General features: G+C 63.1%; 54 protein-coding genes (2 of these 54 running past the window's edge). 31 read left to right on the top strand and 23 right to left on the bottom strand.

What is annotated here, in order from left to right; genetic code table 11:
• A protein-coding gene (locus WI560_RS23820) for a U32 family peptidase (RefSeq protein WP_375305114.1) crosses the window boundary here: on the top strand, positions 1 to 737 show its 3' portion. The gene continues 208 nt to the left of window position 1, outside the view; 737 of the gene's 945 nt are visible here — the last part of the coding sequence; the start codon falls outside the window, past its left edge; it ends in the stop codon at positions 735 to 737.
• Between the two features lie 78 nt (positions 738 to 815).
• Entirely contained in the window at positions 816 to 1,673 is an 858-nt protein-coding gene (locus WI560_RS23815; protein WP_375305113.1) for an SDR family oxidoreductase, read from the top strand.
• A 297-nt stretch (positions 1,674 to 1,970) separates the two neighbouring features.
• Here WI560_RS23815 and WI560_RS23810 read toward each other — a convergent pair whose 3' ends face one another.
• On the bottom strand, positions 1,971 to 2,486 hold the full coding sequence (locus tag WI560_RS23810; protein WP_375305112.1) for a ferritin-like domain-containing protein: 516 nt from the start codon (positions 2,484 to 2,486) through the stop codon (positions 1,971 to 1,973).
• A gap of 85 nt (positions 2,487 to 2,571) precedes the next feature.
• On the opposite strand from WI560_RS23810, the gene WI560_RS23805 reads away from it, so the two are divergent.
• Both WI560_RS23805 and WI560_RS23800 read left to right on the top strand, forming a co-directional pair.
• The gene (locus tag WI560_RS23805; protein ID WP_375305111.1) at positions 2,572 to 2,766 is read left to right on the top strand and encodes a hypothetical protein; all 195 of its coding nucleotides are present in this window, start codon (positions 2,572 to 2,574) and stop codon (positions 2,764 to 2,766) included.
• A gap of 62 nt (positions 2,767 to 2,828) precedes the next feature.
• The gene (locus WI560_RS23800) at positions 2,829 to 3,071 is read left to right on the top strand and encodes a hypothetical protein (RefSeq protein ID WP_375305110.1); all 243 of its coding nucleotides are present in this window, start codon (positions 2,829 to 2,831) and stop codon (positions 3,069 to 3,071) included.
• A gap of 36 nt (positions 3,072 to 3,107) precedes the next feature.
• On the opposite strand, the gene WI560_RS23795 is transcribed toward WI560_RS23800, so the two are convergent.
• Positions 3,108 to 3,458 carry a RidA family protein gene (locus WI560_RS23795; RefSeq protein ID WP_375305109.1) on the bottom strand — a complete coding sequence of 117 codons (351 nt, stop codon included), beginning with the start codon at positions 3,456 to 3,458 and terminating at the stop codon, positions 3,108 to 3,110.
• Positions 3,459 to 3,662: 204 nt separating this feature from the next.
• Here WI560_RS23795 and WI560_RS23790 point away from each other — a divergent pair, with 204 nt between their 5' ends.
• The 3 genes from WI560_RS23790 (at position 3,663) to msrA (ending at position 7,166) form a co-directional block, all read left to right on the top strand.
• Entirely contained in the window at positions 3,663 to 5,984 is a 2,322-nt protein-coding gene (locus tag WI560_RS23790) for a molybdopterin guanine dinucleotide-containing S/N-oxide reductase (RefSeq protein ID WP_375305108.1), read from the top strand.
• Positions 5,985 to 6,096: 112 nt separating this feature from the next.
• Entirely contained in the window at positions 6,097 to 6,519 is a 423-nt protein-coding gene (locus WI560_RS23785; protein ID WP_028137828.1) for an OsmC family protein, read from the top strand.
• A 131-nt stretch (positions 6,520 to 6,650) separates the two neighbouring features.
• Positions 6,651 to 7,166: a peptide-methionine (S)-S-oxide reductase MsrA gene (msrA, locus tag WI560_RS23780; protein ID WP_375305107.1), complete on the top strand. Its 516-nt coding sequence runs from the start codon at positions 6,651 to 6,653 to the stop codon at positions 7,164 to 7,166.
• Here msrA and WI560_RS23775 read toward each other — a convergent pair.
• From WI560_RS23775 to WI560_RS23750, 6 genes are all read right to left on the bottom strand, one after another.
• A complete protein-coding gene (locus WI560_RS23775) occupies positions 7,163 to 8,317 on the bottom strand; it encodes an MFS transporter (protein ID WP_375305106.1) in 1,155 nt (384 codons plus the stop codon). The two genes, msrA and WI560_RS23775, sit on opposite strands and share 4 nt — an antisense overlap.
• 58 nt (positions 8,318 to 8,375) lie before the next feature.
• Positions 8,376 to 9,707 carry an ATP-binding protein gene (locus tag WI560_RS23770; protein ID WP_375305105.1) on the bottom strand — a complete coding sequence of 444 codons (1,332 nt, stop codon included), beginning with the start codon at positions 9,705 to 9,707 and terminating at the stop codon, positions 8,376 to 8,378.
• Complete coding sequence (locus WI560_RS23765; RefSeq protein WP_375305104.1) at positions 9,704 to 10,417, bottom strand: response regulator; 714 nt, start codon at positions 10,415 to 10,417, stop codon at positions 9,704 to 9,706. The genes WI560_RS23770 and WI560_RS23765 overlap by 4 nt, the downstream gene beginning before the upstream one ends.
• 86 nt (positions 10,418 to 10,503) lie before the next feature.
• The gene (locus WI560_RS23760; RefSeq protein WP_375305103.1) at positions 10,504 to 12,465 is read right to left on the bottom strand and encodes a MacB family efflux pump subunit; all 1,962 of its coding nucleotides are present in this window, start codon (positions 12,463 to 12,465) and stop codon (positions 10,504 to 10,506) included.
• A gap of 1 nt (position 12,466) precedes the next feature.
• Complete coding sequence (locus WI560_RS23755) at positions 12,467 to 13,693, bottom strand: efflux RND transporter periplasmic adaptor subunit (protein WP_126255538.1); 1,227 nt, start codon at positions 13,691 to 13,693, stop codon at positions 12,467 to 12,469.
• Positions 13,690 to 15,132: an efflux transporter outer membrane subunit gene (locus WI560_RS23750; RefSeq protein WP_375305102.1), complete on the bottom strand. Its 1,443-nt coding sequence runs from the start codon at positions 15,130 to 15,132 to the stop codon at positions 13,690 to 13,692. Before WI560_RS23750 ends, WI560_RS23755 begins: the two co-directional genes overlap by 4 nt.
• 1,007 nt (positions 15,133 to 16,139) lie before the next feature.
• Between WI560_RS23750 and WI560_RS23745 the strand changes: the two genes are divergently transcribed.
• The 6 genes from WI560_RS23745 (at position 16,140) to WI560_RS23720 (ending at position 21,537) form a co-directional block, all read left to right on the top strand.
• Positions 16,140 to 16,406, top strand: coding sequence for a helix-turn-helix transcriptional regulator (locus WI560_RS23745; RefSeq protein WP_375305101.1), 267 nt, complete (start codon positions 16,140 to 16,142; stop codon positions 16,404 to 16,406).
• Between the two features lie 3 nt (positions 16,407 to 16,409).
• Positions 16,410 to 19,052, top strand: a complete 2,643-nt coding sequence (locus tag WI560_RS23740) for a DUF5906 domain-containing protein (protein WP_375305100.1) — start codon at positions 16,410 to 16,412, stop codon at positions 19,050 to 19,052.
• 456 nt (positions 19,053 to 19,508) lie between these two features.
• Positions 19,509 to 20,129, top strand: a complete 621-nt coding sequence (locus tag WI560_RS23735) for a hypothetical protein (RefSeq protein WP_375305099.1) — start codon at positions 19,509 to 19,511, stop codon at positions 20,127 to 20,129.
• A gap of 72 nt (positions 20,130 to 20,201) precedes the next feature.
• Positions 20,202 to 20,486, top strand: a complete 285-nt coding sequence (locus WI560_RS23730; protein WP_375305098.1) for a hypothetical protein — start codon at positions 20,202 to 20,204, stop codon at positions 20,484 to 20,486.
• A 431-nt stretch (positions 20,487 to 20,917) separates the two neighbouring features.
• Positions 20,918 to 21,355, top strand: coding sequence for a P27 family phage terminase small subunit (locus WI560_RS23725; protein ID WP_375305097.1), 438 nt, complete (start codon positions 20,918 to 20,920; stop codon positions 21,353 to 21,355).
• Positions 21,352 to 21,537 (top strand): hypothetical protein, encoded by a 186-nt coding sequence (locus WI560_RS23720; protein WP_375305096.1) that lies wholly within the window; start codon positions 21,352 to 21,354, stop codon positions 21,535 to 21,537. Before WI560_RS23725 ends, WI560_RS23720 begins: the two co-directional genes overlap by 4 nt.
• Before the next feature lie 749 nt (positions 21,538 to 22,286).
• On the opposite strand, the gene WI560_RS23715 is transcribed toward WI560_RS23720, so the two are convergent.
• Complete coding sequence (locus tag WI560_RS23715; RefSeq protein ID WP_375305095.1) at positions 22,287 to 22,451, bottom strand: hypothetical protein; 165 nt, start codon at positions 22,449 to 22,451, stop codon at positions 22,287 to 22,289.
• A 1,095-nt stretch (positions 22,452 to 23,546) separates the two neighbouring features.
• Here WI560_RS23715 and WI560_RS23710 point away from each other — a divergent pair.
• Complete coding sequence (locus WI560_RS23710) at positions 23,547 to 23,693, top strand: hypothetical protein (RefSeq protein ID WP_375305094.1); 147 nt, start codon at positions 23,547 to 23,549, stop codon at positions 23,691 to 23,693.
• 378 nt (positions 23,694 to 24,071) lie between these two features.
• The gene (locus WI560_RS23705) at positions 24,072 to 25,712 is read left to right on the top strand and encodes a calcium-binding protein (RefSeq protein ID WP_375305093.1); all 1,641 of its coding nucleotides are present in this window, start codon (positions 24,072 to 24,074) and stop codon (positions 25,710 to 25,712) included.
• 242 nt (positions 25,713 to 25,954) lie between these two features.
• Here WI560_RS23705 and WI560_RS23700 read toward each other — a convergent pair whose 3' ends face one another.
• Together WI560_RS23700 and WI560_RS23695 are read right to left on the bottom strand one after the other, a co-directional pair.
• Entirely contained in the window at positions 25,955 to 26,245 is a 291-nt protein-coding gene (locus WI560_RS23700) for a hypothetical protein (protein ID WP_375305092.1), read from the bottom strand.
• A gap of 64 nt (positions 26,246 to 26,309) precedes the next feature.
• Positions 26,310 to 26,561 (bottom strand): hypothetical protein, encoded by a 252-nt coding sequence (locus WI560_RS23695; protein WP_375305091.1) that lies wholly within the window; start codon positions 26,559 to 26,561, stop codon positions 26,310 to 26,312.
• Between the two features lie 246 nt (positions 26,562 to 26,807).
• On the opposite strand from WI560_RS23695, the gene WI560_RS23690 reads away from it, so the two are divergent.
• From WI560_RS23690 to WI560_RS23680, 3 genes are all read left to right on the top strand, one after another.
• Positions 26,808 to 27,044, top strand: coding sequence for a DUF2933 domain-containing protein (locus WI560_RS23690; protein WP_375305090.1), 237 nt, complete (start codon positions 26,808 to 26,810; stop codon positions 27,042 to 27,044).
• Between the two features lie 13 nt (positions 27,045 to 27,057).
• A complete protein-coding gene (locus WI560_RS23685; RefSeq protein ID WP_375305089.1) occupies positions 27,058 to 27,528 on the top strand; it encodes a hypothetical protein in 471 nt (156 codons plus the stop codon).
• 118 nt (positions 27,529 to 27,646) lie between these two features.
• A protein-coding gene (locus WI560_RS23680) for an IS5 family transposase (protein ID WP_375305088.1) occupies positions 27,647 to 28,457 on the top strand; the annotation gives its coding sequence in 2 pieces (ribosomal slippage) (positions 27,647 to 28,387 and positions 28,389 to 28,457; 810 coding nt in all).
• Here WI560_RS23680 and WI560_RS23675 read toward each other — a convergent pair.
• The 3 genes from WI560_RS23675 to WI560_RS23665 form a co-directional block, all read right to left on the bottom strand.
• Positions 28,405 to 28,587 carry a hypothetical protein gene (locus WI560_RS23675; RefSeq protein WP_375305087.1) on the bottom strand — a complete coding sequence of 61 codons (183 nt, stop codon included), beginning with the start codon at positions 28,585 to 28,587 and terminating at the stop codon, positions 28,405 to 28,407. The two genes, WI560_RS23680 and WI560_RS23675, sit on opposite strands and share 53 nt — an antisense overlap.
• Positions 28,588 to 29,469: 882 nt before the next feature.
• Positions 29,470 to 30,030 (bottom strand): hypothetical protein, encoded by a 561-nt coding sequence (locus tag WI560_RS23670; protein ID WP_375305086.1) that lies wholly within the window; start codon positions 30,028 to 30,030, stop codon positions 29,470 to 29,472.
• A gap of 6 nt (positions 30,031 to 30,036) precedes the next feature.
• Complete coding sequence (locus tag WI560_RS23665; RefSeq protein ID WP_375305085.1) at positions 30,037 to 30,327, bottom strand: hypothetical protein; 291 nt, start codon at positions 30,325 to 30,327, stop codon at positions 30,037 to 30,039.
• Between the two features lie 167 nt (positions 30,328 to 30,494).
• On the opposite strand from WI560_RS23665, the gene WI560_RS23660 reads away from it, so the two are divergent.
• Positions 30,495 to 31,151 carry a hypothetical protein gene (locus WI560_RS23660; protein WP_375305084.1) on the top strand — a complete coding sequence of 219 codons (657 nt, stop codon included), beginning with the start codon at positions 30,495 to 30,497 and terminating at the stop codon, positions 31,149 to 31,151.
• A gap of 69 nt (positions 31,152 to 31,220) precedes the next feature.
• Positions 31,221 to 31,424 (top strand): hypothetical protein, encoded by a 204-nt coding sequence (locus WI560_RS23655; RefSeq protein WP_375305083.1) that lies wholly within the window; start codon positions 31,221 to 31,223, stop codon positions 31,422 to 31,424.
• A gap of 417 nt (positions 31,425 to 31,841) precedes the next feature.
• Here WI560_RS23655 and WI560_RS23650 read toward each other — a convergent pair whose 3' ends face one another.
• Positions 31,842 to 33,239 carry a tyrosine-type recombinase/integrase gene (locus tag WI560_RS23650; protein ID WP_375305082.1) on the bottom strand — a complete coding sequence of 466 codons (1,398 nt, stop codon included), beginning with the start codon at positions 33,237 to 33,239 and terminating at the stop codon, positions 31,842 to 31,844.
• Between the two features lie 933 nt (positions 33,240 to 34,172).
• On the bottom strand, positions 34,173 to 34,541 hold the full coding sequence (locus WI560_RS23645) for a hypothetical protein (RefSeq protein ID WP_375305081.1): 369 nt from the start codon (positions 34,539 to 34,541) through the stop codon (positions 34,173 to 34,175).
• Positions 34,542 to 34,839: 298 nt separating this feature from the next.
• Between WI560_RS23645 and bamA the strand changes: the two genes are divergently transcribed.
• Positions 34,840 to 37,362, top strand: a complete 2,523-nt coding sequence (gene bamA / locus WI560_RS23640; RefSeq protein WP_375305080.1) for an outer membrane protein assembly factor BamA — start codon at positions 34,840 to 34,842, stop codon at positions 37,360 to 37,362.
• On the opposite strand, the gene WI560_RS23635 is transcribed toward bamA, so the two are convergent.
• The 6 genes from WI560_RS23635 to WI560_RS23610 all read right to left on the bottom strand — a co-directional run bounded on the left by WI560_RS23635 (position 37,359) and on the right by WI560_RS23610 (position 43,340).
• Entirely contained in the window at positions 37,359 to 38,585 is a 1,227-nt protein-coding gene (locus WI560_RS23635) for a Zn-dependent hydrolase (RefSeq protein ID WP_375305079.1), read from the bottom strand. The two genes, bamA and WI560_RS23635, sit on opposite strands and share 4 nt — an antisense overlap.
• Positions 38,578 to 39,363, bottom strand: coding sequence for an ABC transporter ATP-binding protein (locus WI560_RS23630; protein ID WP_375305078.1), 786 nt, complete (start codon positions 39,361 to 39,363; stop codon positions 38,578 to 38,580). The genes WI560_RS23635 and WI560_RS23630 overlap by 8 nt, the downstream gene beginning before the upstream one ends.
• Positions 39,360 to 40,133: an ABC transporter permease gene (locus WI560_RS23625; protein WP_375305077.1), complete on the bottom strand. Its 774-nt coding sequence runs from the start codon at positions 40,131 to 40,133 to the stop codon at positions 39,360 to 39,362. The genes WI560_RS23630 and WI560_RS23625 overlap by 4 nt, the downstream gene beginning before the upstream one ends.
• Before the next feature lie 72 nt (positions 40,134 to 40,205).
• On the bottom strand, positions 40,206 to 41,150 hold the full coding sequence (locus WI560_RS23620) for an ABC transporter substrate-binding protein (RefSeq protein ID WP_375305076.1): 945 nt from the start codon (positions 41,148 to 41,150) through the stop codon (positions 40,206 to 40,208).
• A gap of 106 nt (positions 41,151 to 41,256) precedes the next feature.
• On the bottom strand, positions 41,257 to 41,985 hold the full coding sequence (gene hutC, locus WI560_RS23615) for a histidine utilization repressor (protein WP_375305075.1): 729 nt from the start codon (positions 41,983 to 41,985) through the stop codon (positions 41,257 to 41,259).
• The gene (locus tag WI560_RS23610) at positions 41,982 to 43,340 is read right to left on the bottom strand and encodes a formimidoylglutamate deiminase (protein WP_375305074.1); all 1,359 of its coding nucleotides are present in this window, start codon (positions 43,338 to 43,340) and stop codon (positions 41,982 to 41,984) included. Before WI560_RS23610 ends, hutC begins: the two co-directional genes overlap by 4 nt.
• A gap of 104 nt (positions 43,341 to 43,444) precedes the next feature.
• Here WI560_RS23610 and hutI point away from each other — a divergent pair, with 104 nt between their 5' ends.
• The 3 genes from hutI to hutU are packed head-to-tail and all read left to right on the top strand — an operon-like array spanning position 43,445 to position 47,894.
• On the top strand, positions 43,445 to 44,659 hold the full coding sequence (gene hutI / locus WI560_RS23605; RefSeq protein ID WP_375305073.1) for an imidazolonepropionase: 1,215 nt from the start codon (positions 43,445 to 43,447) through the stop codon (positions 44,657 to 44,659).
• A complete protein-coding gene (gene hutH, locus WI560_RS23600; RefSeq protein WP_375305072.1) occupies positions 44,656 to 46,227 on the top strand; it encodes a histidine ammonia-lyase in 1,572 nt (523 codons plus the stop codon). The genes hutI and hutH overlap by 4 nt, the downstream gene beginning before the upstream one ends.
• Complete coding sequence (gene hutU, locus WI560_RS23595) at positions 46,224 to 47,894, top strand: urocanate hydratase (protein ID WP_375305071.1); 1,671 nt, start codon at positions 46,224 to 46,226, stop codon at positions 47,892 to 47,894. Before hutH ends, hutU begins: the two co-directional genes overlap by 4 nt.
• On the opposite strand, the gene WI560_RS23590 is transcribed toward hutU, so the two are convergent.
• Entirely contained in the window at positions 47,895 to 48,515 is a 621-nt protein-coding gene (locus tag WI560_RS23590) for a TetR/AcrR family transcriptional regulator (protein ID WP_257195249.1), read from the bottom strand.
• 255 nt (positions 48,516 to 48,770) lie between these two features.
• Here WI560_RS23590 and WI560_RS23585 point away from each other — a divergent pair, with 255 nt between their 5' ends.
• The 7 genes in view from WI560_RS23585 to WI560_RS23555 are tightly spaced (at most 32 nt apart) and all read left to right on the top strand, a layout consistent with a single transcriptional unit that may run on beyond the window.
• A complete protein-coding gene (locus tag WI560_RS23585; RefSeq protein ID WP_375305070.1) occupies positions 48,771 to 49,631 on the top strand; it encodes an FAD binding domain-containing protein in 861 nt (286 codons plus the stop codon).
• On the top strand, positions 49,628 to 50,152 hold the full coding sequence (locus WI560_RS23580) for a (2Fe-2S)-binding protein (RefSeq protein WP_375305069.1): 525 nt from the start codon (positions 49,628 to 49,630) through the stop codon (positions 50,150 to 50,152). The genes WI560_RS23585 and WI560_RS23580 overlap by 4 nt, the downstream gene beginning before the upstream one ends.
• Positions 50,149 to 52,524, top strand: a complete 2,376-nt coding sequence (locus WI560_RS23575) for a xanthine dehydrogenase family protein molybdopterin-binding subunit (protein WP_375305068.1) — start codon at positions 50,149 to 50,151, stop codon at positions 52,522 to 52,524. The genes WI560_RS23580 and WI560_RS23575 overlap by 4 nt, the downstream gene beginning before the upstream one ends.
• 32 nt (positions 52,525 to 52,556) lie before the next feature.
• Positions 52,557 to 53,798, top strand: a complete 1,242-nt coding sequence (locus WI560_RS23570) for an ABC transporter substrate-binding protein (RefSeq protein WP_375305067.1) — start codon at positions 52,557 to 52,559, stop codon at positions 53,796 to 53,798.
• Between the two features lie 10 nt (positions 53,799 to 53,808).
• Complete coding sequence (locus WI560_RS23565) at positions 53,809 to 54,684, top strand: branched-chain amino acid ABC transporter permease (protein WP_375305066.1); 876 nt, start codon at positions 53,809 to 53,811, stop codon at positions 54,682 to 54,684.
• Entirely contained in the window at positions 54,681 to 55,679 is a 999-nt protein-coding gene (locus WI560_RS23560; protein ID WP_375305065.1) for a branched-chain amino acid ABC transporter permease, read from the top strand. Before WI560_RS23565 ends, WI560_RS23560 begins: the two co-directional genes overlap by 4 nt.
• Positions 55,676 to 56,084: the 5' portion of an ABC transporter ATP-binding protein gene (locus tag WI560_RS23555; RefSeq protein WP_375305064.1), read on the top strand. 347 nt of this gene lie beyond the right edge of the window; 409 of the gene's 756 nt are visible here — the first part of the coding sequence; it begins with the start codon at positions 55,676 to 55,678; its stop codon lies off the right edge, out of view. The genes WI560_RS23560 and WI560_RS23555 overlap by 4 nt, the downstream gene beginning before the upstream one ends.

The raw sequence follows: 56,084 nt of genomic DNA, 5'->3' as shown, positions 1-56,084 counted from the left end.
TGATCCTGGTCTCGCTGCGGCGCGAGCGCCGCCAGACCGAAGAGCTCGCGTCGGTCGAAGGCGCGCTGGTCGAGGTGAACGATCTGACTTGTCTCAGGGCGCTCGCAGGTCGGCCGCATGCCATCGGGCCCTTCGTCAACATCTACAACGAGGCGAGCGCAGGCTTTCACGCCGCGCATGGGGCAGGGCGCATCTGCCTGCCGCCCGAGTTGCCGCTGGCCTCGGTGGCGGCGATCGCGAAGGCCGTTCCCGATGTCACGATCGAGGTGTTCGCGTTCGGCAGGGTGCCGCTGGCGATCGCCGCCCGCTGCTATCATGCGCGCCTTCACAAGCTCGCCAAGGACAATTGCCGCTTCGTCTGCGAGAAGGATCCGGATGGTCTGCTTCTGAGCACGCTGGAGCAACAGGAGTTTCTGACCATCAACGGCGTGCAGACGCTGTCTCACACTTGCGCCAATCTGCTGGGCGAGGCCGAACTGTTGCGCCAGAGCAATGTCGGCTCGCTGCGCCTGTCGCCGCAGGATTGCGACATGGTCGCCATCGCCGGGATTTTTCGCGACGTGCTCGACGGCCGCGACGATGTCGATGGCGGCAACCGCCGGCTCGCGGCGGCCTATCCTGGTGTGCCGTTCTCGAATGGGTTCCTGTGGGCAGAGCCAGGTCACCTCTATCGTCAGGCCCGATCAGGGGATGCGCAAGGCCCGGTGTCGCACATCGGGGCCGTCTCACCCGGATAGAGCTACGGTCGTCCGGACCATCCCAGGAACAGTTTCGGCGGCGCTCCGTTAGCGCAGCGAGCTTCCCGGGAGTTGTCCATGACCGATTATCCAAAGCCTCCCTTTCCACCGCAGCAGCAACCGATGCCCGGTTCGACGCGGGCGATGCAGCCTCGGCCGGATCATGGCGAGGAGAGTTACAAGGGCGCCGGACGCCTGGCCGGAAAGAAGGCGCTGATCACCGGCGGCGACAGCGGCATCGGCCGCGCGGTCGCGATCGCCTACGCGCGCGAAGGCGCCGACATCGTCATCTCTTATCTGAACGAGGACGAGGATGCGGCCGAGGTCAAGGCGCTGGTGGAGCGGGAGCGGCGCAAGGTCGTCCTGATCCCCGGCGATATCAGCAATCCCGATCATTGCCGCTCGATCGTGCGTCGCACTGTGGAAGAGCTCGGCGGCATCGATATCCTCGTCAACAATGCGGCGCATCAGGCCACGTTCAAGGACATCGCCGACATCAGCGACGAGGAATGGCAGCGCACGTTCGCGACCAACATCCACGCCATGTTCTATCTGACCAAGGCCGCCGTTCCGCACATGCGGCCGGGCGCTGCCATCATCAACACGGCGTCGGTGAACTCGGACATGCCAAACCCGACGCTGCTGGCTTACGCCACCACCAAGGGCGCCATCCAGAATTTCACCGGTGGGCTTGCCCAGATGCTGGCCGAGAAGGGTATTCGGGTCAACGCCGTTGCCCCGGGTCCGATCTGGACGCCGCTGATCCCGTCGACCATGCCTGAGGACAGGGTCAAGAACTTCGGCAAGCAGGTCCCGATGCAGCGCGCCGGCCAGCCGGCCGAGCTCGCAACCGCCTACGTCATGCTGGCCGATCCGCTCTCGAGCTACACCTCGGGAGCGACGCTTGCCGTCACCGGCGGGAAGCCGTTCATCTGATCGAATATGCCTGGAGCGTGTTGAGATCTGAGCGCGCGCCTCGTCCTTCGAGACGGCCGCTTCGCGGCCTCCTCAGGATGAGGCTAAGCAGCATTCGTGCTTGTCGAAACGATCGCCGCGCCACCCAGTCCTCATCCTGAGGGCCCGCCGACGGCGGGCGTCTCGAAGGATGGCCACAGGCGAAATCGCCCATACCCAATAGCCCTGCGGCGCGCGGGGCAATGGTTCGCATTGCGCTCTAGCAGAGGATCGTGGCGGCGCCGGAGGCCGGGCCGACACGTCTTGGTCGGCGCTCGCTCAGGCGGCGTCGGACGCCTTGGCGTTGACGCCCTTGCGCAGCGCCACCGTGTTCAGCTTGGTGTTGGCCGCCTTCTCCTCGTTCAGATTGGTCGTGAGGAAGCGCACGATGTCGTCGTGGCCGAGCTCTTCGGCCCAGGCGATCAGCGTGCCGTAGCGGCATATTTCGTAATGCTCCACGGCCTGCGCGTTGGCGACGATCGCGGCGTCGAGCACGGCCTTGTCCTCGATCTCTCCGGCGGTCGCATCGGCTTCATTGATGAGGCCGTCGATGGCCGGACACTGCGTGCCGCTGGGCTGCTTGCCGAGCTTGGCGAACACCTTGTCGAGCCGTTCGACCTGCTTGTTGGTCTCGTCCAGATGCGCTTTCAGGCCTGCGGCGAGGTCCCTGTTGGTCGCCTTGTCGATCATCTTGGGCAGCGCTTTCAGGATCTGCTGCTCCGCGTAATAGATGTCCTGCAGCCCGTGCAGCAGCAGGTCTTCCATCGATTTGATGTCCTTGGTGAAGAAACCCATAAAAGACGCTCCTTTTCACAATGATGGCAGTGGAACGCTCCACGGCGGCAGCTGTTCCAATCGGTGGTGAGACCAGGAGAGCCGAATGAACGACGGAATTGATCATCTTGCGAGCCTGCTCGGACGCGCGGCGATGGACGTGTGGGGCGATATGCCTCGCGACATCCAGGAAGCGCTGTTCGAGACCGCCATGAAGGGACGCGAGACCGAGCGCGAGGACCTGGCTCGGTTGCTGCACGAGCGGCATCCGCGCACGATTCACCCGGCCCGGCCGGGATGATGCAGGCAAGAGGAACGATCGTGCGGGCTCATGATTGGTAAAACTGAGTGACGTGTCGCCCAATGGCTTCGGATCAGGCCGCGGCAGGCGCATCGCCGACCGTTGATCAAATCTGTGAGTCGATCGCCGTGACTGAGGTGAACATCGGAAAATGGTACGACCCGATTTCGGAACGATGGATCGTGCCTCGCGAAACGCACGCCATCGTCCGATATGGTCGGTCCGGCGCCGAGCCGGAGGGGCAGGAGAGACGTGAGACGCAGCGGATCTGGCAGCTGCTGGTCGATTGCTGCGCCCGTGGATAATGCCGGCGGGCCCTGACGCCCGGCCTCGGCGCGCCGCTATGGCCGGGCAGCAATGGCCGTCATCTCGAGCTTGACGCCTTGACCGAGGTCGGCCACCCCGATTGCGGCGCGTGCCGGCAGATGAGCTTCTGCAAAGTGTGCTTTCCAGGCCGCGTTGAACGCTGCCTTCTCGTTGAGATCAGTCATGTAGATCGTCACCTGCAAGACGTGGGCTGGATCGGATCCGAGGGTCTTCAACAGCTGCGCCAGTTGGGTGAGCACGTCGTTGGCCTGGCCTGACATATCGAGGCTGGTGTCCTCGGGGACGATGCCGCCGATGTAAAGCACGCCGTTGTGCTCGACCACTTCGTGGAGAAGACCTTCATACGGCAAGACGCGTTTGATCATGAGACATCCGTTGTCGCTGTGAGGGCCGCGGCATATCGCACATTCCAGGCAAACGCGAGCGCCGGTGTCTGCGAATTGCCGCCGCATGGTCCGGACCAAGTTGCCAGGCGGTGCTCGCGCACGACAGCCCTGTCGGCGCTGATCTCGACGACATCCCGGGATGATCGGTATACTGCCACCTCGTGCCGGAACAAGGAACAGATGATGGACGATACGATTGGCTTTCCCGACCCCGGTCTTGACCTGTCGGACGGCTTCAGGCCGCACACCTCGCATTGGGGCGTGTTTTCGGCGCGTCAGGGCGCGGCCGGCCTCGAGGTCAGGGCCTATGCGGGCGATCCCGATCCGAACGGCATCATCGACAATTTTCCCGGTGCGCTCCGCCACCAGGCGCGCATCGCCCAGCCGGCGATCCGCCGCGGCTGGCTCGAGCGCGGGCCGGGCCCGGACAATCGCCGCGGCCGTGACGAGTTCGTCCCGGTCAGCTGGGAGAAGGCGCTCGATCTGCTCGGCGACGAGCTCGGCCGCATCCGCGATACGCGCGGGCCGGGCGCCGTGTTCGGCGGCTCCTACGGCTGGTCGAGCGCGGGGCGCTTTCATCACGCCCAGAGCCAGGTGCATCGCTTCCTCAACATCGCGATGGGTGGCTATGTGCGCTCGGTGAACTCCTATTCGTCCGGTGCGTCCTCGGTGCTGCTGCCGCAGGTTCTGGCGGGCTATGAGGACATCACCAAGCGCAACGTCACCTGGGAGCAGATCGCGGCCGAGACCGAGATCGTGCTGGCCTTCGGCGGCATGGCGCTGAAGAACTCCATGGTGGCCGGCGGCTCGATCAGCAAGCACGTCGAGCGCGGCGCGATGGCGGCGGCGCGCCGGCGCGGCTGCGAATTCATCCTGGTCAGCCCGCTGCGTGACGATCTGCCGGTGGAAGCTGGCGCGGAATGGATGAGTTGCGTGCCTGGCACCGATACCGCCTTGATGCTCGGCATAGTCCACACGCTGGTGAGTGAGGGTCTGCACGATCAGGCCTTCCTCGATCGCTACACCGAAGGCTGGCCCGTCTTCCTGCGCTATCTCACCGGCGAGAGCGACGGGCAAGCCAAGCACGCCGAATGGGCTGCGGCCATCTCGGGCGTCGCGGCCGACACGATCCGAAAGCTGGCGCGCCGGCTTGCCGGAAAACGCGCGCTGATCACGGTCTCGCATTCGCTGCAGCGCGCCGAGCATGGCGAGCAGCCGGTGTGGATGGGTATGGTGCTGGCGGCAGCCCTCGGTCAGATCGGCCTGCCCGGCGGCGGCTACGCCTATTCGCTGGGGGCGATCGGCTATTACGGCCGGCGTGTCAACGACGTGCCGGGACCGACGCTGAGGCAGGGCCGCAACGGCGTCGCCGATTTCATTCCGGTGGCCCGTATCGCCGACATGCTGCTGGGTCCCGGCACCACCTATCGTTACAACGGCGAGACGCGCACCTATCCGGACATCCGTCTCGTCTATTGGGCCGGCGGCAATCCGTTCCATCATCACCAGGATCTCAACCGCCTGCGCAAGGCCTTTGCGCAACTCGATACGTTCGTCGTGCACGAGCTGGCCTGGACTGCCACGGCGCGGCATGCCGACATCGTGCTGCCCGCGACGATGACGCTGGAGCGCGAGGACATCGGCTATTCCTCCAACGATCCCCTCATGGTCGCCATGCACCGGATCGCCGAGCCGTTCGGTCTTGCGCGCGACGATTACGACACCTTCGCCGATCTCGCCGAGCGCTTGGGTGCGCGCGAACCCTTCACCGAGGGGCGGACGTCGCGGCAATGGCTGGAGCATTTGTACGAGCCGACCCGTGCCTCGCTCGCCAGGCGCGGCCTGGAGGCGCCGAGTTTCGACGAATTCTGGGCGCGCGGCAGCCTGGTCGTGCCGCAGCAGCCCGATGACGGCGGCCGGCTGCGTCGCTTCCGTGAGGATCCCGTCAATCACGCGCTGCCGACGCCGAGCGGCCGCATCGAGATCTATTCGGCCAAGATCGCGGCCCATGGCGATGCCGATTGTCCGGGGCATCCGGTCTGGCTGGAGAAGACCGACACGCCAAAACCTGGCTCGCCGTGCTTCCTCGTCGCCAACCAGCCGGTGACGCGTCTGCACAGCCAGCTCGATTTCGGCGGTCATTCGCTTAGCTCGAAGCATCGCGGCCGCGAGGTCGCGCGCATGAACCCGGTCGACGCGGATGCGCGCGGCATCAGGGATGGCGACATCATCCGCCTGTTCAACGCGCGCGGCGCCTGCCTTGCCGCGGTCCACGTCACCGACGGCATTGCGCCCGGCGTCGTGCAGCTTCCGACCGGCGCCTGGTACGATCCGATGGATCCGGAAGACGAGGCGCCGCTCTGCGTTCACGGCAATCCCAACGTGCTCACCCGCGACGTCGGCACCTCCTCCCTGGCGCAGGGCTGCACCGGTCAGCTGACGACGGTCGAGGTGGAGAGGTTCACCGGCAATCTGCCGCCGATCCGCGCGTTCGATCCGGCATAGGGCTAACGGAACCGCTGCGGCGCGCGGCCGATTTGGAAGGGCAGGCGGTCATGCCGATGCCGCCTTCCACGGATACGAGCAACGGTACTGCAATCAAACGAGGAGAACCGAGATGATCCGCAAGGCAACGGCAGTCTGGAAGGGCACCGGTCGCGACGGCACGGGCCATTTGACGAGCGAATCCGGCGTGCTGGCGCAGACCCCCTATTCGTTCAAGACCCGGTTCGAGAACGAGAAGGGCACCAATCCCGAGGAATTGATCGCCGCCGCCCATGCCGGCTGTTTTACGATGGCGCTGGCCTTTGGCCTCCAGATGGCCGGTTTCACGCCGGACGAGCTCTCGACTGAAGCCGCCGTGACCCTCGAACCCGAAGGCAAGGGCTTCAAGATCAGCAAGTCCGCGCTGACGCTGCGTGCCAAGGTGCCGAACCTCGACGAGGCAGCCTTTGCCAAGTTCGCCGGCGAGGCCGAGAAGAACTGCCCGGTGTCGAAGGTGCTCAACGCCGCGATCACGCTCGACGCCAAGCTGGGCTAAGGCGGGGGCTCGTTGCGGGCCCACGGTTCGAGGAACCGGCCGGGCAGGCATGCAAGGCATGGCTTTCGGCCGGGCGGCCGAAAGCATATGTTGCGGCAGATGTCGAACGTAAAGCAATCGGGAGCGGACAGATGACGACAGAGCGCGCAGTTTTGGCCGGAGGCTGCTTCTGGGGCATGCAGGATCTGATCCGCAAGCAGCCCGGCGTGATCTCCACCCGGGTCGGTTACACCGGCGGCCACGTCAAGAACGCCACTTACCGCAATCACGAAGGCCACGCCGAGGCGATCGAGATCATGTTCGATCCGGCAAGGACCAGCTTCCGGACCATGCTGGAGTTCTTCTTCCAGATCCACGATCCCACCACGCTCAATCGCCAGGGCAATGATCTCGGCACGAGCTACCGCTCGGCGATCTTCTACACCAGCGAGGAGCAGAAAAGGATCGCCGAAGACACCATCGCCAACGTCGAGGCGTCGGGCCTCTGGCCGGGCAAGGTGGTGACCGAGGTCGCGCCCGCTGGCGAATTCTGGCAGGCCGAGCCGGAGCACCAGGATTATCTCGAGCGTTATCCGGACGGCTACACCTGCCACTTCATCCGGCCCGGCTGGAAGCTGCCCCGCCGCGCGGCTGCGGTGGGCGGCTAGCTCGCCGTGCCCTGGCGTGCGCTTGTCGTGACGATCGGCGCTGATAGCGTGACGAGGCCCATCAGCGCCGCCAGCAGCCCGAATGCCGCTGGCAGCCCGCCAATCTGTGCGATGAAGCCGACGCCGGCCGGACCGATGAGGACCCCGGCATAGCCTGCGGTCGTGACGGCCGCGACGGCCAGGCCGGCGGGCATCACAGTTTGCCGCGCCGCCCGGCGGAACAGCACCGGCACGAGGTTCGACGCGCCGAGCCCGATCAACAGGAAACCACCGATGGCAAGTGCTGCAACGGGCGCGGTGAGCAGCATCACGAAGCCCGCGATCGCGATCAGGCTGCCCCACAGCAACGTCGCGCGGTCTCCGATGCGGGCAACGACGGCATCGCCGCCGAGCCGGCCCACCGTCATCGCGATCGAGAACACGATGTAGCCGGCGCCGCCCTGCGCCTCGGTGACGAGCCCGGCGCCGATCACGAGCAGCGCGCCCCAATCCAGCATCGCGCCCTCGACCAGGAAGGTGATGGCGCCGAGCAGCGCGAGCAGCAACACCGATCCGTGCGGCAGCACGAACAGCGGGCCCTCCTGCACCTGCACGGAGCGGAGCAGGCGCGGCGAGGTCACGGTCATCGCCATCAGCATCAGGACGGAGCAGATCAGGGTGCAGGCGAGCGTGCCGAATTGCAGCGAGAGCAGCGCCGTCATCAGCGCGGCTCCGGCGAAGCCCCCGATGCTGAACAGCGCGTGGAAGCCGGACATCAGCGGGCGTTTCGCAGCGCGCTCCACCTCCACGGCATGGATGTTCATGGCGACGTCGATCGAGCCGAGCGCGGCGCCGAACGCGAACAGGGCCAGCGCCAGCGTCGCGGGCGAGCTTGCGACCGCGAGCAGGGGCAGGACCAGCGCCAGGCCGAACCCGCCCGCGATGATGATCGGCCTGCTGCCGTAGCGCGCGCTCACGATCCCGGTCAGCAGCATCGCGACCACCGAGCCGATGCCAAGGCTGAGCAGGAGCAGACCGAGCACGCCGTCGTCGACGCCGAGCCGCGTCTTCGCGAACGGGACCAGCGGCGCCCAGCATGCGATGCCGAAGCCGGCAACGAGGAAGGCAAGCCGGGTCGCCAGGCGTGTCGCCGGCCGGTCGGCAGAAGACAATGGAATCTCCGGGAAAGCGGGGGCAGGGCGGCCGACAAACCCGACAAATGCCGCAGCTTTATGGCCGAGGCGCACCCGAATTGTCGCCGGCCCCCCGCGCCAACCGCAAGCGGACGCGCAGTCCCCTTGGCGCGTTGTCGAGCAGCTCGAGTGTTCCGTCATGCGCGGTCACGATCGTCTGCGCGATCGAGAGGCCGAGGCCAAATCCCGCCGTCTCGTCCATGGTGCGGGCTTCCTCTCCGCGCACGAAGGGTTCCAGCATCATTGCCTTCCGTTCGTCGGGAATGCCGGGCCCGTCGTCGGAGACGTCGATGACGAGCCGCTCCTCGACCGTCACCAGCGCGACGTCGATCTTGGTTCCGAAGCGCGTCGCGTTCTCGACGAGGTTGGTGACCGCGCGGATGATTTCGTCGGGCCGCAGCACGAAGGCGGCCCTGTCCGGGCCGGAATAGGTCACGGCGAATCCGGAATCCGAAAACTGCTCGCAAACCATTTGAAGCAGCGCCGCGACGTCCACCAGCGTCGGCTTGGCCGGGCTTTCGCTGCGCAGGAGCGACAGCACCGATTCCAGCATCGACTGCATCTGGTCGAGGTCGCGCACGGTCTGGGCGCGTTGGGCCGGATCCTCGATATATTCCGAACGCAGCCGCAGACGCGTGATCGGCGTGCGCAGATCGTGGCTGATGGCCGCCAGCATGCGGGTTCTGTCGTTCATCAGCGTGGTGATGCGATCGCGCATCCGGTTGAGCGCTCGCGCTGCGGACTTGATCTCCTCCGGCCCGTTTTCGGGCAGCGGCGCGGAGGACCGGCTCAGGCTGAAGTCCTCCGCCGCGCGCGCGAAGGCCGACAGGGGCGAGGACAGCGCGCGGCCGGCCCAGACTCCGAGCAGCGTGAGGCTCGCCACGAGGAACAGCAGCGTCGAGGTCCAGAGGCCGCTGACGAAGGCCGGCATCCTGGGCGATCCGATCACGGCTTCGAGCACGTCGTCGCCCGGAAGGTGGAACCAGACGCGCTCGTCCTCCGCGCCGCTGCCGCGAATGAACTCAGCCCTGACCCCGAGCCCGGAAGGAATGTTCAGGGATGTTCGCGCCGAGAGCGGCGTGGTGGAGGCCGAGGCGCCGTCTCGCAATTGCAGCTTGAGCGATGGAAAGGTGCGGCTGACGCTGTCGAGGACGAGCGCGCGCTCGGCCTTCGGCGTGTTGGCGATGATCCGGACGATCAGCTCGATCTGCTCCAGCGACGCGTCCGCCAGCAGCTTCGGCCGGTTGAGGAGAAAATACCCGGCGATCAGGACGTGGATCAGGATCAGCGATCCCAGGATCAAGGCGGCGATCTGGCCGCTGATCCGCCTGAAGCTGAAGAGCGCGACGATATCGGCGGCGCGGCTCATGCTTCCTCCACCACCGGCGTGAAGACGTAACCGCCGATGCGGACGGTCTTGATCACGGACGTGCCTTCGGTCCGGTCGAGCTTGCGACGCAGCCGGCTGACCAGCACGTCGATGCTGCGGCCGAAGCCTCCGCCGGGACGCCCGCGCGTCATGCTCAGCAGGTTGTCGCGGGTGAGAACGCGTCCGGCCCGCTCGCAGAAGGCCTGCAGCAGATCGAACTCGGCACTGGTCAGCGGCACCTGCGCGCCTTGCGGGTCGCGCAACTCGCGCAAGCGGAGATCGATGGTCCAGCCCTGGAATGTGAGCCGCGCAGGGGCGGAGCCGGCGGCGAGGCCGCTCGATCGCCGGCGCAGCACCGCGTTGATCCTGGCCAGAAGCTCGCGCGGGTTGAACGGCTTTGCCAGATAATCGTCGGCGCCCATTTCGAGGCCGAGGATGCGGTCGAGATCCTCACCCTTCGCGGTGAGGATGATGATCGGCGTCGCGGAGTCCATCCGCAGGCGGCGGCAGAGGCTCAGGCCGTCCTCCCCTGGCAGCATCAGGTCGAGGATGATCAGGTCGACCCGGTCGTGGGAGAGCTGGCGGTCCATCTCCTTGCCGTTCGCGACCGCGTCGACCGAGAAGCTGTGATCGCGCAGATAACGCGTGATGAGGTCGCGGGTCGGCTTGTCGTCTTCGACGATCAGGATGTTCGGGCTGCCGTTGGTCATGGTCGGATTCGCATCGGGGCCGGTCGTTGGTCGATTTGCGGACGAATGTGGCGTCCGAAGCACTGCGGTCATGGGCAATCCTAGGGTCAGTCGCGGCTCAGCGCCACCACGGGGTCGAGGAAGGCGGCGCGGCGGGCCGGGAAGAAGCCGAAGGCGACCCCGATCCCGGTCGAGGTCAGGAACGCCGCGCCGATCGAGAACGTCGAATAGCTGACATCGAAGCCGGGCACGGCAAGGTTGATGGCAAGGCCGAGCAGCATCGCGACCAGAATGCCGGCGATGCCGCCGATCGACGAAATCAGGGTCGCCTCCACCAGGAATTGCTGGAGGATGTCGCTGCGCCTGGCGCCGACCGCCATGCGCACGCCGATCTCGCTGATCCGTTCCGACACGGACACCAGCATGATGTTCATGACGCCAATGCCGCCGACGACCAGCGAGATCACCGCGATCGCCGCCACCAGGAACGCCAGCGTCTGCGTCGTGCTGGTGATGGTGCGGCGGATATCGTCGGTGTTGAGGATGACGAAGTCCCTGGTGTTGTGCCGCTGCGTCAGCATCGTTGTCACTGCGTCCTGCGCCAGATTGGTCGAGATATCGTCGCTGATCCGCAACAGGATGCTGCGCAGTGAATGATCGCCCGTGAACTGGGCCTGCACGGTGGTGTAGGGCAGGTAGACCGACAGGTTCTGGTTCGAGCCGAACCCGCCCTGCTGCTGGGCGATCACGCCGACGATGCGGCACGGCACCTTGCCGAGCCAGATCACGCGGCCGATCCCCGAGGTCTGGTCGTCGGCGAAGAACGTCTTGCGGGTATTGTCGTCGATGACGACCTGCCGCTCGATGTTGCGGATCGCGTCGGTGTCGAACAAGCGGCCCTTCGCGAGCTTGGCGCCCTTGACCTGGAAATAGCTCTCGCCGACGCCGTTCACCAGCACGTTGGACTCGTTGCCGCGATATCGCACCGTGGTGCTGGTCGAGACCGTCGGGGTGACCCCTGCAATGAAGTCCTGCCGGTCGAGCGCGCGGGCGTCGTCGAGCACCAGCGTCTTGATCTTGCCGGCCCGCGCGTCGCCGAAATCCTTGCCTGGAAACACCTCGATCGTGTTGGTGCCGAGGCTCGAAATGTCGGACAGCACCTTGCGCTGGGACGCGTTGCCGAGCGCCACCACGGACGACACCGCGGCGATGCCGATGATGATGCCGAGCATGGTGAGGAAGGCGCGCAGCCGGTGCGCGGCCATCGCCACCAGCGCCATCCGCGAGGCCTCGCGCAGGCGCCGCAAGGCGCCGGACCAGCCGGGGACGTTGTCCCACGGCGTCCGGGAGACGGCGACAGGCCGCTCCGGAGTGTCGGTCGTCTCGGTGCGGCGATCGGAGACGATCTTGCCGTCCCGCAGCTCGATAATGCGCTCGGCCCGCGCGGCGACGTCGGCATCGTGGGTGACGATGATGATGGTCCGACCCTCGCGGTGCAGCTCCTTCAGGATCTTCAGGACCTCCTCGCCGCTGCGCCGGTCGAGCGCGCCGGTGGGCTCGTCCGCCAGGATGACCTCGGCGCCGTTGATCAGCGCACGCGCGATCGAGACCCGTTGCTGCTGGCCGCCCGAGAGCTGGTTCGGGCGATGGCCGCGCCGGTCGCTGACGCCGAGTCTTGCGAGAAGCTGCTCTGCGCGCGCGCGGCGCTCGCGGGCCTTCATCCCGGCATAGATCGCGGGGATCTCGACATTCTCGCCGGCCGAGAGGTCGCCGAGGAGATGATAGCGCTGGAAAATGAAGCCGAAATGTTCGCGGCGCAGCGCCGCCAGCGCGTCGGCGTCGAGCTCGGAGACGTTCTGGCCGGCGACGCGATAGGTGCCGGATGTCGGGCGGTCGAGGCAGCCGAGGATATTGAGCAGCGTCGATTTGCCCGATCCGGACGAGCCGATGATCGCCACCATCTCGCCGGGCTGGATGCTCAGCGAGACATCGTCGAGCGCGACCACGCTGACGTCGCCGGCCGCGAATTCCCGCCGAACGGTCTCGAGTGCGATGATCGGATCGGCCATGTCAGAGGCCTCCGGGCGGGCCGCCCTGCATGCCGCGCGATGCGGTCTGCTCGCTGGCCTCTCCGGTGACGACCCGCTCGCCCTCGTCAAGACCGGACCTGATCTCGACGATGGTGCGATCGTTGAGGCCGGTCTTGACCTCGCGCTCGCTGACCTCGCCGGATGCGCTGAGGGTGCGGACGGTGCTGCGGCCATCCGATTTGCGCATGACGGCGAGAGCGGGAACCACCTTCACCCGCTTCGCTTCGCCAGTGATGATGTGAACCTCGGCGGTCATGTAGGTCCGCAGCGAAAGCTGCTTGTTCGGAACGTTGAAGACGCCGATGTAATAGATCGCCGTGCTGGTCGAGCTCGACGAACTCGTGCTCGAACTCGACGTGGTGGTCGAGGAGAAGCTGGCGTCGCTCTTGATCGATTCGGGTGCCGGCTCGATCTGCTCCAGCCGCGCCTCATAGCGATGGTCCTGGTCGCCGAGGATGGTGAAGTACAGCGATTGCCCCGGCTTGACCTTGACGATGTCGGCCTCGGAGATCTCCGCCCGTACCGTCATGGTCTCGAGCTGGCCGAGCACGACGATGGTCGGCGCCGACTGGACCGCGTTGACCGTCTGTCCCTCCTGCACCACGGTGGCGAGCACCGTGCCGTCGATCGGCGCGGTGATGCGGGTATATTCGAGGTTCACGCGCGCGGTCTCGACGCTGGCTTCCGCCCCCACGATCAAGGCTTCGAGGGCGGCGATCTGGGCGCGGGTCTGCCGCACGGTCGAATCCGCGCTGTCGAAATCGCTGCGCGAGGTGGCGCGTTGCGCCAGTGTCGCCTGCTGGCGCGCGAGGTTCGCCTCGGCCAGAACCAGCGCGGCCTCCTTCTCGAGCTTCTGCGCGCGGTAGTTCTTCAGCGACGCCTCGGAGTTGCGCAGATCGTTCTGCTTGGTGACGGGGTCGATCTGGGCGATGACGTCGCCGGCTTTCACCGTATCGCCGACGCGGACGTTGAGGGCGGTGATCCGACCCGACACCTGTGCGCCGACCGCGGTCAGTCGCGCCGGTTTCAGCGTGCCGCTGGCGAGCACCTCCTCGCGCAGATCGCTGACGGTGACCGGCGCGGTGATGTAGGACTGCGCCTTGCTCGACGTTCCCGGAAAGCGCGTGGCCGCGACCACGCCGGTGGCCACGACGGCAACGATCGCCGCGGCGATCTTCAGGCGTTTGGCGGTGATGATCTCGGTCACTTCTGCGTCTCTCGCAAGTGAGGTCCCGTGTTGGTGTCCACGATGATCGGCCTCGAAACGTCGACCGGATCGGACCAGCCGCCGCCGAGCGCCTTGGCCAGCGCAATGTAGTCCTTGGCCGCCGACACCTTGCTCTGGATCAGCGAATCCTCGGCCGAATAAAGCGAACGCTCAGCGTCCAGCACGTCGATGAAGCTGGCGCTGCCGGTCTCGAACAGCGAGCGCGACAGTCGTGCGGCTTCGCGGTAGTTCCTGGCCGCTTCCGTCAGCTTGGTGGCACGCACGCGTTCGCGCGACAGCGAGACCAGGGCGTTCTCGACGTCCTCGAGTGCGGTGAGCAGGGTCGAATGGAATGTGGCGAACGCCTGGTCGCGTTGCGCCTCCGCGATCCTGACGGTGGCCAGGCGCTTGCCCGCGTCGAACACCGGCACGGTGATCGAGGGCCCGACCGACCAGCTCAGGCTCGAATATTTGGCGAGATCGCCGGCACGTATCGCCGAGGTGCCGACCGAACCGGTCAGCGACACCGCCGGATAACGGTCGGCCTCCGCCTGGCCGATCTTGGCGGTCGCCTGCGCCAGCTTGCGCTCGGCACTGGCGACATCGGGGCGGCTCATCAGGAGATCTGCGGGCAGTCCCGTGGGCAGCGGCATGCGCGGCGCCGGCACGGGCGCGGACCGTGCCAGCAACGAGGCGACGCCGTCCGGCGGGCGCCCGAGCAGGATTCCGAGCCGGTGAATGTCGGCCGCAAGCGCCGCCTGATAGGTCGGAACGTTGGCTTCCGTGCTCGCGGCTTGCGCGGTGGCTTTGGCGAGGTCGACCGCGTTGCCGCTGCCGGCCTCGTATTTGCTGCGGGTGAGCTTTTCGGTGTCGCGCTGCGAGACCGATGTTCGCTGCGCCAGCGCGATCCGCGCCTGGTAGCCGCGCGCCTCGACGTAATAGGCGGCAACGTCGCCGATCAGCGTGACGAGGCTGTCGCGCAGATCCTCCTCCGCCGATTGCTGCCCACGCACCGCTGCCTCGATGCTCCGTTGCGTGCCGCCGAACAGGTCGAGCTCCCAGCTCGAATCGAAGCTGGCCTGGTGAAGCGAGTAGGGCGCGCTGTCGACGAGGACGGACGAGGACCCGGCGCTGGTCTTGTTGTTCGTCACCGAGGTCGTGCCGCTCACGGACGGAAACAGGCCGGCCGCCGTCTGTTGCAGCGTGGCGCGCGCCTCGCGCACGACTGCTTTTGCCTTCGCAACGTCGGGATTGGCTTCGACGGCCTCTTCGATCAGTCGGTTGAGCAGGGGATCGCGCAAGCGCAGCCACCAGCGATCGAGCCTGCCGGCGTCCCGATGCGGGGCGGGGTTGCTGCTCCAGTGCGAGGGCAGGGCGAGCCTGGGCGGGCCGGCATAATCCGGCCCAACCGCGCAGCCGGCCAGGGCGCTGCCCAGCATCAGCGCAACGCAGGCTGACCCGGCGCGCGATATGGGGCCGCGCAACGGCGGACGGTGAGCCTTCTCGGCAGATGGCAGGGGAGTAGCGGCGAACGGGTACGGCGGCATCAAATCGGTTGAAATCCATGGGCCTCGGTCCGGAGGGATTTCCACGGTCCTCTGGGGGAGGGCGAGGCAACCGCCAACTAGCCGGCCGATCGTGGCCTTTCGGCAGCCGGAATGTTGCTGAATGTAAACAGGTATTGCCGGACGTCTCGGCAAGGCCGAAGAGCGGATGTCCCGGGCCTGCGCCACCGTGCCTGTGTCGCCCCCTGTCAATCCATCCGCGCAAAAATATTCCACTTTACCGAAATTCGGAAATGACGTATGTGTCGCCCATCCCGGCTCAACCAGGAGGGGCGATCTCGAGGTCGTCTTGATCGCGAGCCGGGCTTGCGGTGGACGCGGCAGCGTCGGCACGAGAGGTGCGGGCAGGGCGGGTAGTCCCTGTGAGCCCGTGGCCGCGTGCGGACGAGCGGCGCTGTTAGGTTTCGTCTCGCCTGTAAGTTTCCGGCTTCGTCGACAGGGCTGGAAAAACTGCGGCGACATGGCGGGCCGTGCGTACGGCAAAACCGTGTGGTCCTGGCGTCAAGCGCATTTTTCCCGGGGTTTTCGCATGTTCTAGGCGGCCGGGCCCCAATAGGCCCTGTTCAAAGGATGTTGCATCCGGAACTGGCTGAGGTCCGGATACTGGCCTTGCATGCACGTTGAATTTCGGGGAAGTTAACGCAATAAGACCGCTACCGGGGTTCGAACCGGCAGGGGATAATAAGAAACCATCCCCGGAGAGGCAGCGCCTCCCCGTGAGAGGGCACCCAAAAAAAACGCTGGTTGACCCTGATCTGTCGGCATCGGCCGGGCACCACTTGCCGCTCGGCACTGCGCTTAGCACAACAAAAAACGGCGAGATTTGAGCTTCGCCCGCTCCCTCCAATCATTCGTTGAACCCAAACGAGGGAGGCCTCGCGATGACCGCGAGCGGACCACGCAGGATGCTGCTTGAGGAGCAGGTGCTCGACGCGATTCCATTTTCAAAAACAACCTTATGGCGAATGGAGAAAGCCGGAAAATTTCCGCGCTCGACCTACATCAGCCCAAACCGCAGAGTTTGGCACGAAGATGAAATCATCGCGTGGCAAAACGCCGTCGACGAGCGCCAGCCGCACCGAGGCCGAGGCTTCAAGAAGCGATCTCCAAAAGCTGATGCTGCTCCTGCTACACCGGGAGCGCGATGAGCCATGGCCACCCCGAAGGGCCGCCCTGCTGTGTCACCAGCAGGTGCGGCCGGTTTTGCAAACGCGAGATGCGAGAGCGAAATCCATAGCACGGCGGACACAGCTACACAATCAAAGCCGCCCATCCATCAAGGCGACTTGAGGCACCTGCATCCCGCCATCGTCAAGCGGCTGGTGCCGCTGCCGAACTGGGTGGCTTGGAAATGGGAGTTGAACGAGAAGCAAACCGGCTGGACCAAGGTGCCCTATCAACCGCAGCGTCCGGCAAGCAAGGCCGCCACTAATGATAAGAAGACGTGGGGCACCTACGCCGACGCGGTCGCCGCCGTTGAAGCCGGGAAGGCTGACGGCATCGGCTTCGTGCTCACCGAGACCAACATCTGCGCATTCGACATTGATTGCTGCCGCGATGCCAGCGGCAAGGTCGATCCGATAGCGGCTAACCTGATGAAGCGTTGCGGTGCGACTTACTTCGAGGAAACGGTTGGCGGGCGTGGCCTGCGCTGCATCGGCCTTGGCGGCACCACGAGGACGCACCGCAAGCAAGCGATCAACGGCAGCAACGTCTCCATCGAGAGCTATCGATGGTGCGAGCGCTTCATCACGATCTCGAACATGGTGCTCGACAGCGTCAAGCCGACCATGGCTGATCTCGGCAACATCGATGCGGTGATCACGGTAGTGGTGGAGGAGTTGGATGGACAGGGTGACGTTAACAGCAAATCAAATGATGTAAACGCCACGCCTATTACCAATGATGATAATGTCATTATCAACGTCAATGCCTTCACCGAAGCGTCGCTGCCGAACGATCTACTCAACATAATCCGTAATGGCGTGCCGATCACGGAAGATCGCAGCGCCGCGTTCTATCACGCAATCAAGTGGCTGAAGGATAATGGCTGGCAGCTCGGTGACGTTGTCGCCACTCTCGCCCGCCATCCGGACGGCATTGCGTCCAAGTATGGCAAGCGCGTAGCTGCCGAAGCCGAGCGCGCATTCAACAAAGCAGACAAAGCCAAGACGCCTGGCACCGGCAGCAACAGCGACAATCGTTTGCCTGTCCATGGCGAGATCGCCGAAGAACTCTTTCGCAGATTGGATCTGCGCGGCGAAGACATCCGCATCGTCGCCGATGAGAAGGGCAGCGAACATATCTGGATTTATCGTGATGGTTTGTGGTCGCTGGTGTTGAACGCCACACCATGGATGGATCATCAAATCGAGATGACGTTGCGCGAAGTGAAGCAATGTGCTGTTTCAGGCGCCAGATTCGTTATGGAGGTGCGCAAATATATCGAGCGCAGCCCGAACATCCGGAGCGCCGACCGAATCAAATGGGACGATCATGGCATGATCCCGACGTCCTCCGGCTTGATCGATCCGGTGACGCTGGCGATCAGGCCGCTGCGAAAGGAGGATTACGCTACATGGCGGCTGGAGATCGAATACGATCCGAACGCGACATGTCCGCTGTTCGAAGAAACGCTGGATAGTTATTTTGCGAGCGAGTCAAAAGACGAAGGCGACAAGCGCAAAGACCTGCTGCAAGAATTCATGGGCACAACGCTGATTGATCGCAAGCCGAAATCATTACGCCGCGCGTTGACATTGCATGGACCGAGCGACAGCGGCAAGAGCAACTTGCTGCGGACCATGGGAGGGCTGCTCACCGATAAGCCGATCTCGACGCAATTGTCAGAGCTGTCCGGTGCGCACGGCCTACAGGAATTTAGCCGCCGTGCGCCGTGGGTTCTCGATGAAGCATTCGACATCGGCCAATGGCACCTGAGTAGCCGCGTGAAGTCGATCATCGCGGGCGATATGTTGTCAGTCAATCCGAAGGGCATTAGCGCGATCACGATGCGGATGCGGTGCCCCTGCATCTGGGCGACCAATCATCCGCCGACGTTCAAGGAGAACACCGACGCGATGGTCAACCGGCTTTTGATCCTGAAGCTGAAACGCGTGTTTGAGAAGGGCGAGTTTGTCGGAGTTGCGGCCAAGGCGCGCGAGATCAACCCAGCATGGGAGGCCAGCGACTTGATCCTTGATCGCGAGAAGCCGGGCCTGTTGAATTGGGCACTGATCGGCCTTCAACGGCTCTTGAAGCGCGGCAACTTCATCAACACCGACGAGGGCAACGCCGCGCTCGACGAGATGAAAGTGGAGGCCAACCCGGTTGCTGGCTTTGTCCGCGACTGCATCTATTTCAATCTTGATTTGATGATCTCGACCCGCGACTTCCATGCGGCCTTCACTGGTTGGCGGCAGGATAATCACGGCGACGACAAGGCTAACTTTAGCCGCTCATTCGTCGGCAGGCATCTCGCCGCGCTCTCTCACCCGCTCATTGGGCAGGACAAGGAAACCTTCAGGGAGGCTGACGGCACGCGATACTATGTCGGTATCGGTTTGAACGTTGAGGGCAGCGCGCATTTTGACTCGGTCGCAAGGGTGCAGAACGTGAAGGGCGATTTGGCCTTTGACGGCATCTCGACATGTTCCGCCGACACTAAGGAAGTTGTCCCCGGCAAATGGCGGGACAGTGCCGAGGTCAAGAGGATCAAGAAACTCCTAAAAGAACGCCTTACCAAGGAGTTCAAGGAGGGCAAGGTGCTATTCGGCCCGGCCGACACTGACTAGCCAGCACCCTGCAGTTGAAATCGTAAAAATGGAGAAAAACGCCCAGCTCAAATCGCAAGGTGTCAGCGCTTCGGCATGGTGTCAGGATTTCCTGACACCTATGCACCTTGTCTGACACCTTCAGCCGGGCAAGGTGTCAGCCCCGAAAATCCTACTGCTGCAGTGCTATTTCTTGATTCCTGACACCTTTGACACCTTGAATCTAAGAATTGCGGTACACGAAGGAAAAAGGTGCTTTCTGCTGCTTGGCTAGGTGTTGTGGTGGGTAAGCCTGCGACTTGGGGACCAAGGTGCATAGGTGTCAGAATCGGCAAAAATTGGCGCAACTGCAGAGAGAGTAGGGCCAAAATGCTGGAATCGAACATGGCTCGGCCTCCGATGGGCGATCAGCCTCCACAGCCAGCGCCCGGCGGATCGCATCGTCGCAGACAGAATTAGTTTTGGAGGAGGCAAAAAATGCACCAGCGCACGCCCCGGCCGCCGCCCTTTAAAGCCCCGGTGCCCGCCGATAGCGGCAACGTCGCCATCGAAATCTCAACCGCTCGGCTCAATCGCCGCACGATCCGCAATTGGATGATCTCTCCGCCGGCAGCCGCTTTGCCGCGAAACCAGCCGCATTCGGCCCTGAGAGCCTCACCCGGCGGCCTTCAACGCGCCGGCGCCACGATCGCCGGCATCACGATCGCACCTCCCAGTGCCGGCCTGAGGCTGTCCGCGACGCCGCCCAGCGTGAGGCTGTCCGACGTCGCCGGAACCGCTCGTGGCCGCCGCAGCCGGGGCCAACGCGAGCGCGGCTCAGACACGGATCACGTTCACGAGATAGAAGAACCCGCCGAGCGGCGGAGAAAGCAGACACGCACCCGAATGCAGCACCTGCGCGCTCGCGCAAAACTGCATCGTCGTGATCCAGTTAGCTTTTTTTCCGTGCCCTTGCATCAGTCGGTCATTGATGAGCTTGTGACTGACCTGAAGGTCAAGCAGGCCGACGATACACCAGTCGACGATCGGACCTGGCGCAGATTGGTCTCGGCCCTGATTGCAAAAGCCGTCAAACTGGCGGTCAAAAAACGCCCGTGACGCCTCACTCCTTCAAGCCTTTTCATCGGCTATGATTTTTCACGAGAGACAGCGTTTTGTTGGAGATACGCAATGCGCGCGAATATGGTGAATGTTGCCGGTGCTACGGTCCAAAACACCCGCAGCGAAACGGATACAGCGGTAAACTCGACGTCCGATATCAATCACGTGGTCAATGTTCTTGGGTCGATCGTGATTTTGGCGCGGGATTTGCCGGAGGTCGATCACGCTAGAATTCGTCGGTTCATTTTAGCTTGTGGCGATCTCATGAGTTCACGTGATCGACTGCAATCGGCTGATCGCCAGCTTTTTGAGGCGGCCCTGAGCAACGCGGCCTCCGTGAAGCGCGGCTATTAGTGTCTCTCGGTCAGAAACGAAGATGCGATATGAAACAAAACGATTCCACGCTCGCCGAACGGATCGCGCGATCCCGGCTCGCCGCTCAAAAAGCAAGGGCAATCCTTAGTCAGACAGATGCGCAGCGGTTATCCCGCGCACGATCGCGAGCTGCAACGAAAGCGGCCCGCGCGATCTTGAATAAGTCGTCTGTCAGATCGCCAACGAATACCGGCTCTGAAGATTGCCTGAGCGTGAGATGGCGCGGAGAGACAGTCGTTATATCCAGGCGGAAGTCGGACGATCACTACTGATCCTCTCCTTAAGCGAAGATGCCGGGGGGGCTGATAATTTTGGCTAGGATCCGCGAACCGATGAACGGTCCATGGCCTCACTGAGAGTTATCTGGTTATGAACACTTCCGCGCGCGTAGCAAGTAGGAGGCCGAGTTCATGGGTGATCGGGGCCCAAAATCCTTCAACGAATTGGACATGATCGCGCGAAACCGAGTTTCCAGAACACGCAACCGCCTTGCCGATTCCGATAGCCCCGCCGATCCTCCGCCTCACCTGAGTTCGGAAACGCAGGCTTGGTGGCTAGGGATCACAGCTAACTTCAATTTCGAGCCGCATAAACGCCGCCTTTTGCAGGCGTGTGCCGAAGCTTGGGATCGCAAGGAACAGGCGCGGCTTGCCCTTTCCCAATTTGGCTTAACCTATGAGGATGCGAACGGCGTGCTTCGCGCGCGGCCCGAGATCATGATAGAGCGTGATAGTCGCACCGCCTTCACGAGGCTGATGCGTGAACTCGACCTGGAAAGGGTGCCGCCGCCGGCCCTGCGCAAACCGTGGGACGCCAAGCAGTCACAGCCCTGGGGAAGGGATGTATGAGCGGAATGTCAGCCGACTTTCGCGAGCTGATGGAGCGCTACAATCGGCTTGGTCGCATGCTGCCCGCACCAGAGGATTTTGACACTGACGACGCTGCGGCTGTCGCGGAGGCCAAGCTAGTGTTGCGGGAAATGGATCAGACGCTTTCGACTCTCAAGGCAATCCTCAGAACCCAGCAATAATGAGAGCACAATCGCGTAAGTATCGCTTACGCTGTAGGTGTGCCTTTGGCTTCCTCCGACGGTCACAAGCGTCGCCGTTCGGTAGGCACTGAATGGTCACCGGTAATCAGAGACGGGCCACTACGAGTTTGTTCGCTATGCCGCGAAGTGCAGCTACGTAGCATTACGGAGTGCCGTTCTTTCCTGATGCAGTCGTCACAATAGTTAACTACTGATGGTTCCATCATCGGCATTTCGGGGCAACTATCCGATGACTGTGAGCAGAAGACTCGCGCCAGTGTTCAGCGTGAGTAGCTATGCCCAAAAACTCTCCCCGCCCGCTCTGCCCGAAATGCGGTAAGCCGATGCACTTCGTGATCGTCAAGACAGGCGGTCGCAAGTTTCGGTGTATCAAGTGCGACGACATCGATCCAATGCAGGTCCCAGATTTTCAAGCTTGGACCAAGAGCGAATTGCGCCCGCCGAAAACGACCTGAAGGCCAACTCATGCAGTATCAGGGCATAGAATACACACTAGTCCGAGCGGCCAACCCTTCCGGCTGGAGATGGTCGTTTGAGCGAGAAGCACGTCCACCGAAAACGGGGACTTCCTGTGATCACGCCGGGGCAGTTCTCGCTGCCAAATGGGCCATCAATCAAGCGCTCAAACAGAAGCGCTATTCGAAAACAACCAGTTGAAAGGTTGGTTCAAATATCGCGTGTGGCTGACTGCGGCGGCCGCGCGAGCGCAACGTTCTGATCCAAGAGCTTCATTCGTTCGGCCAATCATCTGGCTTCACATGCTTGGCTTCTTCTTCGGCTAGAAGCTGAACCAACGTTCGGTGACGAGCCTCGTCACGATGCGGGTCATCGGTGCTCATGGCGATAAGCTTCCGATAGCAACGGATGTTTTCGTTGATGATATAGTTCTGCATGTTGCGCCCTCCCCAAAAAATGGGGCTTCTCGGCGAAGCGAGCATTGGGATTAGGCCGATCTCCGCCATCGGCAACTAAATCGCGGCTTTGAACCTACCGGTCGTTTTGCATTCGGAACACTCGAAGATGCGGACTTCGTGACCAGGCTGGTCGGGCTCAATGCAAACGAGCCGCATAGGTTTGCCGCACTTCAAACACGGATGAATTCCGAAATCGGCGCTATTGTAGAGTGGGTTTGGCTGGATAGATGACATCTGCGTTCCCCGAGTTAGGCGGGAGCATTACCGATCTCTCCATCGCCGATAACTGCCTGTCGGAGCGGCGATGGACCCAGTCTGACTCAACTTATGCCGGCGCGCTTGGTCAATATTGACCAAAACCCCGAATTTGGTTCGAGAGGTGTCTTTCTGGCCGCCCCCTTTACGTTTGCGGGAAGACCCCAGGAGGATCTCCCATCCCTAAACTCTGTTAAGTTGTGAACACAGGGGCGGGCAGATGGACAATGCAGAGCCTACGCTGCGGAATACAGATGGCCGAAAAGAGCAGCAGCCGCGATCGCAACAGGGCCTGACGCGATGCAAACCTAGAACGGTGAGGCTGCCTTTGTGAGCAATTTTGCTCAGACTCCAGGGTTTTGCAACTCCACCCGGGGCTGGGAAGCCGCTGATTAAGCGAGCGGCGTTTTTTCCATGAGGTAAGGCCGCCTCAGTTGGCGGCCTCTTCAAATTTTTCCGAATGTCGCCTGCTGGCCTCTGGCTGCCCCATCGCTCACAGGCCCGGGACATCCGCTTTGAGGACGTGAGCCGAACAGTGCATCTACGCTGCCGTGGGCAGTCTTTGACCCTTAACGGGCTCTGGCCGTCCACACCTTCGGAGGGAGTGGATGACGAGTTTGAAGGGAGCGGATGAACAGGACCCCTGTTTCCTTACCGTTGAATGGGCACGTCGAGGAACGTCGATATCAGGCGACATGCAAAGCGCCCCGCGCGGCATCCGGTTGAATGTGAGCAAAATTGACCATCCTGCAAAAACGGCATGTGCCAACTTTTCCCGATTGTCTGGGGGCGACGCCTCCTACGGAATGGAGGACGGTGATGGAAAAGGACAACGGACCTTCTTCAAAGAGTGACCTGACGACCGTTGATCGCCTTAAGCGCGCCGCGCTTGGGGACATGGATGGTCCCGAAATCCTCAAGCTTCTTAAAGAAATCGAGGATGAGATCAGAAAAAGGGGCTTTTGAGAATCGCGTTCCTAAGGTTGGCCACGTGGAGCAACGCAAATGCCGTCAATCGAACAATGCAGAGCCTACGCTGCGGAATACAAAATGTCAGGAGCTGATCCAAAAAATTCAGCCCGCCGGTCTGCCCTGCTTATGAACATTTCACGTAGCTGGATAGCACTAGGGCACCAGCTTGAGAGCCTTGCGGATATGGTGAAATCCGAAGGAGAGTAAGACCGCCTCGGTTGGCGGCTTCCCTCATCTAGAATGTCGCCTGTTGGCCCCCTTACACGTCGGTAGAGAAGGGTAGACCAGACGTTCGCAGTGGAGCACTAGACCGACGCTATGACCCCAAGCGAACCTAACTAATATGCTTCCGTCATTTGAAGGAGGAAAACCATGGTCAAACGTATTCCAATTACGAACGGGAATCTTTCTGGTCATCAATTCGGTGCTGATGATGTCTTAACCGGCTTTTCAAGTTCGACCAATGTTGTGTTCGGTGATGCCGGGAAGAACATATTGGATCATGCTCGCGGTGGAAATGACGCCATCAATGCGGATGGTAGCTTCGCGACGCTCGCTCTTTACGGCGATGCAGTCGGAAATATCTACGACCATGGGGCTGGCGGGAATGACACGCTAAACGCCAACGTTTCTCCTGTAGAACCCTTCTCGTTGGTGCCTGTCAATCTGAGCATGTACGGTGATGTTGGTGGCAACATGTCCGGTCACGCTAACGGCGGCGACGACACTCTGACGGCCAGCGCCAGCAATCTGCCATTCAACATCAGAATGTTTGGCGATGCTGGAGGAGATATGTCCGGCCATGCAGCCGGTGGCAACGATTTGCTATTGTTCGTGGGGAAGGTCCCCCTGGAGGCCCACCAGCCGGTTGCCATGTATGGCGATGCGGGCGGCAACATCTCGGGGCACGGCGTCGCAGGCAACGATATTCTTGATCTCAGCCAGGGCTTTCATCACGATGGAAATTACACGCTCTATGGCGACGCTGGCAGAGACATTTCCGGTTACACGCTGGGCGGCGATGACATCTTTAAGCTGAAGGGTTTACAGAACACTGCCGTCATCTACGGTGACGCCGGGAGCAATATGAGCGGCCATGCTATTGCTGGCAACGACACGGTCATCAACAGAAGCGGGCAAGGTGATTGCACATTCTATGGCGATGCAGGCGGCAGCCTGTCGGACCACGCGCATGGTGGCAATGACACCTTCATCGCAGGCAATGATGGCCGTCTATTCTTCTATGGGGACGCGGGCGGCACCCTCGGCGACCAGGCCGTTGGTGGCGACGACACATTCAGCGGGGCTGCCGATTTCACCGCTCTAATCTATGGCGATGCATCGACAATGTCCGGCAATGCTCACGGCGGCAACGACACATTGGTTATCGGTCAGTCCGGCGGAAGCAGTCTAGGCGTAGGCGACGCACAAAGCATCTCTGGCGATGCTCAGGGCGGGAATGACCTGCTAACTGCGGCACCTCCGGCTTTTGCTCAAGCACATGGCACGATCATGTTCGTCGGCGACGGCCAGACGATGTCAGGCAATGCTCACGGCGGCTGTGACGTCCTCAGCGGGCTCAATGTGCCAGCTTCACAGCCCGCCGGTACGTTCAACAGCACCCTCTTTGGGGATGCTCAGACCATGACTGACAATGCATGTGGCGGCAACGACAAGCTGATCAGCGGCACCGGCAACGACGACATGTGGGGTGACGCGCAGGCGATGCTTGGCCTCGCGAGAGGAGGAAACGACAACTTCGTCTTCAATTCCAACAACGGTCACGACAAGATCGAGGATTTCGGTCAAGGCCTCTCGAATTTGGGGACCGACCACGTCGATGTTTCTGCGCTTGGCATCGAGAACGTCGGCGCACTTAACATCTCGGCATTTGATCCTACGACACACGAAACCACGATCACGTTCAGTCCCGGCAACGACGTCGTCGTGCATAGCGAGCAAGCACTCAGGCCTCAGGATTTCATTTTCGCGCCGCATGACCTCTTGATCTAGGCGTCGCACGGGCGGATACGTTTCGGTGCAACGTTGTAAGCAATGGTAGTGCGGAGCCGATTAGTCCGTGTACTCATTAAGCAACTGACCGCCTTATGTCCGCCCTACTCCTAACAGCGGCGGGAAAGCGGACGTCTGCTGAGGTCGCTGAAGGGCCAAATGCTGACATCCGTCCGGTTCGCAAACCAGTCAGTCGTTCGCAGGCGGCAGGAGTTGTTCGTAAGTAGTCTCCGGTATCCGTTTTAGGTGCGTTGCACCGCTCGCGGTCCAATAACAGCAGCCACGAGTTGCGGCCAAAGATTGAAGAAAAAGACGTAGATGATCGCAACGGCCCACCCGTAGATCATGCTGGCGACAAGGCCGTAGATGAGGCTCCCGACGGAAACCATTTTGAAACCAGGAAAGACAATCGGCAGGAGTTCATGGCCCTTCAAGACCGGGAAGGCCAACCAGAGAAGCACGCACAGAACGTAGATCACCTGAAACAGCATGCAAGTTGCGAACATAGTTCGCACATAAGGGAGCTTTGCCATCCCAGTTACTCCTATAAGGCGGGCGCACCATCGGTGCGTCACGCCATCCGAGTTCTCGCGCTGCCTACTTTTTATCGCCCATGTGATGCGGTGTCGATGTTGCTGGTCCACCGGTGTAGTGATGTCCGCCGGACTGGCCGGTGGTGGCCTTTCCGGTAGTTTCCTTCTTGCCCATGTGATGAGGCACTTCGGTCTTCGGCCCGCCCTGATAGTGGTGACCGCTCTTTTCAGTGTCTTTCGTTGCGGTCTGAGCCATTGCGGGAGCAGGTAGGAGAGAAGCGAGCGCCAGCACAGCGAAAACAATCTTGGTGATCATGGACGTTCCTCCGGTTGAGAAAGATCGGTTGAAATAGCCTCCACTAATTGAGAAAGATCGGTTGAATTAGCTTCCACTAAACAACAGTCCTGAAATCGCTTTTTGATGCACATCAAAGCTGCCCGCTATGGAACCGCAGTTTGTTGCGGGAACCGCAGCTTGACGTCCCTCAAGGTTATTCATGCGAAATCTGCGAGACTTGCTTTTGGTCCTGTTCAGGCAATGGTGCCGTCTTGAGGTGCTCCGATGACCTTGCTAGACAATGCTCACGAGCAAGCCGGCGTACGCCGGGGCCTGCCGCGCAATTTTCTAATCGTTATAGGACTTGCCATCATCGCGGCTATCGCGGGCGCGCTGCTGTTCACCCAGCATCAGGCCCATGTGCTTGGCGCTCTGCTCTGGTTGCCTCTCCTAGCTTGTCCGCTCATGCACTTTTTCATGCACGGCAGGCATCGTGGAGGTGGGGACCACCAGCACCGTTGACATGGGGTGCCGGATGCGCGGCGAGAAATTCGGCTGGCCTCTCTCGTCGATTCTTCTGGGCCTTTCCGGAACTATCCTGATCGCTGTCGGCTGCTACTTCCTTTTCCTTCGGCCCGCGTTGCTCCCCGAGGACATCCGCTACATGAACCTCAGTTCGGCCGAGTTGCAATCTCTCGGCCCGAGATTGTCAACCTGGCTTACCCATGTGTTTCGCGTCATGGGTGGCTACATGATCGCAACCGGCGTGCTCGCGCTCACTGTGGCTGTGACGGCATTTCGCCAACGAAGCGCTTGGGCGTTGGCTGGCGCCACCGTTGCGGGCCTAGTCTCGATCGGTTGGATGACCGCCGTCAACTTCACGATCAACTCGGAATTCAAATGGGTACTGCTCGGATTTGCGCTCATTTGGGCTGCAAGCATCGCGGTCTTCGCGGTGGAGGCTCGCCGGGCCGACACCAGCAGCCCGGCCGGTGATGTCCGCTAGGGGTCATGAACGACAAAACTCAAGGTGAGCATAATTGGTCCGCTTTCGGGTGCATAGCGACCACTTGAGCCCGACCACCGAGCCATGATTCAAGCCACCCAAGGGAAGGGGCCGAATCATGCGCTACGAACTCACGGACCATGAGTGGTTTGCCATCAAACCGATGCTGCCGAATAAGTCGCGCGGCGTGCCACGAGTGAATGACCGTCGTGTCCTCAACGGCATCCTCTGGGTCTTGCGATCCGGGGCGCCATGGCGCGACCTGCCAGAAAACTTCGGTCCTTATACGACTTGCTACAATCAGTTCGTTCGCTGGCGACGGGCGGGCGTTTGGGCCAAGCTCATGAGCGCATTGGCCGGTGCCCATGATGCTGCCGTGCAGATGATCGACACTTCCATTGTTCGCGTACATCAACACGGGGCCTGCATCACAAGAAATCGGCGTCAATCGATGGGAAGGTCACGCGGCGGTCTGACGAGCAAAATCCACGCGGTGGTCGATAGCAATGGTCTACCGGTACGGCTTGCCTTGAGCCCCGGCGAGGCGCACGACGTTCGACTTGCAGGAAAACTGCTATCTCGTCTCAAATCCGGATCAATGCTCCTTGCCGACCGTGGCTACGACGCCGATTGGATCAGAGAGCTTGCCATGAAGAAAGGCGCGTGGGCCAACATCCCGCCGAAAAGCAACCGAAGCGATCCGATCTGCTTTAGCCCATACCTCTATCGCGCTCGTAACCAGGTCGAACGGTTCTTCAACAGGATCAAACAATGCCGTCGGGTGGCGACGCGCTACGACAGGCTTGCGGGAAACTACCTTGCCTTCATCCAACTCGCATCTATCCGCCTATGGTTGGCCCGCGCGTTATGAGTCCGCTAGTCCCTCAGGTTGCGGAGGTAATAGCCTTGTTCCTGAACAGCTGACCTGATTTCATCGCTGACCTTGAGAACTCTTTTTCTGCTCTTGCGCCACTTATGCGCAGAGGAGAGCACGGGTACGGCAGAGCCTGTAGTTAGAACGAGCAAGCCGCGCTTGTCGTTGCGATAGATATCAAACACTTTTCGCCCCCGCTGATTGTATGAGAATATTTTGGAATATGCGCCGTCGTCTTAATTGACGAGATTACTGTCTCGATTAGCTCTGCAGGTTGTAAATGTGCAACGTCCGGGATTTCTTCGGCGTGTTCCGGCTTAGGAACGAACTGGTGCAAGCCTCGGTCAGGGGGATCGACCCCAAAACCTCTTGAGGGCGAGAAGAACCCGACGCCCTCACGCGTGTCTTTGGTGACCACCGCGAGGCTGTGCGAAGCCTGCGCAGAGCCCAACGCCGAGGCCTGGCTGTCTGCAAAATCGCGCCGGACGGCAGTGAACTATGGTTTGCCGTCGAGACTTTGCACCAATAAAACGGGGCGGCGTGATCGCGGAAAGCCTTGGCGCGGATGTGCCGCCGGGGCCTTCCGTGTTACGTTAAGGTTGGCACGTCGCCGGATTTCGGCTGACGTGCCTGGATCAGCGTAACATGGCCAGACCTTACCGCGCGCCTCTCGGAACCGAAGACTTCTACACCTATGGCAGCGAGAAGGTCTGCCCTGTGTGCAAGAGCCGCTTCCTCTCGCGCGGTGGTCCATTCTCGACGGAGACCTACTGCTCAGACAGTTGTCGGATGGAAGCTCGACGGCATCGACGTGCCGATCCTAAGGTATCCATTCCCCGTCAGCCCTGTGCACACTGCGGCTACTCATTCCAACCACAGCGTCAGACCGCCCGCTTTTGCTCGACCAATTGCCGAGTTGCAGCCCATCGAGCGCGATCTCACTGATCCGCGCAACACCCGACGGCACAGAAATAAACTTCTTGGGCTCGCGGGGCAGGCGGTCGTCCAAAACGTTAGGCGGTAGCAACGGGCGGCCGGTAAAGATGCTACACGCTCGCCCAAGGAATTTAGCGGTAGTCTCGCTGAATGATGCACAGCCTCTCAGATACTGGGCTGAGAAAAGAACACGCGATATGAAGCAAGGCGCGCAGCGCTACAGTTGTCGCTTGATCTTGCTCAGTTTGCACCATCAAGAGAGTTTCGGACTGGACAACTGGTTGCGCCGGAATCGAAAACAATTGCTCGTCGGTCTCGGCAGCGAGGAGGCGAAAATCATAAGACGAGCGGAGAATAGATAGCGTGTGGGAATGGATGATCCGACTGAGAACCTGATACAGTGAAAGTGTCTCGCCGGAGTCTAGGAAGTAAGGCGGTTGTGGAGGCGCTATCAGTTTGCAGGTGGAAACCCTCAACTGTCTGATGTCCTGCACTGACTTGGTTGCCTCGGCAAAGTTTCGAAGAGATGCGGAGAACGTCAGCAGGTCGCGCTTCGCCAGCAAATCGGCAACGCTATCCACGTCATCCTGAACATCTCCACTGCCTAAGTCGCGCCTCCTGCTGGAGCAAAATCCATGCAATCGAACAATATGTTCGATTGCCTGATCGTATAGGAAGACAACGTCATCCATCTTTTTTCAATCGTTCGGCTTCTCGTACAAATCGATATCGTTGATCGCATCTTGAATGAGGTCGCGCAGCGCAGTCAGCGTGTCGCGGGCGCGGAGAGCCGAGCGGCCAGCCATGTAAGGTCCGGCTGGTGGCAGGTCTTCAGCTGATGCTGCGGCGACGCTGCTGCCGGTTTGCCCCGTGCTGATTTCAGCGATGCGTCCACCGTTAATGCCGAAATAGGCCGCGATATCGTGCTGTCTATCTCCGCGAACCAACATGCCTTTGACGATTGCGATTTCTCCATCGTTCAGTGCCATGCGGTATGTCCTTCTTGACAAATCGGGAAGGTATACGATGCCACAATGCAGGGTAGTACGAAGCCGGGAGACTACGGTACTGCCTGTGGATAAGTCGGATTGGCGACCGGGCTGGCACGCGCGGTCCGGTTAGGTGGAGGAGATTGCTTATTGGGTAAAGGACGTAGATGGCGACCACAACAGACATCTTGAGGAATGCCGAGCGGCTGATTGCCGACGCCGAACTTCTTTTTAGCCAAGGGAGTGCTCGATCCGCTGCGACTTTGATTGTCCATGCACTTGAGCAAATGGGGGAGTTTGTTGAGGCTCTCACGTTGGAAAAATATCCCAACGCCGAGGTCCGCATGGGACTGTTTAACCAACCGAATAGGCACGCCAAGCGACAAGATGCTTTAGTTGCCCACGTCTTGAATTTCGCGATTGCGCAGACTGCTGCGAGTTTCTATGCGGAGAAGTATGCCCATGAGCATGGGGCAATCACTGACGATGGGCACTATCTGGATTGGTTTAGCAGGAATAGCTCGCTCGCTTTGAGTGAGGAGCAGCAGCAGAGATGGCTGCAGTCACCTCACTTAACGACTGCCCATCTGCTGCTCCATCTCGCCCGAACAGGCGTTCTCAAAGGCCTTCGGGAATATGGCTTTTATGAAAACACCGATCGAGCGTTCTCTGAGAACGAAGTGCACCACGTCCTAGAGCTTGCATCGCAAGTCCGAGCGATCCTTGAAAATCCATTCGTTGCGAGTGAGCCGCCAGGGATGGCGGGAGTAAATATGCCTGAGGGATTGACTATTGACGAATGGAAACAGCGGAAGGGCGATTGAGTCCCGAGTTTGGGACGGCGCTATCCGCGCCGCCCGCATCTTGTCCAACCCGGCTTGGTTATCATACTCTTGATCTGCCTCACCCGCTGCCTGCGCGTCCGCCTCGACCATCCCGCCCGTGAACCGCCGCCGCAACAAATCGCCACCCAGGCCGAAACCGCCACCCAGGCCGAAGCGCAAGACGCGGCGGATGGACAGGCATCGGCGATCATCGCGGCATATGCCGACGATCTGCGAGAGCTGATCAGAATGCTGAAGCGGAAGCTGCATTGATGTTGGCGATCGGCGGCCCGAGACATTTGCAGCGCAGCACGCCGTTCACAAACATTAATTTTCGGGCTCAATAGCTATGATTCACATATGCTATCTTGCGACAATTCGTCGCGTATTATAGTCTTTCCGTTACATCATTTTCCCGACGGAGCCCGTTGCAGAGCTTCGCCCTCTTAAGGTCCGGCGCGGGGGCTATAAAATGCGTGAACACGGTCGCGCAAGCGACGCAGCTGTGCTGCTGCGTGAGAGCCACGAACGGCTCACTTCTCAACTTTTTGAATTGGACAATCTCCGCGCCCGTGTGCTGGAGGCGGAGCGTCGCGCGAGGTTGGCCGCTGGTAGGCGTGCGCGAATGCCTCGTAAGCCGCCAGCAGCCGCTCGTGTATCTGCGGCCGCTTGAGCGCGGCCCGCGACCATTCACGCCGCCCGGCTCAACCCGACCGGCTCTCCGATGATCCGCCGCAGCTCAGCCGCGACGCCGTCGAGCACGGCGCGCTTTTCCTTCATCCGCTTGGAGTGATTGTAGACCCTGCCGGTGACGGTCGGCACGACCACGTCGGTCTTGCTCGTCGCCGCATGGTCCAGACATTTGGCAATCCAAGCATCGTGGAAGCCGAGATCACCGGCCAAGGTCGCCGCCGTCCGGCGCAGATCGTGCGGCGTGAACGGCTTCAAGCCAAGCAGCTCGCACAGGCCGGGCGTCTTAGTCTTGCCCTTGCATTTCTCGTTCATGGTGCCGCGTAGCGCGTCGGCCATCGCCTTGCGGTGGAGCGGCTGGCCCGGATAGACCGGGCTCTCGAACACGAAGTGCTGATCCTCGCTGGTCAGCGCTTGCCTAATGATCTCGACCGCGAGCGATGATAGCGGCTGCTGAATGGTCCTACGCTTTTTGACCCGCTTTAGTGGCACGTCAAAGCGGGGATTGGCGCCGTCGAGGTCGAATAGCTCATCGCGATGGGCGCCGAGCATTTCACGTGGCCGCAGCATGGTGACCAGCTCGAACTTCAGCGCCAGCCGGGTGCGCCGGTCCCAGGGCAGATTATCGCGGTCGAGACCATGCCAGAAAATCCTGATCTCATCCTCGGACAGCACGCGGGTGCGCGGGTGTTCGGCATCAAGCTTGGGCAGGTTGACGCATGGGCTGGCGGTGACGTAGTCGCGGCCTGCTTCCGCCGCCCAGTTGAATAGGCCCGATGCGGCTTTGCGCATGTGGCGCGCGTTGCTGACCGAGGGCTTGCCGAACTTGCCCGCGACAATGTCATTGGAGAGGGTGGCGATGTCCTGTTTGGTAACGTCGCTGGCCAGAGTCTTGCCCAGCCGGGGACTGAGGAAGCGGCGCAGATGGCTGGCGGTGTTTTCCCAAGCTTCCAGCCGGGGCCGCATCTCGCCGTCCGCCTTGAGAACCGGGGTCTTCATCCACGCGATGCGCTCGGCGATGACCTCGTCGACAGTCTTACCGCGCTTGGTCAGCAGTGCCTTGGTCTGGCGCAGCTGTTCGGCCAGCGCAGCCGGGGCAAGGGCCTTCAGCGCGTAGACCTTGCTGCGGGCGTCCTCGACCGTGAAGGTCTCCGGATTGTAGACGCCGAGCACGGTCGAGCGCTGCTTGCCGGTGGTCGGGTCGGTGAATTTGTAATTGAAAGTCGCGATGCCGGCTGGAATGATGCTGACATAGAGGCCCCGGCATTTGCGATCGTAAATCTTGGTGCGCTCGGTGACGCGCTTCTGGCAGGTGCGGTCGGTGAGGATGGTGCTGGCGCGGCGGGGGCGCTTGGCAACTGATGCATTTGCAACAGTTTGCTCGATATCGGTCGTCATGTGCTTTGGCTCCTGCTTGGACTAGGGCCCGGCCTTAGAATTGGCAAAACCCGCAGTGCCGCCCGATCAACAGCCTAGACAGAAGAGGCTGTTTTCATAGGGTTTTCTTAGTTTCTGCTAGTTTCACCTAACCCAAAAATAGAGACGTGTGGTCCTGGCCGTCGTTGCTACGGTCAAGCCGGATCGAAGATGTGCGCGAGCCCAACCGGGCGGACGGCATCGCCAATTCGAACCGCGAGGGAGGCCAGAAGGAAAGCTCGGCTCCCGGGAGAGCACGGCATAAGCCGTCCGACCACCGCGCAGGGAAGGCCGAGTGATCGGCACCACCTGTATGCTGCTGTGCGGTTCTTCTGCGTGTGCATTTTGCGCAGCGGACCGCGGGTGCGTTGTCAGCACCCGGCCTTCCCTGCGCCCTCTTGGCTGAGAGGGTGAAGACGTAAGCAAAGCTCGGGCAAATGTGAGCCGCGAGGCTGATGAGTCATGTCTGTCACCACACCCTCACTGTCATCGCCCGGCCAGTGCGCAATTGCGCACGAGGACCGGGCGATCCAGTATCCAGAGGCCCTCATGATTGAACCGAGAAGCCGCGGTGTACTGGATTCCCCGCCTTCGCGGGGAATGACAGTAGTGATTGGGAACCAGCTATCGCCTCACACTCCGTCATTGCGAGCGCAGCGAAGCAATCCAGAGTCTTTCCGCGGAGGCAGTCTGGATTGCTTCGCTGCGCTCGCAATGACGGGGAGAGAGCAGGTGCGCAACACTCCGCTCTCGTGCCCCGGACGCAGCGCAGCGGCCGGCGATGCGAAGCATCGTCCGGTACGGTGCGCTGCTGAGCCGGGGCCTATGTCGCCGCATCGCGCCGTGTCGCCCTGGGTCCCGGCTCTGCGCCGCAACGCTCGCGCGTTGCAGCCTGTCCGGACACGAGAGATCGACTTACCACGAAATCGGAATCCGCTGCGCAAATCCACCCAAGTCCGAGTCGGGGCTCAGCGGCTGCCGGTCGAGGGGCCGGTTGTTGTTGCCGCGTGCGGACGAGGCGCCGGGCGGGAAGGCATAGTCGGTGAACTTGCGCTCGCCGGGGAGCACCTCGGTCCCGCCGTCAAGCCACGATCGCTTGCTGACATAGATGCGCGTGCGCGGACCGGACTGGTAGGATCGATTGGGGCCGCGCGGGCCGTACTCGTAAACCGCATCCTGGGTCGCCCGCGGCGGCTCGCGCTTGCCGGCGGTGGCGGGATGAGCGGCCAGGGTCGAGGCGAGGAGGACGGCCAGCATTGCTCTGGTCGTGACAAGCGCGTTCATCGGACAACATCCTGTGCGAGTTCCTGATACGGCCGCCTCTCGCACCGGCTTAAATGACTGTAAAGAATCCCGGCGTTGCGCGATGTTGCTGTGCCTCTGCATGGGCAGGGCGCCGGCGCGGCAGCTTCGAGGCGGATCGGTCGCCGCGCACAGTGTGCGCGGTCATCGCGGCCGCGGCGCCGACGCTGCTGATCGTCCAATCAAATTCAACGACCGGCAACAAATCAGAAATCTTCAGGCCACACCGCGGCCACAGCTGTCTCGTCTCAGAGCAGGCGAGGTTTTGTTGAGGTGTGGAATGTCGTTTTTGCGGGCCTGGCTGATCGTCGTGGCGACGAGTGCTGTATCGATTGCAAGCTCACTTCCGCTTGCGCTGTTGCCACAGCCCGCGGCCGCGCAGGCGATGCAGGCGATCGTCGTCGAAGGCAATCGCCGCGTGGAGACCGAGACGGTTCGCTCCTATTTCAAGCCCGGCCCGGGCGGGCGTCTCGATCAATCCGCCCTCGACGACGGGCTCAAGGCGCTGATCGCGACCGGCCTGTTCCAGGACGTGAAGATCAATCAGGCCAGCGGCCGCATCGTGGTGTCGGTGGTCGAGAATGCCGTGATCGGCCGCATCGCCTTCGAGGGCAACAAGAAGATCAAGGACGAGCAGCTCTCGGTGGAGATCCAGTCCAAGCCGCGCGGGACCTTTTCGCGGGCCCTGGTGCAGTCCGACACGCTGCGCATCGCCGAGATCTATCGGCGCTCCGGCCGTTACGACGTCCGCGTCACGCCCGAGGTCATCGAGCAGCCGAACAACCGCGTCGACCTCATCTTCACGGTCGAGGAGGGTGCAAAGACTTCGGTCAAGTCGGTCGAGTTCGTCGGCAACAGCGCGTTCTCGGCCTCGCGCCTGCGCGACGTCATAAAGACGCATGAGAGCAACCTGCTCAGCTTCCTCGGCACCAACGACGTCTACGATCCCGATCGCGTCGAGGCCGACCGCGACCTGATCCGCCGCTTCTACCTCAAGAACGGCTATGCCGACGTCCAGGTCGTGGCCGCGCTCACCGAATACGATCCGGAGAAGAAGGGCTTTCTGGTGACCTTCAAGATCGAGGAAGGTGCTCAATATCGCATCGGCTCCGTCGACTTCCGCTCCAGCATTGCCAACTTCGACGCGGCCTCGCTCCGCACCTATTCGCGCGTCAGCGCCGGCTCGCTCTACAACGTCGAGCTGGTCGAGAAGTCGACCGAAGAGATGCAGATCGAGGCCTCACGCCGCGGCTATGCTTTTGCAATGGTCCGTCCCGGCGGTGATCGCAATTTCGAGGGGCACACCGTCTCAGTCGTGTTCAATGTCGACGAAGGCCCGCGGACCTATATCGAGCGCATCAACCTGCGCGGCAACACGCGCACGCGCGACTACGTGATCCGCCGCGAGTTCGACCTCTCGGAAGGGGACGCCTACAACCGCGCGCTGGTCGACCGCGCCGAGCGACGGCTGAAGAACCTCGACTACTTCAAGAGCGTCAAGATCGTCACCGAGCCCGGCTCCTCGAGCGATCGCGTGATCCTGATCGTCGACATGGAGGAGAAATCGACCGGCGATTTCTCGGTCTCGGGCGGCTATTCCACCACCGACGGAGCGCTGGCGGAGGTCTCGATCTCCGAGCGCAACCTGCTCGGCCGCGGACTCTATGCCAAGGCATCGGTCAGCTACGGCCAATACTCGCGGGGCATATCATTGTCGTTCGTCGAGCCCTATCTGCTCGACTACCGGCTGGCGCTTGGATTCGACACCTATTGGAAGGAGCAGAAGGCGAACAGCTATACGAGCTACGGGGTGACGACCCTCGGTTTCTCCCCCCGCATCGGGCTGGCCTTGCGCGAGGATCTCTCCCTGCAGCTGCGCTATTCGCTCTACCAGCAGAGCATCTCGCTTGCCAGCGCCTACAACAATTGCAACAACAACGCCTCGAACGCCTCGAACGCCTCGCTGGCTTATAATCCGACGCCGGCCTACATCCAGAACGTCCTGGGCGGCGTGGATCCGACCAATTCCACGGATTCCGGCGTCTACGGCTACGGCTGCTACGGCGACGGCGAGTCGAGCCTGCCGGTTCGAAAGGAGCTGGCGAACGGCGCGGTCTGGACCTCGTCGCTCGGCTACACGCTGACCTACAACACGCTCGACAACACCAAGAACCCGAGGGACGGATTGCTGGTCGACCTCCGGCAGGATTTCGCCGGGGTCGGCGGCGACGTCACCTATCTGAAGACCGCGCTGGACACCAAATACTACACGCCGCTCGTCTCCGAGATCGTCAGCGTGATTCACCTCCAGGGCGGCCTGCTCAGCAAGCTCGGTGACCGGGATCTGCGCATGCTGGATCACTTCCAGATGGGACCGAACCTGGTGCGCGGCTTCGCCTCGAACGGCATCGGGCCGCGCGACATCACCTATTACAGTTTCGGCTCCAGCGGCGACGCGCTCGGCGGCACGAAATATTGGGGCGCGTCCGCGGAACTGCAGATGCCGTTCTGGTTCCTGCCCAAGGAAGTCGGCCTGAAGGGCGCGGTCTACGCCGATGCCGGATCGCTATGGGGTTATCAGGGACCGACCTGGTGGTCGGCCACGGGCGAAGTCAACACCAAGGCGTGCCCGACCTGCGGATTGCAATATGACGACAGCAGCACGGTGCGATCCTCCGTCGGCATCGGCCTGATCTGGGCCTCCCCGTTCGGACCGTTGCGCTTCGACTATGCCGTGCCGATCACGAAGGGCAAATACGACGTCGTGCAGGAGTTCAGGTTCGGCGGCGGGACGTCGTTCTAACCCGCCAGGATCCGCCGGCAGGCATCGACGAAGACCTCTGCGCCGGTGACGATATCGGCGTCGGCGGTGTTCTCGGTCCAGTGATGGCTGATGCCGCCGATCGATGGCACGAACAGCATGCCGGCGGGCATGACACTTGCCAGCATCTGCGCGTCATGGCCGGCGCCGCTGGGCATGCGAACGCATCGTCCACCGGCCATGGTCTTGCTGGCGGCTTCGATCGCATCCTGAAAGCCTGCGTTCATCATGGCGGGCGCGCCGGTGCGCAGCTTCTCGACGGTGACGGTGCACGGGCCGCGCGAGCTGGCATCATTCGCCATGGTCCGCAGCAGCTGCTCCAGCCTGGCGATCACGGCCGGATCGTCGTCGCGGATCTGGAACAGCATCTCGGCGCCGCCAGGAATGATGCTCGGCGCGCCCGGATCGAGCGCAATCCGCCCGGTGGTCCAGACCGTGCGCGGACCGCAGGCGGCCGGAAAACGTTCGTCGATTGCGACGCAGAATTTGGCGAGCGCCAGCCCCGCATCCTTGCGCACCGCCATGCGCGTGGTGCCGGCGTGGTTCTGCTCGCCGGTGAAGTTGATGCGGTACTGCCAGATGCCGACGATGGACGTCACGATTCCGATCGCGAGCTTGCCGCTTTCGAGCGTGTCGCCCTGCTCGATGTGAGCTTCCAGATACCCAACATGCCGTCCCGGTTCGGCGGTGATGCGCGGGCGTCCCGCGAGGCCCATGTCGGCAAGCGCTTCGCGCATGGTGCGGCCGCTGGTGCGGTCGCTCGCGGCGTCGATGTCGGCCTCGGTGACCTGTCCGACATAGGAGCGGGAGCCGAGAAAATGGCCGAAATGCCCTTCCTCGTCGCACCAGGCGGCGACTTCCACCGCGCCATTGAAGGAAGGATCGGTGTTCAGCACGCGCGCAGCTTCCAGCGCGTAGACGACGCCGAGCGGCCCGTCGAGCCAGCCGGCGTAATTCTGGCTTTCCAGATGCGAGCCTGCCAGCAGCTTCGGCCCGGGCTTGGCGCTGGTGCCGAAGACATTGCCGATGCCGTCCACGGCCGCGGAGAGATTGGCCTCTGGCAGCTTCTGCACGAGCCATTCCAGCGAAAGCCTGTGCGGCTCGGAGAAGGTCGGCTTGTGCACGCCAGTCTTGTAGGCGCCAAAGGCGCGCAGCGCATGGAGGTCGGCAAGCACGCGATGTCCGTCGGCGCGAGTGTCAGGCATGTTCGGCAACCCTAAGCGCTTCGGTGCGGATCTCCTCGACCAGCCGTTCCTTGAGCTGGACGAATTCCGGCGTCGTCTTGATCTTGTAGGAGCGCGGATGCGGCAGGTCCACATCGATTTCGGCCTTGATGCGGCCGGGGCGCGCGCTCATGACGATGACGCGGCTGCCGAGGAAGATCGCTTCCTCGATGTCGTGGGTCACGAACAGCACCGTTTTCTGGTCGCGTTCCCAGATCCCCAGCAGCATCTCCTGCATCAAGGCGCGGGTCTGGTTGTCGAGTGCGCCGAACGGCTCGTCGAGCAGCAGGATCTTGGGATCGTTGGCGAGCGCCCGCGCGATCGCCGTGCGCTGCTGCATGCCGCCGGAGAGCTGCTTCGGCCAATGATTCTCGAAGCCGGACAGCCCGACCTGGCGGATGAAGGCATCGGCGATCCTGTGGCGCTCCGCTTCGGACACGCCGCGCTCGCGCAGGCCGAAGGCGATGTTCTCGCGCACGGTGAGCCAGGGAAACAGCGTGTAGGACTGGAACACCATGCCGCGATCGGCGCCCGGGCCTGTCACCTCGCGCCCGTCGAGCGTGACGCGCCCGCTGGTCGGGCGATCGAGACCGGCGACGATGCGCAGCAGGGTGGACTTGCCGCAGCCGGAGGGGCCGAGGATGGTGACGAAGTCGTTGGTGCCGATGACGAGGTCGGTCGGCTCCAGCGCCCTGGTCGGCGCGTTGCCGTGGCGCGCCGGGAAGGTGCGCGAGACCTGCTCGATCTTGAGGATCGTCATGCGAGCCTCCACGGAAACAGCCAGGCGTTGAAGGCCTTGAACAAGAAGTCCGAGAGCAGGCCGATCAGCCCGATCACGATGATGCCGAAGATGATCTGGCCGGTGTTGAGCAGGGCCTGGCTGTCGGTGATCATGTGGCCGATGCCGGAGGATGAGCCGATCAGCTCGGCAACGATGACATAGGTCCAGGCCCAGCCCAGCACCAGCCGCAGGATCTCGGCGATCTCGGGCGCGGAGGAGGGCAGCAGCACGCGGCGGATGATGCCGCGATCGCCGGCGCCCAGCGTATAGGCGGCCTCGACCAGATCGCGCCGCGTCGCGCCGACGGTCACGGCAACCATCAGGATGACCTGGAACACCGAGCCGATGAAGATGACGAGCAGCTTCTGCAATTCGCCGATTCCGGCCCACAGGATCAGCAGCGGGATGAAGGCGGAGGCGGGCAAATAGCGGGCGAAGGAGACGAACGGCTCGAGGAAGGCTTCGACCGGCTTGTAGGCCCCCATCAGCACGCCGAGCGGCACCGCGATGATCGCGGCGAGCGCAAAGCCGCCGACGACGCGCCAGATCGTCATGCCGATGTCGTAGACGAAGCCCTGCTTGGCGAGGAGGTCATAGCCCTCCTGCACCATGGTGAGGGGATTGGCGAGGAAGGTCTTCGAGACATAGCCGCCGAGCGTCGCCCATGACCACAGGGCAACGAACAGCACGAAGAACGCAAGGCCATAGGCCACGCGCTGCTTCGATGTAACAGGGTCCAGGGGACGCATCGACGATTATCCGGGCGGTGAACGGATCTGCCGGCCCCGCCGCGAGACGGGGCCGGCAGATCCTGAAGCGACTTACTTGATGAAGCTGGCGTCGTAGAGGTCCTCGACCTTCGGCGCGGCCTTGATGATGCCGATCTCGAGCAGAAGCTCGGCGGCCTCCTTGTTGAAGGTCAGGAAGTCGCCGGCGAAGAACTTCTGGTTGGCGGCCTTGTCCTGCCAGCGCAGATACTTCGCCGAATTGCCGAACTGCTCGCCGGTCTGCTTCACGTCGGCGCCCATGATCTCATAGGACTTGGCCTGGTCCTTGGCGATCATGTCGAGTGCCTCGAAATAGCTGTCGGCGAGCGCCTTGGCGGCCTTGGGATTGTCCGTCAGGAACTTCGGGGTGCAGCCGAAGGTGTCCATGACCATCGGATAGTCCAACGTGGTGGCGATGATCTTGCCCTTGTCGGGAGCGGCGCGCACCGTCGACAGGTAGGGCTCATAGGTCATCGCGGCGTCGTTCTGGCCGGAGACGAAGGCCTGTGCGGCCGCGGCCGGCTCCAGGTTCACGACGGTGACGTCCTTCACCGACAGGCCGTTTTTCTTGAGCATCCAGGCCAGCGCGAAATAGGGCGAGGTGCCGGGCGCGGAGGCGGCGACGGTCTTGCCCTTCAGGTCCTTGATCGCGGCGACGCCGTTGCGCACGGCCATGCCGTCGGCACCGTAGCTCTTGTCGAGCTGGAAGATCTGCTTGGTGGCAACACCGTTGGCGTTCCAGGAGATCCAGGTCTCGACAGTCGTCGCCGCGCACTGGATGTCGCCCGAAGCGATGGCAAGATGGCGGTCCTTCTGCGGAATCTTCTTGATGGTGACGTCGAGGCCGTTCTTCTTGAAGATGCCGGCCTCCTTCGCCAACGTCAGCGGCGCAAAGCCGGTCCATCCGGAGATGCCGACGCCGACCTTGACGTCGTCGGCGAGCACGGGAGTTGTGGCCGTGAGAGCAATGATTGTCGCAAATATCGTCGAATTACGCATGATTGTCGTCCTCTGCCGATCGGTGGATTGACGTCCTGTTGATCTTCATGTCGGCCCCTATGGGCCGTTGCTCGAAGCGTTGCACGATTTGTGCCGACATATCCCCTCAGCCTCCCTTGAATCGCGCGACAAGGCGGTGAGAGTCACCGGGATAGAGCAGGCGCACGGCGGTGATCGTGCGCGCGCTGCGCCAGGTGTAGCGGTCGATCACCAGACAGGGCGCGCCGACGGCGATCGCGAGCGCGTCCGCCATATGATCGTCGGCAATGATGGCGCTGATCGTGTGCTCGGCCTCCGTCCACGGGACGTGGTGAAGCAGCCACGAGCCGGGCGGCTCGCGCGAGAAATCCGCAGTCGCGGCGTCCGGCACGGACGACAGGTCGATCAGCCGGTCCTCGACGGCGAACGGCACGTTGTCGGCGCTGTGCCGGCAGGTGACCGCAACCACCTTGCCGGCCTTCTTGACGCCGAGACGATCACGGTCGGCAGCGGTCGCGGCGCGCAGCTTGCGGTGGATCAGCTCATAGCCGTAAGCGCGCCCCAGCGCGGTGATCTCGGCGCGGATGTCGGCGATCTTGAGCACCGCCGACATGTGCTGCGGCCGGCGCACGAATGAGCCGGCGCGCCGCCGCCGCTCGATCAGATCTGCCTGCGCGAGCTCCGACAGCGCCTTGTTCACGGTCATGCGCGAACAGCCGTAACGCGCCACCAGCTCGTGCTCGAAGGGAATGCGATGGCCGGGCGGCCATTCGCCGGTCAGGATGCGCCTTTCGATGTCGGCGCGGATGCGCTTGTAGAGTGTCGGCTTGTCGGCGGCATCGGTGGCGAGGCTCATGCAACCAGCCTCCGCACCGCCGCGTTGAAGCGCTCGCGCGCCGCCTGACGCAGCCTGTGCCGCCCGCCCTCGACAACCTTCTCGCCGCCGGCCCAAACGCAGTCGATCGCGCCGCTGCCGGCGGCAAAGATCCAGCCGTCGATCGCGGCATCGCCCTGGCGTCCCGCCAGCGATGGATGCGCAGTGTCGAGGGTGACGATGTCAGCGCGCGCACCGGGCGTGAGGCCGGCTGTCGATTGCGCCAGCGCCTGTGATCCGCCCGCGAGCGCATGGTCGAACAGTGCGCGTCCGGTCGAGCGGCCGGCGCCGGCGGAAAGCACGTTGCGTTCGCGGTGCTTGAGCCGCTGGCCGTATTCGAGCTGACGCAATTCGTCGGCGACGCCGACGAGCACGTTGGAATCGGTGCCGATACCGAATGCGCCGCGAGCAGCAAGAAATTCGCGGGCGGGAAAGATGCCATCGCCAAGACTGGCTTCGGTGATCGGGCAGAGCCCCGCGACCGCGCCGGTCGCCGCGAACGCGCTGACTTCGTCATTCGTCATGTGGGTCGCGTGAATGAGGCACCAGCGCCGGTCCAGCGGCGCGTGCTGCAGCAGCCATTGCACGGGACGCCGGCCCGACCAGGCCAGGCAATCCTCGACCTCCCTGACTTGCTCGGCGGCGTGGATATGCACCGGTCCGCCGTCAGCCAGCGGAATGATCGCGGTAAGCTCTTCCGGCGTCACCGCACGCAAACTGTGCGGCGCGATGCCGATGTTGGCGCCGGGCAACGTGCTGATCGCCTTGCGCGACGCCGTCATCAGCGCCGCGTACTGATCGACCGAGCAGACGAAGCGGCGCTGGCCGGCCTGCGGCGCGGCGCCGCCGAAGGAGCCGTGCGCATAGAAACTCGGCAGCAGCGTCAGCGCAATGCTCGATGCCTCGGCAGCCTCTGCGATCCGCGCGGCCATCTCGGCAATATCGGAATAGGGAGAGCCGTCGCGGTCGTGGTGCAGATAATGGAATTCGCCGACGCGGGTAAAACCGCGCTCCAGCATCTCGACATAAAGCAGCGTCGCAACTGAAACGACGTCGTCCGGCGTCATTGCGAGGGCGAAGCGGTACATCGTCTCGCGCCAGGTCCAGAACGTATCGGTGCTGTCGCCGCGCAGCTCGGCAAGGCCCGCCATGCCGCGCTGGAAGGCGTGGCTGTGCAGGCTCGCCAATCCCGGAAGCGCAATGGCGTGGCGCTCGTCGCCGGCGGCAGGCGGCACGCCCGCGGTCACCGCCGCGATCGCGCCGGCGGTGATCACCACCTGCACGTCATTGGCCCAGCCCGAGGGCAGGAGCGCGGAGGCGAAATGCAGTCGGGTCATGATTGATTACACGCCGGCTGGACAGAACCGCCTTACGATTATATGTCTAGACATATAAGTCAAGCATCCCAGGGGCGCAGGGACATCCGCGAAGGGACCGTTGCATGGCAGAGCGCTTCGACCGGATCTGGCACAATGCCCGACTCGCCACGATGCGGGCCGACCGTCCTGATCTCGGCGAGATCGAGCGCGGTGTCATCGCCGCGCGCGGCGGCCGTATCGTCTACGCCGGTGCGGCGACGGACTTTCCCGCGGATGCGGATGCGAACGAGCGGATCGACTGCGAGGGGCGCTGGATCACGCCCGGCCTCGTCGATTGCCACACCCATCTCGTCTATGGGGGCAACCGCGCGCACGAGTTCGAGCTGCGCCTGAAAGGTGCGAGCTACGAGGAGATCGCGCGCGCCGGCGGCGGCATCGTCTCCACGGTGGCGGCGACGCGGAAGGCGAGCGAGGCAGATCTCGTCGCGAGCGCGCTGCCGCGGCTCGATGCGTTGATTGGCGAGGGCGCCACCACCGTCGAGATCAAATCCGGCTATGGCCTCGATACCGAGACCGAGATGCGGCAATTGGCGGCCGCGCGCGGCCTCGGTCGCCAGCGGCCGGTTGCGATCCGCACGTCCTTTCTCGGCGCGCATGCATTGCCGGTCGAGGCGGACGGTGACAAGGATCGCTACATCGATCTCGTCTGCAAACAGATGCTTCCTGCCGTTGCGAAGGCTGGCCTCGCCGACGCTGTCGACGCCTTCATGGAAGGCATCGCATTTTCGGCGGAGCAGACGGCGCTTGTGTTCGAGACCGCGAGAGCGCTTGGGCTCCCGGTCAAGCTCCACGCCGACCAATTGTCGAACCTCGGCGGCGCGGCACTCGCTGCAAGATTCTCGGCGCTGTCGGCCGACCATTTGGAGCATACCGACGAAGCCGGCGCCGCCGCGATGGCGAAGGCCGGTACGGTCGCGGTGCTGCTGCCCGGTGCGTTCTACTTCATTCGCGAGACGCAGAAGCCGCCGGTCGAGGCTTTTCGCAAACATGGCGTGCCCATGGCGCTCGCGACCGATTGCAATCCCGGCAGCTCGCCGCTGACCTCGCTGCTGCTCACCATGAACATGGGCGCGACGTTGTTCCGGATGAATGTGGCCGAGTGCCTTGCCGGGATCACCCGCGAGGGCGCGCGTGCACTCGGCGTGCTCGATGAGACTGGCACGCTGGAAGCCGGCAAGTGGTGCGATCTCGCGATCTGGGACGTCGAGCGGCCCGCCGAGCTCGTCTACCGCATCGGCTTCAATCCGCTGCATCGCCGGGTATGGAGGGGCCAGTGACGGAGCAGGGCGCAGCGATCGTCGTCACGCCGGGAACGGTCAGCCTCACCGATCTCGCGGGCGTGCTTGCGGGTGCTCCTGTCGTGCTCGACCCGTCGTTCTGGCCGCGCGTGGAGGCAGCTGCCGAGATCGTCGCAAAGGCCGCGCAAGCCGCTGCGCCGGTCTACGGCATCAACACCGGGTTCGGGAAGCTCGCCTCGAAGCGCATTCCGCCCGACCAGACCGCGCTGCTCCAGCGCAACCTGATCGTGTCGCATTGCTGCGGCGTCGGCCAGCCCACACCCGAACCGATCGTTCGCCTGATGATGGCACTGAAGATCGTCTCGCTCGGCCGTGGCGCCTCCGGTGTACGCCGCGCGGTGATCGAGCAGCTGCAGGCCATGATGGCGCGGAGCGTCACTCCGCTGGTGCCGCAGCAGGGCTCGGTCGGCGCCTCCGGCGATCTCGCCCCGCTCGCGCATATGACGGCGGTGATGATCGGCGAGGGACAGGCCATCGTTGACGGACAAGTCGTGCCGGGCCGCGAGGCGCTGGCATCCGCTGGCCTCGTGCCGCTGACGCTCGGCCCCAAGGAGGGCCTGGCGCTGATCAACGGCACGCAATTCTCGACCGCCTATGCCGTCTCCGGCGTCCTACGCGCCTTCGGCCTGGCACGCGCCGCGCTCGTCACCGGCGCATTGTCGGTCGATGCGGCGATGGCGTCGACGGCGCCGTTCCGTCCCGAAATTCAGGCGCTGCGCGGCCATGCCGGCCAGATCGCCGCGGCCACCACGCTGACTGCACTGCTCGACGGCAGCGACATCCGCCTGTCGCATCTCGAAGGTGACGAGCGCGTGCAGGACCCCTATTGCCTGCGTTGCCAGCCGCAGGTCGCGGGCGCCGCGCTCGATCTGATCGCGCAGGCCGCGCGCACGCTGATCGTCGAGGCCAATGCCGTCACCGACAATCCGCTGGTGCTGGTCGAGACCGGCGAGATCGTCTCCGGCGGCAACTTCCACGCCGAGCCGGTGGCGTTCGCCGCCGATGCCATCGCACTGGCGCTGTCGGAGATCGGCGCCATCAGCGAACGGCGCATTGCAACACTGGTCGATCCCACGCTCAATTTCGGCCTGCCGCCGTTCCTCACTCCTGATCCCGGCATCAATTCCGGCTTCATGATCGCCGAGGTGACGGCCGCCGCACTCTATGCCGAGAACAAGCAACGCGCAGCTGCCTGCTCGATCGATTCGACGCCGACCAGCGCCAACCAGGAAGACCACGTCTCGATGGCGGCGCACGCGGCGCGGCGGCTGTCCGACATGGCCGACAATCTCGCCGCCATCCTCGGCATCGAGCTTCTGGTCGCCGCCCAAGGCATCACGCTGCGCGCGCCGCATGCGACGAGCAGGCCGCTGGCTGCCGTCATCGCCGTATTGCGCGAGCAGGTGCCCGCGCTGGGTGCCGATCGCTACATGGCCGGTGATCTCGCCAAGGCCGCGGCGCTGGTCGAGGCCGACACTCTGCCCGCCACCGCGCTCACAGCGCTTCCATCCGATCCGTTTCCGAGACTTGATGAGAGGTCCGCATGAACCGCCGACTGGACAATGACCGCACCATCCGCGCGCCCCGCGGCAGCGAGATCAGCGCCAAGAGCTGGCTGACGGAAGCTCCCTTGCGCATGCTCATGAACAATCTCGATCCTGACGTCGCGGAACGCCCGAGCGAGCTGGTCGTCTATGGCGGCATCGGTCGCGCCGCGCGCGACTGGGAGAGTTTCGACCGGATCGTTGCGGCCCTGCGCAAGCTCGAAGCCGACCAGACGCTGCTGGTGCAATCCGGCAAGCCGGTCGGCGTGTTCCGCACTCATGCCGATGCGCCGCGGGTGCTGATCGCGAACTCCAACATCGTGCCGCATTGGGCGACGCTCGATCATTTCAACGAGCTCGATCGGAAGGGCCTGATGATGTACGGCCAGATGACGGCGGGCTCGTGGATCTATATCGGCAGCCAGGGCATCGTGCAGGGCACCTACGAGACCTTCGTCGAGGTCGGGCGACGCCATTATGGCGGCAGCCTGGCCGGCAAATGGATCCTCACCGCCGGCCTGGGCGGCATGGGCGGCGCGCAGCCGCTGGCCGCGACCATGGCCGGCGCGTCGATGCTCGCGGTTGAATGCCAGCCAAGCCGCATCGAGATGCGCCTGCGCACCGGCTATCTCGACCGCCAGGCCGCAAATCTCGACGACGCGCTGGCGATCATGGCGGATGCCGCGAAGACGAAGAAGGCAATCTCGGTCGGCCTGCTCGGCAATGCCGCGGAGATCTTCCCTGAGCTGGTGCGCCGCGGCGTCAAGCCTGACATCGTCACCGACCAGACCAGCGCGCATGATCCGATCAACGGGTACTTGCCGAAGGGCTGGACGCTCGCCCAGTGGGAAGCCAAGCGCGCGTCCGATCCGAAGGCGGTCGAGCGCGCCTCCAAGACCTCGATGGTCGAGCACGTCCAGGCCATGCTGGATTTCCACGCGCAGGGCATTCCGACGCTCGACTACGGCAACAATATCCGCCAGATGGCGCAGGACATGGGCCTGAAGAACGCGTTCGATTTCCCGGGCTTCGTGCCCGCCTATATCCGCCCTCTGTTCTGCCGCGGCGTCGGACCGTTCCGCTGGGCTGCGCTCTCGGGCGATCCCGAGGACATCTTCAAGACCGATGCCAAGGTCAAGGAGCTGATGCCGGATGACAAGCATCTGCACAATTGGCTCGACATGGCCAAGGCGCGCATCAAATTCCAGGGCCTGCCGGCGCGGATCTGCTGGGTTGGCCTTGGCGATCGTCACCGCCTTGGCCTTGCCTTCAACGAGATGGTGTCGCGCGGCGAGTTGAAAGCGCCGATCGTGATCGGCCGCGATCATCTCGACAGCGGCTCCGTCGCGAGTCCCAACCGCGAGACCGAGGCGATGAAGGACGGTTCGGATGCGGTGTCGGACTGGCCGCTGCTGAACGCGCTGCTCAATTGCGCCAGCGGTGCGACCTGGGTTTCGCTGCATCACGGCGGCGGAGTCGGCATCGGCTATTCGCAGCACGCCGGCATGGTGATCGTCGCCGACGGCACGCCAGAGGCTGCAAAGCGCATCGAACGCGTGCTGTGGAATGATCCCGCGAGCGGCGTCATGCGCCACGCCGACGCCGGTTACGACATCGCGATCGACTGCGCCCGCGACAAGGGCCTCGACCTACCGAGCCTTGCGAAGTAGCTAATCGCTCGCCAACAATTTCGGCATCGTCGTCTTGGCGCCGTCCATGAAGGTCTGGACCGCGTCGCGGACGATGGCGTCGAGATCGGATGGGATCGGCGTTTCGTAGATGAACTTGCGGATGGCGAGATAGAAGATGCGGCCGTGCAAGCCCCAAAACAGCTCAGTCTCGCGCTCACTCAATGAGTGAGCCTTCGCGTTGGGCAGCTTCAGGTCAAAGCGCAACTCGGCCGCCGCCGGCTCGATGATCTCGCGGCGGACGATGTCGAGATAGCGGCTGGTGATGCCGAACGATTTCATGCCGGAGAACACGAAGATCCGCACCCAGTTGTATTCGAACACCCGCTCGACATAGTCGAGATAGAAGCGCGTCAGCCGCGCTTCGAGCGAGAGTGAACGGTCGCGAATCATCGGGCCCCAGTCTGGTGACCAGCGGCTGAGATAGACCTCCTGGTATACCCGCTCGATCAACGCTTCCTTGCTGGGGAAGTGGCGATAGATCGCCGAATGCGTGATACCCATGCGCTTGGCCAGCTCGCGCGTCTGCCCTTCGAAACCATGCTCGGCGAAGAAGCGAATGGCCTCCTCCACGATCGCGCGCTCGCGGTCGGCCGCGCGCATGTTGCGACGCTTTGGCGCGGACTTGCTGCCTGTCTCGGTCCGCTTGCGAACCGGTCGCTTCGCCGTTTTCTGCGCTTTTCGGGCCATTTCGTCGCTGAATCAAACGTACCGCCGCCTTCATAACCCAAGCCGCCTTTGTGACCAAATGGTCATTTCCTGTTGACCGTCTCCGGGAGGCGTGTCAGGATTTTGAGACCAGATGGTTACAAATCTGGCATCCCGGCTGATGAGCCGAGGAATCTCGAGGAAACGGCAGTGAAGGCGAGGGCTTTCAGCTATTTTCGTGCTGCGACGATCGACCAGGCGCTGGATGCTCACGCACGCGCCGGCGACGATGCGCGCTACATTGCGGGCGGCCAGAGCCTCGTGCCGGCGCTGTCGCTGCGGCTGCAGGCGCCGCGGCTGCTCGTCGATATCACTCATATCGAAGAGCTGCGCGGCGTCAGGCGCGAAGGCGGCAGCTTGCGGATCGGCGCACTGACGCGCCATTGCGAAATGCTGAGCGAGCCGCTGATCGCCGAGTTCGCGCCGCTGTTGCATGCCGCCGCGCCCTTCGTCGCCCATCCCGCGATCCGCAACCGCGGCACCTTCGGCGGCAGCGTCGCACTCGCCGATCCCGCGTCCGAATTTCCGGCGATGACGCTGGCGCTCGACGCTGAGATCGAGATCGCCGGTCCCTCAGGCCGCCGGCGCGTCAAGGCCGACGATTTCTTCATCGACCTGTTCGAGACGGCGCTGCAGCCCGGAGAGCTCATCACCTCGATTCATGTCCCGCTGTTCAAGGCCGATCAGCGCTTTGCCTTCGACGAGCTGGCGCGGCGCCGCGGGGATTATGCGCTGGTCGGCTGCGGAATCATGGCAACGTGTCCGGGTGGCCGCATCGAGGACATTCGCATCTCGTTCTTCTCCGTCGGCAATACGCCGACCCGGGTGAAGGGGGCTGAACGTACCCTGATCGGTTCGCGTCTCGATGCGGAACGCATCACTGCGGCGCAAGGCGCGCTCGACGGCGATCTCGCGCCGCCGGACAGCGACGAGGTGCCGCCGGCGATGAGGCTGCATCTCGCCCGAGTGCTGCTGGGCCGCCTGCTCGGACGTCTTGGAGAGGGCGCATGAGCGGCTTCGACGAAACCCTGCTGGATGAGGCCGAGGCGACGGTGCGCGTGCGCTTCGTCGTCAACGGTCGCAAGGTGGCCTGCGATGTCGCACCGCGCGACACGCTGGTCGATTGCCTGCGCGACAAGCTCGAGCTGACCGGCACGCATGCCGGCTGCGAGATGGGCGCCTGCGGTGCTTGCCTGGTCCAGCTCGACGGCCGTGCTATCCATTCCTGCCTGATCTACGCGGTGCAGGCCGATGGCGCGAGGATCGACACCATCGAGGGACTGTCGGAGGGCGGTGTGCTCGCCGACCTTCAGGCCGAATTCCACCGCCGCAACGCGCTGCAGTGCGGCTTCTGCACGCCGGGCATGCTGATCAATGCGCAGGAGCTGCTGTCGCGGGTGGCAGAGCCGGGCCGTGGCGAGATCCGCGATGCGCTGTCGGGCAATTACTGCCGCTGCACCGGCTATGAGGCGATCGTCGATGCCATCGACGCTGTGGCGAAAGCGCGCAGCAAAGGCGGAGTTGCGACATGAGCGCGCCCCTGACCTCGCTCGACCGCCCGAACTCCTATATCGGCCGTTCCGTGCCGCGGCCGAACGCCAAGCGCTTGCTGGCTGGGCGCGGGCGCTATGTCAGCGACCTCAAGCTGCCGCGCATGCTCTACGCCGCGTTCCTTCGCAGCCCGCATGCGCACGCGAAGATCGTTGCGATCAAGACCGACGCGGCGCGCGCGGTCGAGGGCGTGCATCTCGTTGCGACTGGGGCCGACTTTGCCAGGATCTGCACGCCCTGGACTGGGACGCTCGACCATTTCAAAGGCATGACCTCTACGCCGCAATGGCCGTTGCCGCTCGATCGCGTGGTCTGGGCGGGGCAGGCAATGGTTGCCGTCGTCGCCGAGAGCCGGGCGATCGCCGAAGATGCGCTGGAGTTGATTGAGGTCGACTACGAGGACCTTCCCATCGTCGTCGACATCGACGGCGCGCGCAAGCCCGGCGGGCCGGTAATCAATCCGGGCAGCGCCAGTAACGTTTGCTTCCGCAGCCAGCTCGACAGCGGCACCGTGGACGACGCTTTTATGCATGCGGCCCATGTGGTGGAGGAAGAATTCACCTTCGGTCGCCACACGGCGGTGACGCTCGAGCCACGCGCGCTCGTCGCGGACTACGATCCGTCGGCGGGCTTGCTCACGGTGCATCACGGTACGCAGACGCCGTATCAGTTTCAGGACCTCTATTCGCGGCACTACAATATTCCAGAAGCCCGCGTCCGCGTTATCGCAACCGATATCGGCGGTTCCTTCGGCATGAAGCTGCATGTCTATAACGAGGACATGGCGGTAGTCGGCCTATCGATCCTGCTCGGCCGGCCCGTGAAATACGTCGCCGACCGCATGGAGTCCTTCGTCTCGGACATCCATGCCAGGGACCACCGCGTTCGAGCGCGGATGGCGCTCGACGCCAAGGGCGAAATCCTGGCGATGGACGTTGTGGACCTGACCGCGATCGGAGCGTTCTCGACCTATCCGCGCACCAGCGTGGTCGAAGGCAACCAGGTGATCCGCCTGATCGGCGCGCCCTACCGCTTGACGAACTATCGCGCCGCGCTGGAGGTGATCTTCCAGAACAAGGTGCAGACCAGCCAATATCGCGCCGTAGGTCATCCCATCGCCTGCGCGGTCACCGAGCGGCTGGTCGACATGGCAGCGAGCAAGATAGGGCTCGATGCCTTCGCCATCCGCGCGCTGAATGTCATCCCCGACGATGCCTATCCGCAGACCTCGCCGACCGGCTATCGCTTCGAGGCGCTGTCGCATCAGGCCTGTCTCAAGCGCCTGCACGAGATGATGAACTATGACAGACTGCGCGCCGAGCAGGCCGATTTGCGCAAGCGCGGCATCTATCGCGGCATCGGCATTGCGGCTTTCGTCGAGATCACCAATCCGAGCCCGGCTTTCTACGGGGTCGGCGGCGCGCGCATCTCCTCGCAGGATGGCGCCATCCTCAGCCTGACGCCGTCGGGCGAGGTTCGCTGCCTGATCTCGGTCACCGAGCAGGGGCAGGGCACGGAGGCGATCATCAGCCAGATCGTGGCGGACCAACTCGGTGTTGCTCAGGACCACGTCAGGGTGATTACCGGCGACACCGAGGTCACGCCGCATGGCGGCGCCACCTGGGCCTGCCGCGGTGCCGGCATCGGGGGCGAGACCGCGCTGCAGGCGACGCGCGTGCTCAAGCGCAACATCCTGGAGATCGCCGCGCTCATTCTCCAGGAGCAGCCGTCGGCGCTCGATATCATCGACGGCGAGGTCGTGGACGTTGCGACGGGCAAGCCGCGCCTGCCGATCGCCGAGATCGCGCGCATTGCCTATTTCCGGTCCGACACGTTGCCGCCGGGCGCGCAGGCGCAGCTCACCGTGAGCCACCATTTTGCCCCGCAGGGCTATCCCTTTGCCTTCACCAACGGTATCCAGGGCTGTCTCCTAGAGGTCGATGTCGACACCGGGCTCATCAAGCTCCTGAAGCATTTCATCGTCGAGGATTGCGGCCGCATCATCAATCCGATGCTGGTCGACGAGCAGCTCCGCGGGGGCATCGTGCAGGGGCTGGGCGCGGCGTTGTTCGAGGAGTGCCGCTACAGCGACACCGGCCAGCTCATGAACGGATCACTCGCCGACTACCTCGTGCCGATGCCGATGGAGATGCCGGACATCGTCATCGCCCATGTTGAGACGCCGACCGCCGACACCGTGCTCGGCGCCAAGGGTGTTGGCGAGGCCGGCACGGCAGCGGCCTCGGCTTGCGTGCTCAACGCCGTCAACGACGCGCTCGCGCCGTTCGATGCCACGATCAATTCGATTCCGATCACCCCTGCGAAAATCCTGAAAGCCCTGAAGCGCTTCTAGAACAGACAATTGAAAAGACATTGGAGGACATCATGCCCAGTTCCGTTTCGACCCCGAAGGTAACCCGCCGTACCGCACTCGCCGGCCTCTCGGCCGGCGCGGCTTTGCTCGCCATGCCCCGGATCGGCCGCGCCGCTGACGAGACCATCCGCATCGGCTTTCCGACGCCGCTCACCGGCCCATTTGCCGCGGAAGCGCGCGACCAGGTCAAGTGCGCCGAGCTCGCCGTCAAGCTCGTCAACGACAAGGGCGGCATCGGCGGCCGCAAGGTCGAGCTCCTGGTGCGCGACGACAAGCTCAACGCCGGTGAGGCCGCGACCCGCACCCTGGAGCTGATCGAGAAGGACAAGGTTCACGCCGTGGTCGGCGCGCTCTCGAGCGCGGTGCAACTCGCGGTCAACGAGGTCACCCGCGCCCGCGGCGTGATCTACGTCTCGATCAGCCAATCCGACACCATCAACGAAGCCAAGGATTTCAGCAAATTCACCTTCCACGAGGCGCTCAATCCGCACATGACGACCGCGGCGGTCGCGCGACAGACCCTGAAGAAGGGCATGAAGGTCGCCCATCTCGTCGCCGACTATGCTTACGGCCATGAGATGCTGCGCGGCTTCAAGCGCGCGCAAGCAGTGATCGGCGCCGATAGTGTCGGCGAGATCCTGCATCCGTTCGGCGCTGCCGACTATTCCACCTTCATGCCGCGCCTGATGTCGATGCGGCCTGACGTGCTGTGCGTCTCCAATTTTGGCCGCGACCAGGCCAATGCGATCAAGCAGGCGGTCGATTTCGGCGTCAAGCAGCAGATGAAGATCGTCGTGCCCGTGATCCTGCACAACCAGCGGCTCGCAGTTGGCCCCGACGTGTTCGAGGGCGTGGTCGGCGGCGCCAATTATTATTGGGGCCTGGAGGCGCAGAGCAAGTCGGCAGCGAGCTTCAACGCGGCATTCAAGGCAGCCAATGGCGGCGCGATCCCGACCGATTACGGGGCCTATGGCTATTCCGGCGTCGGCTCCTTGCTTGCCGCGATGCAGTCCGCCGGCGGCACCGACACCGACAAGGTGGTCGATGCCCTGGAGAAGCTGCAATATGATCTGACCAAGGGGCCTCAGCACTATCGCAAATGCGACCACCAGTCCGTGCAGTCGGTGCTGGTGCTGGAGTCCAAGAAGAAGTCGGCAATGGCTGGTGAGAACGACCTGTTCGCCGTTCTCGCCAACGAGGCCGGCTCCGATGACATGCTGCGCAGCTGCAGCGAGCTCGGCCACGCGACCTGAAGCCTGGCCGATGGACCTGTCGCTGATCATCATGCAGCTTCTCTCCGGGATCGCCCTTGGGTCGGTCCTGGTGATCACTGCGCTCGGGCTGACGATCGTGTTCGGCATGCTCGGGGTGGTCAATTTCGCCCACGGTGCGCTGTTCATGATCGGGGCCTATGCAGGGCTGTATCTGGCCTCGCTCACCGGAAGCTTCTGGTGGGGATTGCTGCTCGCTCCCATTTTGATCGGCGCCTTCGGCATGCTGATCGAGTTCGTCCTGATCCGCCGGCTCTATGGACGCTCGATCGATGATCCGCTGCTGCTCACCTTCGGTCTCAGCTACATCCTGGTCGAGGGCGTGCGCATCGTGTTCGGCAGCGACGGCATTCCGTTTCCGACCCCGCAGCAACTGATCGGCGTGCTTGATCTCGGCATCGGCTTCTTCCCGCGCTACCGGCTTTTCGTCATCGTGCTGGTGGCGGTGGTGCTGCTGGCGCTTTATCTCGCACTGGAGAAGACTCGTATCGGCCTGATCGTGCGCGCCGGCGCCCGCGATCCCGTCATGATGCAGGTGCTGGGTGTCGATATCGGGCGGGTGTGGCTTGCGATCTTCGGCCTCGGGGTTGGGCTTGCTGCGCTGGGCGGCGTGCTCGCCGGGCCCATGCGCAGCGTCAATCCGGAGATGGGTTCGCTGGTGCTGGCCGAAGCCTTCGTCGTCACCGTGATCGGCGGCCTCGGCTCGATCGTCGGAGCGGTCGTGGCCGGCCTCATGGTCGGCATTTCCATCAGCCTGGTGGCGCTGTTCGCGCCTGAAATGGCGACCATCGTCATGTTCGCGTTGATGGCGGTGGTGCTTCTGATCCGCCCGCAAGGCCTGTTCGGCGTCAGGGGGAGGACGGCATGACCGGACCTTCGAGCGGCGGGGTACTCGCCAAGCCCGCACCGAGCCGCCTCGGCCGGATTCTCGACCACCGCGTGCTGCTGTCCATCGCCGTTCTGGCGCTGTTGCCATGGCTGCTGCCGTCCAAGGCGCTGGCCGTCAACGTCCTGATCTACGGCGTCGTGGTGATGGGCTACAATCTGCTGTTCGGCTACACCGGCCTTTTATCGTTCGGGCAGGCCGCGTTCTTCGGCGCAGGGGCTTATTTCACCGGCATTGCGATTGGGCGCTACGGGGTGCCGTGGTTTGCGGCGGTCGGCCTCGCGGTGTGCCTCAGCACCTGCCTTGCGGCCCTGATCGGGCTCATCTCGACGCGCACCCGCGGCATCTATTTTTCCATGGTGACGCTCGCTCTGGCCCAACTGGTCTACTACGTCGCGCTGCAGGCGGCCTCGATCACCGGCGGCGAAAACGGCCTGCGTGGCTTCACCGTCGACCGCATCAGCCTGTTCGGCTTCTCGGTCAATTTCCTCGACCCCGTCAATAAATACTACGTGCTGATGGCCTTCGCGGGCTTGGCGATGTGGTTCCAATCACGCATCCTGAACTCGCCGTTCGGCGCCGTCATCGAAGCGATCCGCGAGAACGAGCAGCGGGCACGGGCCTGCGGCTACGACGTCGAGCGCAGCAAGCTGGTGGTGTTCATGCTGTCGGGCGCGATCTCCTCGCTCGGCGGCTGCATGTTGGCGCTGCATCTGTCGATCGTGCCGCTCGATATTCTGCACTACCAGACCTCGGGCATGATCGTGATGATGGTGCTCCTCGGCGGCGCCCGCAGCTTCTTCGGGCCCTTCGTCGGCGCGGCGAGCTTCCTGATTCTCGAGGACGTCATCTCGCTGTGGACGCCGCATTGGCAGATCTTCGTCGGCGCCATCTTCGTGCTATTCGTGCTGTTCCTGCCCAAGGGCATCTGGGGCACGCTGCTGGATGCGTTTCGCGTCGGAAAGGCGCGGCCATGAGCAGGGAGCTGCTTCGCGCCGAAGGGATCGGCAAGCGCTTTGGCGGCTTTGTCGCGCTCGAGGAGATTAGCCTGTCCTTTACGGCGGGACAGCTGACCTCGATCATCGGCCCGAACGGGGCCGGCAAGAGCACGTTCTTCAACATCCTCTCTGGCGCGCTGACGCCGACATCAGGCAAACTGCATTTTAGAGGCCGCGAGCTGAACGGCCTGCCGCAGCACCGCTTCGTGCACCACGGCATCTCGCGCTCCTACCAGATCACGAACATCTTTCCGGACCTGTCGGTGCACGAGAATGTCCGCGTCGCGGTCCAGGCGCTGACCGTGAGCTATGACATCTGGCGGAACCGCGCCAGGCTGACTGAATTGCATGCGCGTGCCGACGCGGCGCTCGAGTCGGTCGGAC

The sequence above is a fragment of the Bradyrhizobium sp. A11 genome (assembly GCF_042077125.1).
Classification (GTDB): domain Bacteria; phylum Pseudomonadota; class Alphaproteobacteria; order Rhizobiales; family Xanthobacteraceae; genus Bradyrhizobium; species Bradyrhizobium japonicum_B.
Note: the sequence above shows the minus strand (reverse complement) of the source record. Positions and strands in the feature narration are given on the sequence as shown.

Coding starts and splice junctions, on each gene's coding strand:
- WI560_RS23695 (WP_375305091.1), bottom strand. CDS start 26,561: ATGATCACCAAGATTGTTTTCGCTGTGCTGGCGCTCGCTTCTCTCCTA.
- WI560_RS23800 (WP_375305110.1), top strand. CDS start 2,829: ATGGCTTCGGATCAGGCCGCGGCAGGCGCATCGCCGACCGTTGATCAA.
- WI560_RS23705 (WP_375305093.1), top strand. CDS start 24,072: ATGGTCAAACGTATTCCAATTACGAACGGGAATCTTTCTGGTCATCAA.
- WI560_RS23590 (WP_257195249.1), bottom strand. CDS start 48,515: ATGCGCGCGGCCGACCGCGAGCGCGCGATCGTGGAGGAGGCCATTCGC.
- WI560_RS23770 (WP_375305105.1), bottom strand. CDS start 9,707: ATGAGCCGCGCCGCCGATATCGTCGCGCTCTTCAGCTTCAGGCGGATC.
- WI560_RS23740 (WP_375305100.1), top strand. CDS start 16,410: ATGGCCACCCCGAAGGGCCGCCCTGCTGTGTCACCAGCAGGTGCGGCC.
- WI560_RS23685 (WP_375305089.1), top strand. CDS start 27,058: ATGCGCGGCGAGAAATTCGGCTGGCCTCTCTCGTCGATTCTTCTGGGC.
- WI560_RS23700 (WP_375305092.1), bottom strand. CDS start 26,245: ATGGCAAAGCTCCCTTATGTGCGAACTATGTTCGCAACTTGCATGCTG.
- WI560_RS23785 (WP_028137828.1), top strand. CDS start 6,097: ATGATCCGCAAGGCAACGGCAGTCTGGAAGGGCACCGGTCGCGACGGC.
- WI560_RS23610 (WP_375305074.1), bottom strand. CDS start 43,340: ATGACCCGACTGCATTTCGCCTCCGCGCTCCTGCCCTCGGGCTGGGCC.
- WI560_RS23660 (WP_375305084.1), top strand. CDS start 30,495: ATGGCGACCACAACAGACATCTTGAGGAATGCCGAGCGGCTGATTGCC.
- WI560_RS23805 (WP_375305111.1), top strand. CDS start 2,572: ATGAACGACGGAATTGATCATCTTGCGAGCCTGCTCGGACGCGCGGCG.
- WI560_RS23665 (WP_375305085.1), bottom strand. CDS start 30,327: ATGGCACTGAACGATGGAGAAATCGCAATCGTCAAAGGCATGTTGGTT.
- WI560_RS23760 (WP_375305103.1), bottom strand. CDS start 12,465: ATGGCCGATCCGATCATCGCACTCGAGACCGTTCGGCGGGAATTCGCG.
- WI560_RS23565 (WP_375305066.1), top strand. CDS start 53,809: ATGGACCTGTCGCTGATCATCATGCAGCTTCTCTCCGGGATCGCCCTT.
- WI560_RS23735 (WP_375305099.1), top strand. CDS start 19,509: ATGCACCAGCGCACGCCCCGGCCGCCGCCCTTTAAAGCCCCGGTGCCC.
- WI560_RS23715 (WP_375305095.1), bottom strand. CDS start 22,451: ATGCAGAACTATATCATCAACGAAAACATCCGTTGCTATCGGAAGCTT.
- WI560_RS23710 (WP_375305094.1), top strand. CDS start 23,547: ATGGAAAAGGACAACGGACCTTCTTCAAAGAGTGACCTGACGACCGTT.
- msrA (WP_375305107.1), top strand. CDS start 6,651: ATGACGACAGAGCGCGCAGTTTTGGCCGGAGGCTGCTTCTGGGGCATG.
- WI560_RS23645 (WP_375305081.1), bottom strand. CDS start 34,541: ATGAACGCGCTTGTCACGACCAGAGCAATGCTGGCCGTCCTCCTCGCC.
- WI560_RS23810 (WP_375305112.1), bottom strand. CDS start 2,486: ATGGGTTTCTTCACCAAGGACATCAAATCGATGGAAGACCTGCTGCTG.
- WI560_RS23725 (WP_375305097.1), top strand. CDS start 20,918: ATGGGTGATCGGGGCCCAAAATCCTTCAACGAATTGGACATGATCGCG.
- WI560_RS23620 (WP_375305076.1), bottom strand. CDS start 41,150: ATGCGTAATTCGACGATATTTGCGACAATCATTGCTCTCACGGCCACA.
- WI560_RS23580 (WP_375305069.1), top strand. CDS start 49,628: ATGAGCGGCTTCGACGAAACCCTGCTGGATGAGGCCGAGGCGACGGTG.
- WI560_RS23635 (WP_375305079.1), bottom strand. CDS start 38,585: ATGCCTGACACTCGCGCCGACGGACATCGCGTGCTTGCCGACCTCCAT.
- WI560_RS23795 (WP_375305109.1), bottom strand. CDS start 3,458: ATGATCAAACGCGTCTTGCCGTATGAAGGTCTTCTCCACGAAGTGGTC.
- hutU (WP_375305071.1), top strand. CDS start 46,224: ATGAACCGCCGACTGGACAATGACCGCACCATCCGCGCGCCCCGCGGC.
- WI560_RS23750 (WP_375305102.1), bottom strand. CDS start 15,132: ATGCTGGGCAGCGCCCTGGCCGGCTGCGCGGTTGGGCCGGATTATGCC.
- WI560_RS23650 (WP_375305082.1), bottom strand. CDS start 33,239: ATGACGACCGATATCGAGCAAACTGTTGCAAATGCATCAGTTGCCAAG.
- WI560_RS23815 (WP_375305113.1), top strand. CDS start 816: ATGACCGATTATCCAAAGCCTCCCTTTCCACCGCAGCAGCAACCGATG.
- hutI (WP_375305073.1), top strand. CDS start 43,445: ATGGCAGAGCGCTTCGACCGGATCTGGCACAATGCCCGACTCGCCACG.
- WI560_RS23730 (WP_375305098.1), top strand. CDS start 20,202: ATGCGCGCGAATATGGTGAATGTTGCCGGTGCTACGGTCCAAAACACC.
- WI560_RS23625 (WP_375305077.1), bottom strand. CDS start 40,133: ATGCGTCCCCTGGACCCTGTTACATCGAAGCAGCGCGTGGCCTATGGC.
- WI560_RS23790 (WP_375305108.1), top strand. CDS start 3,663: ATGGACGATACGATTGGCTTTCCCGACCCCGGTCTTGACCTGTCGGAC.
- WI560_RS23670 (WP_375305086.1), bottom strand. CDS start 30,030: ATGGATGACGTTGTCTTCCTATACGATCAGGCAATCGAACATATTGTT.
- WI560_RS23575 (WP_375305068.1), top strand. CDS start 50,149: ATGAGCGCGCCCCTGACCTCGCTCGACCGCCCGAACTCCTATATCGGC.
- WI560_RS23765 (WP_375305104.1), bottom strand. CDS start 10,417: ATGACCAACGGCAGCCCGAACATCCTGATCGTCGAAGACGACAAGCCG.
- WI560_RS23720 (WP_375305096.1), top strand. CDS start 21,352: ATGAGCGGAATGTCAGCCGACTTTCGCGAGCTGATGGAGCGCTACAAT.
- WI560_RS23570 (WP_375305067.1), top strand. CDS start 52,557: ATGCCCAGTTCCGTTTCGACCCCGAAGGTAACCCGCCGTACCGCACTC.
- WI560_RS23560 (WP_375305065.1), top strand. CDS start 54,681: ATGACCGGACCTTCGAGCGGCGGGGTACTCGCCAAGCCCGCACCGAGC.
- WI560_RS23630 (WP_375305078.1), bottom strand. CDS start 39,363: ATGACGATCCTCAAGATCGAGCAGGTCTCGCGCACCTTCCCGGCGCGC.
- hutC (WP_375305075.1), bottom strand. CDS start 41,985: ATGAGCCTCGCCACCGATGCCGCCGACAAGCCGACACTCTACAAGCGC.
- WI560_RS23745 (WP_375305101.1), top strand. CDS start 16,140: ATGACCGCGAGCGGACCACGCAGGATGCTGCTTGAGGAGCAGGTGCTC.
- WI560_RS23690 (WP_375305090.1), top strand. CDS start 26,808: ATGACCTTGCTAGACAATGCTCACGAGCAAGCCGGCGTACGCCGGGGC.
- bamA (WP_375305080.1), top strand. CDS start 34,840: ATGTCGTTTTTGCGGGCCTGGCTGATCGTCGTGGCGACGAGTGCTGTA.